The 56694-nt window shown below is 70.0% G+C and carries 51 protein-coding genes and 2 pseudogenes (1 of these 53 only partly in view); 7 read left to right on the top strand and 46 right to left on the bottom strand.

Annotated features, from left to right (window positions below; translation table 11 throughout):
- Nucleotides 1-362, top strand: the 3' portion of a protein-coding gene (locus VHD82_RS18645) for a nitronate monooxygenase family protein (protein WP_325705024.1). The gene continues 676 nt to the left of window position 1, outside the view; the window shows 362 of its 1038 coding nt (coding positions 677-1038); the start codon falls outside the window, past its left edge; its stop codon occupies nucleotides 360-362.
- A gap of 3 nt (nucleotides 363-365) precedes the next feature.
- On the opposite strand, the gene VHD82_RS18640 is transcribed toward VHD82_RS18645, so the two are convergent.
- Both VHD82_RS18640 and VHD82_RS18635 read right to left on the bottom strand, forming a co-directional pair.
- Nucleotides 366-1178, bottom strand: coding sequence for a PaaI family thioesterase (locus VHD82_RS18640; RefSeq protein ID WP_325705021.1), 813 nt, complete (start codon nucleotides 1176-1178; stop codon nucleotides 366-368).
- 22 nt (nucleotides 1179-1200) lie between these two features.
- The gene (locus VHD82_RS18635; RefSeq protein WP_325705018.1) at nucleotides 1201-2055 is read right to left on the bottom strand and encodes a PaaX family transcriptional regulator C-terminal domain-containing protein; all 855 of its coding nucleotides are present in this window, start codon (nucleotides 2053-2055) and stop codon (nucleotides 1201-1203) included.
- A 258-nt stretch (nucleotides 2056-2313) separates the two neighbouring features.
- On the opposite strand from VHD82_RS18635, the gene VHD82_RS18630 reads away from it, so the two are divergent.
- Entirely contained in the window at nucleotides 2314-3978 is a 1665-nt protein-coding gene (locus VHD82_RS18630; protein WP_325705015.1) for an AMP-binding protein, read from the top strand.
- A gap of 58 nt (nucleotides 3979-4036) precedes the next feature.
- Here the strand turns inward: VHD82_RS18630 and VHD82_RS18625 are convergent, their stop codons facing one another.
- The 21 genes from VHD82_RS18625 to fdxA (VHD82_RS18525) form a co-directional block, all read right to left on the bottom strand.
- Nucleotides 4037-6325 (bottom strand): ATP-binding protein, encoded by a 2289-nt coding sequence (locus VHD82_RS18625; protein WP_325705012.1) that lies wholly within the window; start codon nucleotides 6323-6325, stop codon nucleotides 4037-4039.
- A gap of 104 nt (nucleotides 6326-6429) precedes the next feature.
- Nucleotides 6430-6840 carry a hypothetical protein gene (locus VHD82_RS18620; protein ID WP_325705009.1) on the bottom strand — a complete coding sequence of 137 codons (411 nt, stop codon included), beginning with the start codon at nucleotides 6838-6840 and terminating at the stop codon, nucleotides 6430-6432.
- 19 nt (nucleotides 6841-6859) lie between these two features.
- The gene (locus VHD82_RS18615; RefSeq protein ID WP_325705006.1) at nucleotides 6860-7903 is read right to left on the bottom strand and encodes a peptidyl-prolyl cis-trans isomerase; all 1044 of its coding nucleotides are present in this window, start codon (nucleotides 7901-7903) and stop codon (nucleotides 6860-6862) included.
- Between the two features lie 3 nt (nucleotides 7904-7906).
- A complete protein-coding gene (locus VHD82_RS18610; RefSeq protein ID WP_325705003.1) occupies nucleotides 7907-10144 on the bottom strand; it encodes an MMPL family transporter in 2238 nt (745 codons plus the stop codon).
- 75 nt (nucleotides 10145-10219) lie between these two features.
- Entirely contained in the window at nucleotides 10220-10771 is a 552-nt protein-coding gene (locus VHD82_RS18605) for a sigma-70 family RNA polymerase sigma factor (protein ID WP_325705000.1), read from the bottom strand.
- Between the two features lies 1 nt (nucleotide 10772).
- Entirely contained in the window at nucleotides 10773-12059 is a 1287-nt protein-coding gene (locus tag VHD82_RS18600; protein ID WP_325704997.1) for an MlaD family protein, read from the bottom strand.
- Complete coding sequence (locus VHD82_RS18595) at nucleotides 12056-13315, bottom strand: MlaD family protein (RefSeq protein ID WP_325704994.1); 1260 nt, start codon at nucleotides 13313-13315, stop codon at nucleotides 12056-12058. The genes VHD82_RS18600 and VHD82_RS18595 overlap by 4 nt, the downstream gene beginning before the upstream one ends.
- A gap of 10 nt (nucleotides 13316-13325) precedes the next feature.
- Entirely contained in the window at nucleotides 13326-14744 is a 1419-nt protein-coding gene (locus VHD82_RS18590) for an MlaD family protein (protein WP_325704992.1), read from the bottom strand.
- Entirely contained in the window at nucleotides 14744-16021 is a 1278-nt protein-coding gene (locus VHD82_RS18585) for an MlaD family protein (RefSeq protein WP_325704989.1), read from the bottom strand. Before VHD82_RS18585 ends, VHD82_RS18590 begins: the two co-directional genes overlap by 1 nt.
- Nucleotides 16021-17370, bottom strand: a complete 1350-nt coding sequence (locus VHD82_RS18580; protein WP_325704986.1) for an MlaD family protein — start codon at nucleotides 17368-17370, stop codon at nucleotides 16021-16023. The genes VHD82_RS18585 and VHD82_RS18580 overlap by 1 nt, the downstream gene beginning before the upstream one ends.
- On the bottom strand, nucleotides 17367-18605 hold the full coding sequence (locus VHD82_RS18575) for an MlaD family protein (RefSeq protein ID WP_325704983.1): 1239 nt from the start codon (nucleotides 18603-18605) through the stop codon (nucleotides 17367-17369). The genes VHD82_RS18580 and VHD82_RS18575 overlap by 4 nt, the downstream gene beginning before the upstream one ends.
- Nucleotide 18606: 1 nt before the next feature.
- Nucleotides 18607-19413, bottom strand: coding sequence for an ABC transporter ATP-binding protein (locus VHD82_RS18570; RefSeq protein ID WP_325704980.1), 807 nt, complete (start codon nucleotides 19411-19413; stop codon nucleotides 18607-18609).
- Between the two features lie 25 nt (nucleotides 19414-19438).
- Nucleotides 19439-20281, bottom strand: a complete 843-nt coding sequence (locus VHD82_RS18565) for an ABC transporter permease (RefSeq protein ID WP_325704977.1) — start codon at nucleotides 20279-20281, stop codon at nucleotides 19439-19441.
- 13 nt (nucleotides 20282-20294) lie between these two features.
- Nucleotides 20295-21152: an ABC transporter permease gene (locus VHD82_RS18560; RefSeq protein ID WP_325704974.1), complete on the bottom strand. Its 858-nt coding sequence runs from the start codon at nucleotides 21150-21152 to the stop codon at nucleotides 20295-20297.
- Between the two features lies 1 nt (nucleotide 21153).
- Nucleotides 21154-21582 (bottom strand): SCP2 sterol-binding domain-containing protein, encoded by a 429-nt coding sequence (locus tag VHD82_RS18555; protein WP_325704971.1) that lies wholly within the window; start codon nucleotides 21580-21582, stop codon nucleotides 21154-21156.
- A 22-nt stretch (nucleotides 21583-21604) separates the two neighbouring features.
- Nucleotides 21605-21802, bottom strand: coding sequence for a ferredoxin (locus VHD82_RS18550; protein WP_325704968.1), 198 nt, complete (start codon nucleotides 21800-21802; stop codon nucleotides 21605-21607).
- Nucleotides 21799-23031 (bottom strand): cytochrome P450, encoded by a 1233-nt coding sequence (locus VHD82_RS18545; RefSeq protein ID WP_325704965.1) that lies wholly within the window; start codon nucleotides 23029-23031, stop codon nucleotides 21799-21801. Before VHD82_RS18545 ends, VHD82_RS18550 begins: the two co-directional genes overlap by 4 nt.
- 328 nt (nucleotides 23032-23359) lie before the next feature.
- On the bottom strand, nucleotides 23360-24457 hold the full coding sequence (locus VHD82_RS18540; protein ID WP_325704962.1) for an NAD(P)-dependent alcohol dehydrogenase: 1098 nt from the start codon (nucleotides 24455-24457) through the stop codon (nucleotides 23360-23362).
- 12 nt (nucleotides 24458-24469) lie between these two features.
- Nucleotides 24470-25912, bottom strand: a complete 1443-nt coding sequence (locus VHD82_RS18535) for an aldehyde dehydrogenase (RefSeq protein WP_325704959.1) — start codon at nucleotides 25910-25912, stop codon at nucleotides 24470-24472.
- 207 nt (nucleotides 25913-26119) lie between these two features.
- Nucleotides 26120-27079, bottom strand: coding sequence for an NAD(P)/FAD-dependent oxidoreductase (locus VHD82_RS18530; RefSeq protein WP_325704956.1), 960 nt, complete (start codon nucleotides 27077-27079; stop codon nucleotides 26120-26122).
- Nucleotides 27076-27417: a ferredoxin gene (gene fdxA / locus VHD82_RS18525; RefSeq protein WP_325704953.1), complete on the bottom strand. Its 342-nt coding sequence runs from the start codon at nucleotides 27415-27417 to the stop codon at nucleotides 27076-27078. The genes VHD82_RS18530 and fdxA (VHD82_RS18525) overlap by 4 nt, the downstream gene beginning before the upstream one ends.
- 260 nt (nucleotides 27418-27677) lie before the next feature.
- Here fdxA (VHD82_RS18525) and VHD82_RS18520 point away from each other — a divergent pair, with 260 nt between their 5' ends.
- Both VHD82_RS18520 and VHD82_RS18515 read left to right on the top strand, forming a co-directional pair.
- The gene (locus VHD82_RS18520) at nucleotides 27678-28868 is read left to right on the top strand and encodes an NAD(P)/FAD-dependent oxidoreductase (RefSeq protein ID WP_325704950.1); all 1191 of its coding nucleotides are present in this window, start codon (nucleotides 27678-27680) and stop codon (nucleotides 28866-28868) included.
- A gap of 65 nt (nucleotides 28869-28933) precedes the next feature.
- The gene (locus VHD82_RS18515; RefSeq protein WP_325704947.1) at nucleotides 28934-29788 is read left to right on the top strand and encodes a PaaX family transcriptional regulator C-terminal domain-containing protein; all 855 of its coding nucleotides are present in this window, start codon (nucleotides 28934-28936) and stop codon (nucleotides 29786-29788) included.
- 5 nt (nucleotides 29789-29793) lie between these two features.
- Here the strand turns inward: VHD82_RS18515 and fabG are convergent, their stop codons facing one another.
- From fabG to VHD82_RS18470, 9 genes are read right to left on the bottom strand one after another with little or no spacing between them, the layout of a single operon-like run.
- On the bottom strand, nucleotides 29794-30546 hold the full coding sequence (gene fabG, locus VHD82_RS18510) for a 3-oxoacyl-ACP reductase FabG (protein WP_325704944.1): 753 nt from the start codon (nucleotides 30544-30546) through the stop codon (nucleotides 29794-29796).
- Nucleotides 30543-32177: a class I adenylate-forming enzyme family protein gene (locus VHD82_RS18505; protein ID WP_325704941.1), complete on the bottom strand. Its 1635-nt coding sequence runs from the start codon at nucleotides 32175-32177 to the stop codon at nucleotides 30543-30545. The genes fabG and VHD82_RS18505 overlap by 4 nt, the downstream gene beginning before the upstream one ends.
- The gene (locus tag VHD82_RS18500) at nucleotides 32167-33048 is read right to left on the bottom strand and encodes an enoyl-CoA hydratase/isomerase family protein (protein WP_325704939.1); all 882 of its coding nucleotides are present in this window, start codon (nucleotides 33046-33048) and stop codon (nucleotides 32167-32169) included. The genes VHD82_RS18505 and VHD82_RS18500 overlap by 11 nt, the downstream gene beginning before the upstream one ends.
- A gap of 11 nt (nucleotides 33049-33059) precedes the next feature.
- Nucleotides 33060-34157 (bottom strand): CoA transferase, encoded by a 1098-nt coding sequence (locus VHD82_RS18495; protein ID WP_325704936.1) that lies wholly within the window; start codon nucleotides 34155-34157, stop codon nucleotides 33060-33062.
- Nucleotides 34157-35281, bottom strand: coding sequence for a CaiB/BaiF CoA transferase family protein (locus VHD82_RS18490; RefSeq protein ID WP_325704933.1), 1125 nt, complete (start codon nucleotides 35279-35281; stop codon nucleotides 34157-34159). Before VHD82_RS18490 ends, VHD82_RS18495 begins: the two co-directional genes overlap by 1 nt.
- Nucleotides 35274-36077 carry an SDR family NAD(P)-dependent oxidoreductase gene (locus tag VHD82_RS18485; RefSeq protein WP_325704930.1) on the bottom strand — a complete coding sequence of 268 codons (804 nt, stop codon included), beginning with the start codon at nucleotides 36075-36077 and terminating at the stop codon, nucleotides 35274-35276. The genes VHD82_RS18490 and VHD82_RS18485 overlap by 8 nt, the downstream gene beginning before the upstream one ends.
- Nucleotides 36078-36099: 22 nt before the next feature.
- On the bottom strand, nucleotides 36100-36879 hold the full coding sequence (locus VHD82_RS18480) for a CoA-transferase subunit beta (protein WP_325704927.1): 780 nt from the start codon (nucleotides 36877-36879) through the stop codon (nucleotides 36100-36102).
- A gap of 3 nt (nucleotides 36880-36882) precedes the next feature.
- On the bottom strand, nucleotides 36883-37704 hold the full coding sequence (locus VHD82_RS18475) for a CoA transferase subunit A (protein WP_325704924.1): 822 nt from the start codon (nucleotides 37702-37704) through the stop codon (nucleotides 36883-36885).
- A gap of 34 nt (nucleotides 37705-37738) precedes the next feature.
- Complete coding sequence (locus tag VHD82_RS18470) at nucleotides 37739-38260, bottom strand: MarR family winged helix-turn-helix transcriptional regulator (protein ID WP_325704921.1); 522 nt, start codon at nucleotides 38258-38260, stop codon at nucleotides 37739-37741.
- Nucleotides 38261-38461: 201 nt separating this feature from the next.
- On the opposite strand from VHD82_RS18470, the gene VHD82_RS18465 reads away from it, so the two are divergent.
- Nucleotides 38462-39358 carry an enoyl-CoA hydratase-related protein gene (locus VHD82_RS18465; protein WP_325704919.1) on the top strand — a complete coding sequence of 299 codons (897 nt, stop codon included), beginning with the start codon at nucleotides 38462-38464 and terminating at the stop codon, nucleotides 39356-39358.
- On the opposite strand, the gene VHD82_RS18460 is transcribed toward VHD82_RS18465, so the two are convergent.
- Nucleotides 39298-40188 (bottom strand): PaaI family thioesterase, encoded by an 891-nt coding sequence (locus tag VHD82_RS18460; protein WP_325704916.1) that lies wholly within the window; start codon nucleotides 40186-40188, stop codon nucleotides 39298-39300. The genes VHD82_RS18465 and VHD82_RS18460 overlap by 61 nt on opposite strands.
- 79 nt (nucleotides 40189-40267) lie before the next feature.
- On the opposite strand from VHD82_RS18460, the gene VHD82_RS18455 reads away from it, so the two are divergent.
- Together VHD82_RS18455 and VHD82_RS18450 are read left to right on the top strand one after the other, a co-directional pair.
- A complete protein-coding gene (locus tag VHD82_RS18455) occupies nucleotides 40268-41278 on the top strand; it encodes an NAD(P)H-dependent flavin oxidoreductase (RefSeq protein WP_325704913.1) in 1011 nt (336 codons plus the stop codon).
- Complete coding sequence (locus VHD82_RS18450) at nucleotides 41278-42432, top strand: acyl-CoA dehydrogenase family protein (protein WP_325704910.1); 1155 nt, start codon at nucleotides 41278-41280, stop codon at nucleotides 42430-42432. The genes VHD82_RS18455 and VHD82_RS18450 overlap by 1 nt, the downstream gene beginning before the upstream one ends.
- Nucleotides 42433-42472: 40 nt before the next feature.
- Here VHD82_RS18450 and VHD82_RS18445 read toward each other — a convergent pair whose 3' ends face one another.
- The 13 genes and pseudogenes from VHD82_RS18445 to VHD82_RS18385 form a co-directional block, all read right to left on the bottom strand.
- Nucleotides 42473-43690, bottom strand: a complete 1218-nt coding sequence (locus tag VHD82_RS18445) for an NAD(P)/FAD-dependent oxidoreductase (protein WP_325704907.1) — start codon at nucleotides 43688-43690, stop codon at nucleotides 42473-42475.
- Nucleotides 43690-45102, bottom strand: a complete 1413-nt coding sequence (locus VHD82_RS18440; RefSeq protein WP_325704904.1) for a cytochrome P450 — start codon at nucleotides 45100-45102, stop codon at nucleotides 43690-43692. Before VHD82_RS18440 ends, VHD82_RS18445 begins: the two co-directional genes overlap by 1 nt.
- 123 nt (nucleotides 45103-45225) lie before the next feature.
- A complete protein-coding gene (locus VHD82_RS18435; RefSeq protein WP_325704902.1) occupies nucleotides 45226-46041 on the bottom strand; it encodes a mycofactocin-coupled SDR family oxidoreductase in 816 nt (271 codons plus the stop codon).
- Nucleotides 46038-47354, bottom strand: coding sequence for an MFS transporter (locus VHD82_RS18430; RefSeq protein ID WP_325704899.1), 1317 nt, complete (start codon nucleotides 47352-47354; stop codon nucleotides 46038-46040). Before VHD82_RS18430 ends, VHD82_RS18435 begins: the two co-directional genes overlap by 4 nt.
- A 60-nt stretch (nucleotides 47355-47414) precedes the next feature.
- Nucleotides 47415-48893 (bottom strand): aldehyde dehydrogenase, encoded by a 1479-nt coding sequence (locus VHD82_RS18425; protein WP_325704897.1) that lies wholly within the window; start codon nucleotides 48891-48893, stop codon nucleotides 47415-47417.
- 79 nt (nucleotides 48894-48972) lie between these two features.
- Nucleotides 48973-49434, bottom strand: coding sequence for a MarR family winged helix-turn-helix transcriptional regulator (locus VHD82_RS18420; RefSeq protein WP_325704894.1), 462 nt, complete (start codon nucleotides 49432-49434; stop codon nucleotides 48973-48975).
- Nucleotides 49435-49476: 42 nt separating this feature from the next.
- Nucleotides 49477-50799, bottom strand: a complete 1323-nt coding sequence (locus VHD82_RS18415) for an amidase family protein (protein ID WP_325704891.1) — start codon at nucleotides 50797-50799, stop codon at nucleotides 49477-49479.
- Nucleotides 50796-52154: an MFS transporter gene (locus VHD82_RS18410; RefSeq protein WP_325704888.1), complete on the bottom strand. Its 1359-nt coding sequence runs from the start codon at nucleotides 52152-52154 to the stop codon at nucleotides 50796-50798. Before VHD82_RS18410 ends, VHD82_RS18415 begins: the two co-directional genes overlap by 4 nt.
- A gap of 9 nt (nucleotides 52155-52163) precedes the next feature.
- Entirely contained in the window at nucleotides 52164-53150 is a 987-nt protein-coding gene (locus VHD82_RS18405; RefSeq protein WP_325705404.1) for an aldo/keto reductase, read from the bottom strand.
- An 11-nt stretch (nucleotides 53151-53161) separates the two neighbouring features.
- Nucleotides 53162-54700: pseudogene (paaZ, locus tag VHD82_RS18400) on the bottom strand (phenylacetic acid degradation bifunctional protein PaaZ); the annotation flags it as partial.
- Nucleotides 54697-55041: a ferredoxin gene (fdxA, locus tag VHD82_RS18395; protein WP_325704882.1), complete on the bottom strand. Its 345-nt coding sequence runs from the start codon at nucleotides 55039-55041 to the stop codon at nucleotides 54697-54699. The pseudogene paaZ and the gene fdxA (VHD82_RS18395), both read right to left, overlap by 4 nt.
- Before the next feature lie 22 nt (nucleotides 55042-55063).
- Nucleotides 55064-56068, bottom strand: a complete 1005-nt coding sequence (locus tag VHD82_RS18390) for an NAD(P)/FAD-dependent oxidoreductase (RefSeq protein ID WP_325704879.1) — start codon at nucleotides 56066-56068, stop codon at nucleotides 55064-55066.
- 10 nt (nucleotides 56069-56078) lie between these two features.
- Nucleotides 56079-56694: pseudogene (locus VHD82_RS18385) on the bottom strand (benzoyl-CoA 2,3-epoxidase subunit BoxB); the annotation flags it as partial.

Genomic DNA, 56694 nt, shown 5'->3' with positions numbered 1-56694 from the left:
CCAACTCCGACTGGCATCCCGCCTACATCCAGGCCCTGCTGGACGCGAAGGAAGGCGACGACGTGGCGTTCGACGGTGTCTACGGCCCGTGCCGCGGGCTGCGCAACGCCGCATCACAGCGTCTCGTCGACGCGCACGAGGACGGCGCGGCCGTGGATCCGGTCGCACTGACCCGGTGGAAGATCGAATCCATGCAGCGGGCCCAGACCGAGGGCGACACGGAGAACAGCCTCGTGATGACCGGTCAGGTGGCGTCCGCGATCACCGATCTCATCGACGTCGCCGAGTTCGTGCCGCGCATGGCCGGCGACGCGGCCGGGATCCTGCGCTCGCTGGCCGCGTCCACTGTGGACACACGGTGACCGTCAGCGAGAGCCGTGGTGGTGGGCCAGTGCGACGATGCAGGGTTTCCCGGTTCCGCTGAACCCCGTCACCTGGGTCACCGCCAGCCTGCGGCCGCTGCTGGTGATCTCGGCCCGGAACGTGGCTACGTCCCCGAGTACGAGCGGCCGCAGGTAGCTGACGCTCAGCGAGGCCGGGACCGGCGGGCCGCCCACCGAGCCGACGGCCAGGCCCGCCAGCAGCCCGGTGAGCCACAGCGTGATCCCGCCGTGCAGTGTCCGAAGTGGATTGACCAGATCTTCCTCGATGGGCAGCGAAAGCCGGACACGGCCGTCCACGGCCGATGCGTTTTCACGGACGGTACCGGCGAGTGCCGCGGCCGACCTGCAGGGACCGGTGAGCACGGTTTCACCGGGCGGCCCGGCCGGACCTTCGTCGAGGAACCGTCCCCATTGCCGGCACCGGGCGACCGGCCGGCCGTCGGACGCGAAGACCGCGCCCTCGGCGAGCCCCGTCCCCGGCGAAGAGTGCACGAGGCGCCCCTCGGCGGACAGCCGCGTCCCGTCCGAAGGCGGCGGACTGAGGAAATCGAACGAGATCTCGGTGCTGACCGACCATCGGCCGGGCGGCGCCGAGGCGATGAGGGCGTACCCGAGCACGTTGTCCGCGAGCACGCCCAGCGCCGCCGCGTTCTCCGGCCCGCTCATCCAGGGGCCGCTGGCCATGGATCCCCGGCAGCCGGTTCCGTCGACGGTCACGCCGTCGACGGCGAACATCGTCTCGGGACCGCCGGGGCGGTAGTCCTGCCACTCGTGACACGACGTCACGGTGTCCATCCAAGCTCCTCGCGTTCGCGGGTCAGGGCGTGTTGAGTTCGGCGAAACGCCTGGTCACGATCGGGGTCCACCGCGCGCGCAAGGCTTCGATCCGCCGGGCGACGCGCCTGCCGGCCCAGTCCGGCAGGATCGCTTCGGGCAGTTGGGGGTCGACCCGCGGGAACTCCTGCCACTCGCTGATCAGGCGGATGTGCGTGAAGAGGGTCTCGTCCGGGGTCGCCGGGTGCAGGGCGTCCATCGCCTGCCACACCTTTTCGTACCGGGACCGCAGGGTGGCCAGGTCCCAGCCCCGCTCGACGATCTTGTCCTGCGGGATCCCGATGCCCTCGACGTTCCCGGTGAAGGCGAAGGTGTGCTCGGTCAGTTCGAGCTGTTCCAGCAGCCTGCCGACCTCGCCGGAACGCTCGACGTGGGGCGTCAGCCACAGCCCCGGCGCCGGGTTGCCGAAGCCGGCCCAGGTGAGGCCCGCATACAGCGGCCGGCGGGCGCGGCGGAGCGCCTGGGGAATGACCGCCCACAGCGCCAGCCAGGTGCCGTCCCAGCTCGTGAACGGGTCGCTCAGCGAGTAGACCCGGCGGGAACCGGTCTCGAAGATGTGCACGAGCTTGTCCGTGAGCGTCCAGCGCACCTCGCGCCCGTGGCGCTCCGGGGTGATCCAGCCGGATGCCGACGCCCTGGCTATCGCCTGCCGGGCCGTCTGTTCCTCGATGCCGAGCCCGTGGAAGATGTGCACCAGGGTCGAGGTCCACACCGGCTGCCCGGCCCGCCACACCAGTTCACCGAGCACGGTGATCAGCAGCGACCGGGCACTGCCGTGCGTCAGGGTGGCGTCGGCGGACTCGCGTGGCGAGGTTTCGAGCGCCCCGTGGGTCGGCATATGCGCCTCCTGCTGGTCGGTGGGTCCCGGTCGTACTTTACGTGCCCGATAACCGAGGGCGCGGCAGTGTAGACAAACGCCACACGCCCGGGCGTGCCTCAGGAGCCGGCCGGCGAGGCCACCGGACCCTTCGGTTGACATCTTACGAAACAACGATCACCCTCGTGTCACATTAATTTTGGCCTGACCATTTGCAATGTCGGACCGAATAGGTACACTTCGGTGACCCGAGTCACATCAATACAAGGGAGTATCGAGATGGTCGACGACGGCCGGGTTCTGGAGACGTCGTACTGGCCTGCCGAGCCAGGGGATGTGCACGACACCACGGTGTGCGACACGCTCCGGCACGCCGCCGCGACAGTGCCCGAGCGCCTCGCGCTCGTCGACTGCGTGCCCGACACCGGCGCCCGGGAAGCATGGACCTACGCCGAGCTTCTCACGGACGCGGAGCGCGTCGCGCGGGCTCTGCTGGCCACGTTCGCACCGGGTGACCGCGTCGCCGTCTGGGCGCCGAACAGCGCGAGGTGGATCGTCCTGCAGCACGGGGTCGCCCTGGCCGGGATGGTGCTGGTGGCGCTCAATCCCGCTTACCGTGCGCGGGAAATGAGCTTCGTGCTCAGGCAGTCCGGCGCGGCCGGGCTGTTCTGCCCCGCCGAGCACCGGGGCTTCGACATGCGCGGAATGATCGAGGACATCCGCGGGGAAACGCCCGAACTGCGGAAGATCGTGACCTTCGAGGAGTGGGACGCGTTCCTCGACAGCGGGGACCCGGACCGGGAGCTGCCTGCCGTGCGGCCGGAGGACGTGATCCAGATCCAGTACACCTCCGGCACCACCGGCTTCCCCAAGGGCGCGATGCTGCACCACAAGGGACTGGTGAACGAGGCGAGGCACGTCGCCGAACGGGCCGGCATGAGCGACGGCGGCGTGTACGTCAACGCGATGCCGATGTACCACATCGGCGGCGGCGCCGTGACCTCGTTCGGCGCCTGGGCCAAGCGCGGCACGTTCGTGATCCTGCCCGGCTTCGACCCGGGGCTGCTGCTGGAAGCGCTGGAAACCTACCGCGGCACGCACACTCTCGTCGTGCCGACCATGTTGATCGCGATACTCGAGCACCCCGATCGCGCGAAACGCGACCTTTCGAGCGTGCAGACGATCCTCAGCGGGGCGGCGTCGGTGCCGGCGTCGCTGGTGCGGAAGACGCAGCAGCTGCTGGACTGTCAGTTCAGCATCCTTTTCGGACAGACGGAAACCCATGGCGTGATCAGCCAGACGAGGGTGACCGATTCGCCCGAGGACCAGGCGGAGACCGTCGGGCAGCCACTGCCGCAGCTGGAGGTCAAGATCGCCGACCAGCTCACCGGGGAACCGGCCGCGCTGGGCGAATCCGGGGAGATCTGCTGCCGCGGCTACCAGAACATGCTGGGTTACTTCCGGATGGAGGCCGAGACCACGGCGGCGATCGACGCCGAGGGCTGGCTGCACATGGGCGACCTCGGTTCGATGGACGAACGCGGGTTCATCAGGATCCGCGGCCGGATGAAGGACATGATCATCCGGGGCGGGCTGAACATCTACCCGGCCGAGATCGAGGCCGCGCTCGGTGACCACCCCGCGATCGAATACGCCGCCGTGATCGGCGTCCCGGACCCGAAGTGGGGCGAGCAGATCGGCGCGGTCGTCACCCTGCACCGCGGCGCGCAACGCCCGTCCCTGGACGAGCTGACCTCCTACCTTCGGTCCGAGATCGCGCCGCACAAGACGCCGGTCTACTGGGCGTTCGTCGAGGAGATGCCGGCCACGCCGAGCGGCAAGATCCAGAAGTTCCTGCTGCACAAGCGTTTCGAGGAGGGCTCGCTCCGTTTCGACGCCGTCCGCTCGTCCAGCGCCAGTGAAGCCGCGCCAGTGACGAGCTGAACCCGTCGAATCCCCGCCGACCGTGTGGCCGTAGCCGCACGGTCGGCCTTTCTTTGTGCTACAACGTCGCGAACCAGGCGGCCACCTGGGCCCGGGACTGGAAGCCCAGCTTCGCCAGCACGTGCTCCACATGACCTTCGGCGGTGCGCTGGGAGATCACCAGCCGGGTCGCGATCTGTTTGTTGGTAAGGCCTTCGGCGATCAGCCCGGCGACTTGCCGCTCCCGGGGCGTCAGCCGGGGCTCGTCGTCCGTGGCCGGGGCCCGCTCGGAGACGAAGGTGAGCACGTCCGCGACCGCCACCTGCTCGCCGTGGGCGTGGCAGCGCTCGAACGTCTTCGCGCCCAGCGCGCCGCGCAGGCGCTCGACGTACTGGTCGTGGATCGCCAGTAACTTCGCCGAACCGAAGAGCGGATGCCCGATCGAGGCCCACAGTGCCTCCGCGACACCGAGAAACTGACCGGCACGCCGGAAATCGCCATCCTCGCAGGAAACCCAGGCGAGCAGCTCGACACAGGCGGACATGCCGAGCCGGTCGTTGAGCGCGTGCTTGGCCGTCAGCGACTCACCGAGCGCGACCGCGGCCGCCCCGTGGTCACCGAGTGTCCACTGTGCCAGGCCACGCACCCAGTTCGCCCACGACAACGCCCATTGTTCTCCGTGTACCGCGCTGACGGCGTGCACGTCCTCGCACAACTCGATCGCCCGGTCCGCCTTGCCGACGAGGCAGGAGACGAACGCCAGCTGCGAAACCGCCAGCAACGTCAAGGAGTTCACCGCGCCGCTGGCCCGGTGCGCGTCCACCGCGTCGGCGAGCAGTGTCTCCGCCTCGCCCAGGTTTCCCTTGAACTGCTCGGCGGAGCCGCGGAACTGCTGGCTGTAGGCGCGGGCGACCGGGTCGTCGAGCGCGGCCGCGAGCTCGAGGCAGTTCGCGAAGCTCGTCATCGCCGAGGCGTTGTCGCCCTGCGTCATCGCCACGTACCCGTTGACCCACAACGCTTTGGCCTTCTCCCGTGACGGCTCGACGGCGGCGTCCAGCACCCGCCCGAGCCAGTACCGGCCGTCCTTGAGGTGACCGCACGCGTTCCAGAAGAAGATCAGGGCTCCCGCCATGCGCAAGCCGATGGACACTTCGCCCGGTGTCGTCAGGCAGAAATCCAGCGCGGTCCAGAAGTTGGCCTGCGCGTCCTGCAGTCGTGCGCACCAGCGCACCTGGTCGGCGCCGAACCAGCCTGCTTCGCTGCGCTCGGCGAGGTCCAGGTAGTAGTCACGATGCCGGCGGCTCGCCGCGACGGCGGCGCCGTCGGCCACGAGCCGCTCATGGCCGTAGGCCTTGATGGTTTCCAGCAGGCGGTACCGGGGATGCTCGTCGGTGCCCTCGCGCAGCACGATGGATTTCTCGACGAGGCTGGAGAGCACCTCGAAGATCTCCTCCCGCGCGATGCTCTCGTCCGCGCAGACCACCTCCGCGTCCACGAGCGCGAACGCACCCGCGAACACCGAAAGCCTTGCCCACAGGGCTTTCTCACTTTCGGAACAGAGGTCGAAGCTCCAGTCCACCGCGCCGCGCAGGGTCTGATGCCGCGCCGGCCCGCCGCGGTTGCCGGTGCACAGCAGGCGGTACCGGTCTTCCAGCCGCGAGACGATCTGTTCCAGCGACATGGCCCGCAACCGGACCGCGGCGAGCTCGATCGCCAGCGGCAGACCGTCGAGCCGTTGACACAGCTGTGCCGCGACCGGCCGGGACGCCGGGCCGAGCGTGAAATCGGGCCGGACCGCGCGAGCCCGTTCTTCGAGCAGCTCCAAGGCCTCGTACCCGTAGACGTAGCCCCCTTTCGAGGGCGCCACGTTGGCCAGATCCGGCATGGACAGTGGCGGCACGGGCCAGCTGTGCTCGCCCAGTACACCCAGCGACTCACGGCTGGTGGCGAGCACGACGACGCCGTCGGCCGCGCGCAGCACGGTGGCCACCAGTGCCGCGCACGCCTGCAGCAGATGTTCGCAGTTGTCCAGTATCAGCAACAGTTTCCGCTCGGCCAGGAACTCGACCAGCGCCGACTCGGGCGAGAGCGCCGACTGGTCCGGCACGCCGAGCGCCTCGGCCACGACGTTCGCGACCAGCCCCGGCTCGGCCGCGCGGGCCAGGTCGACGAACCACACGCCATGCGGGAATCCGGCGGTCAGCTCCCGGCCCACGCGCCTGGCGAGTCTGGTCTTGCCCACGCCACCGACACCGGTCAGCGTGACCAGCCTGCTCGACGAGATGACGGTCTTGAGCGCCGCGATCTCCTTGCGGCGCCCGACAAAGCTGGTCAGGTCGTTGTCGAGAGCGGTTCTCTGCGGGCACAAACGAACTCACATCCCTTGTCGGCGCACCGTTGCGCGAACAGGGAACAGCGTAACCGATCGGCACGCCACGCCGAAATTCTCTGCCGCGCGAAGTCTGCCGAGAATCAGCGCCCGACGAGTTCCACGACGGCGCTCTCGGCGCAGACCGTGCACGGTGTGAACGACTCCTCCTCGGCCTCGGCCAAAGTCAGCTCCTCGGCCTCCCGGTCCTTGAGCAGCCGGCAGCCCGCGACGTGGAAGCGCTTTCGCCCTGGTAGGACAAAGACGACGTCGTCCTCGTCCTCGACGGCGGCCACCTCGGTCACCTCCTCGGTCACCTCGCCGGTGTCCTCTTCGTCGTGCTCGACGTCTTCGGCCGGCGCCGCGGCCTTCCGCCGGCGCCACACCTGCACCAGGACGAGCAGGAGTCCCGCCGCGGACGTGCCCAGCGCGGCGTAGACCAGCACGACCTGCCCGAGCCACCAGCCGGCCGCCAGGCAGATCCCGGCCGCCACCGCGAAAATGAGAGCTAGCACCGTTGTCCTCCTTCTGCTGCTACTGACCGGCCGCGGGTGGTGCGTCCGGGTCGGCCGGCAGGTAATCGGGCGCGTACCGCACGTCCGCGGCCTTGATCCTGGTGACCAGGAAGTCGTCCCAGACCTTCAGTTTGGCGTCATTGTCCAATTTGGTCTTGATCGCGTCCTTGAGCTGGTCGAACGTCATCGGCGTGCCGGGGTGCACCGCGCCGACCCGGCCGACGTTCCAGCCCTGCTGGGTCTGCACCGGCCCGAACACCGAGCCGGCGGGCGCGGCGAACGCGGCTTTCGCATAGGTGGCGTCGAGCTGGCTCGCCGCCACCGTGCCGAGCGAGCCGCCGCTGCCCTTGGTGCTGCCGTCCATCGAGTACTGGCCGGCCAGCGTGCCGAAGTCCGCCCCGGAGCGGGCCTGCTGCGCGACGGACTGCGCCTGATCCTGGGACGTCACGACGATGTTGGCCAGCTCGCGCTGCTCAGGCGAGACCATCTGCGCGCGGTTGGCGTCGTAGTAGTGCTGCGCGTCGGCGTCGGTCGTGGCTTTCACCGGCGCGGTGACCTGCTGGAACAACCGCGCGCCCGCTTGCTGGCGCTTGATCTCGTCCAGCACGTCCTGTTCGGACACTCCATGCCCGCCGAGCTGCTGGACGAAGGTCTTGCGGTCGGTGCCGTCGTCACTGACCAGCTTGTCGAGCTGATCGCTGGCCGCTTTGTCCGCGATGACGATGCCCGCGTCGCGCGCCGCGTCGTCCACGACCATGCTCACGGCAACGGCCTTGGCCACGGAACGCCGGAACTGATCGGCCGCCGCCGGGTCCGAGGGCTGCTGCACCCCGTAGAGCAGCTCCATGACGTTGACCCGCTGCTGGAGCTGTTCCTGGGTGACCACGGTGCCGCCGGCCCGGAACGCGGCCCCGTCCGGCAGCGCGTCGAGTGCCCGCATGGTCAGGTTCGCGCCCGAGCCGCCGCCGAGCAGGACCAGCACGGCCGCGAGCGCCGCCTGCGTTCTGCGCCCGGACGGCACCAGCGTCACCTGCCGCAGGAAACCGGGAACCTGGAGCTTCATGCGCTATACCTCCACCAAATCCGCTTTCGCATCAGGGACGAGCCGCTCGCGGGTGCCGGGTCTCCGTCCGAAATGGACACACGCGAGCGCGGCGAGGTAGGACACCACGACCGTCGCGGTGAGGGTCAGGCCGAACTCGCGGAGCAGGCCGATCCGGGACAGCGAGAGCGCGAGATAACCGAGCGCGGAGGTCACGCACGCCCAGCCCACCACTCGTCTCGGGCAGGCGTCGTCGAGCAGCAGGATCGTGAACTCGCAAGCCGTGACGGTCGCCAGGGAACCCAGCGCGACCGTGAGCGGGCTCAGTGACTGGCCCAGCGCCCACACGGCGGCGACCGTCCAGCCGGTGGCGAGCACCGCGGCGAGGACGGCACGCCAGGCGTCGCCGCGGCGGCGCAGCCCGCACACCAGCACGATTCCCGCGGCGAGGATGCCCGCGAGGTTCGCCGGGTAGCGGTCCCAGCGCACCTGGTCGTAGGCCTGTGCCGCCGCGACCGGCAGTCCGACGAGGTCGGCCTGCTGCCCCGCGGGCGGCGGCGGCAGTGCGGCGCGCAGGTCCTGGAGCAACCCGGCCTGCGAACCGAGATCCTGCAGTTTGAGGCCGAAGGTCAGCAGCGCCTGATCGCCGTTCGGGCTGAACACCGCCGACGTCAGGTAGGGCGGCAGTAACTGCAGCCCGGCGGCGACCTGGTCCGGGGTGGGTGCCGCGCCGAGAAAGCCCAGCAGGTCCGGCGCGGTGATGATCGGCCGGAGCCGGTCACCGAAGCGCGCGATGGCCACGTCCTGCGCCTGTGCGAGCCACTGCAGCGACGCCGGGCTCTGGGTGTCCGGCCCGCGGAGCCGCACGCTGAGATCGCCGGAGGACCCGAGCACTTGTTCCGCGTAACGCGCTTGGTCCAGCGCGGGCAGTCCCCGCGCGACGTCCTCCGGGCTCGCGCGGACGTCCAGGCGCGGCAACAGGATCCAGCCCGCCGCCGCGACGGCGAGAAGGCATGCGCCCGCCACCCACCGTTTCGGACCCCGGATCGTGCGCACGCTCCGCGAACTGTCCGATGTGGACGGTTCGAACCGGCGGCCGAGCAACAGGGTGGCGCCCACGGTGAGCACGACACCGAGCCCGAGCGCGAGACCGAGCTCGCGGACGAACGGCAGGGGCGAGATCGCCAGCGACGCGAACGCGGCCGCGCTCGCCAGCGACATCACCACGACCTTGCGGCGATCGGCGACCGCGCTCAGGTAGAGCGGAAAGGAGCTGCCGATCCCCAGCAGCAACGGCAGCAACACGATGGCACCGAAGGAAACCGGGACACCGGCCCAGCCGAACACCGCCAGCGTCAGCACACTTCCCAGCAGCGCGGCGGCCAGCGGCCACAACCGGCGCAGCAGGCTTTCCCGCCTGCCCACCAGCAGGAAGCGCACGAGCAGGATCACCACGGCGAGCGCACCGATCAGCGGGATCTCGCCGGTCGCTTCGTCGGTCACCGCCGCGGTGACGACCGGGATCCCGGTGACGGTGACCCGGCTCGTGGCCAGGCCGGCCTTGCCGACCTCGTCCCGGACCGAGGACACCAGCCGCCGCGTGCCGGGCTCGTCGAGCCCTTCGCGGGGCCGGACCAGTACCGCGACGCTGTCCGGCGTCGGCACCACGAAATGCCAGCGCGCCCGCGGATCACCTGCACCGTCGTAGATCACGTTCCGCACGAAGTCAGGGTTGCTGGTGGTGGGCAGCCCGGCAGGCAGGCCGCGGACGAGCAGCGCGCCGTACCTGCGATCGAAGTCCGCGGTCGCCGCGTCACCCGCCGCCTTGACCGCGGTCGCGGACATTCCCTTTCCGCGCGCGTCCGCCTCGGCCCGCGCCCGCAGCCCGTCGCGCGTCCCGCTCAGCCGCGCGAGCATGTCCTGCGACGTGATCGCGATCTGGTTCAGGATCGTGGCCGGCCCGTAGACGGTGGCCACATCGGGTAGGTGCGCGAGTTCGCCTTCCAGGCGCATGAGTGCGGCGAGCCGGCCGTCCCCCAGCAACAATCCTTGGGGCTGCTGGGATTCGAGCAGCACGACGACAGGGTCACCACCGAAGGTGCGGGCATTGTCCGCGAGCGCGGTCACCGACGGGTCACCGGCCGGCAGGAACGAGTCGACGGTGGTCTCCACGCGCAGCCGCAGCAGGCCCGAGGCGACGGCCGCGATCGCGGCCGCCGCCAGTACGGCGGCCAGCACGCGCTTGCCGGTCCGACCGCGCATCACGTCCACCACCCCTTCGCAGTGAGCCCGGTCACGATAGCCAGGCCATTGTGGATAGTCAACAGCTCATGACACTCAGTAATAGAGGTCGTCAAATGACTGCAGTGCCACGGTGAGCAGTCCGCCGAGCCGTCCCAGCGCCCGGTGCTGCAGCTGCTTGACGGCGTTCTCGGACTTGTTCATCAGCACCGCGGTTTCCGCCACCGAGCGGCCGTCGGCGAACCGCAGTTCGAGGCACCGGCGCTGCGCCTGGTTCAGCCGCCTCACGCACCGGCCGACTTCGGCGATGACGCTGCCGCGCGCCAGCCGGTCCTCGACCGGCTCGTCCTCGACGGCGGACTCGGGCAGCTCGCCGGTCATCACCAGCCGCCGCGAACGCGCGGACTTGCGATCGTCGAGGATGATGTTCTTCGCCACCCGCAGCAGCCAGGGCACGATGCTGTCCGGCCGGTGCTTGAGCGTCACCGCGTTCCTTGCCGCGCGCAGGAAGGTCTCGCTCACGAAGTCCTCCGCCGACGCCGGGCTCACCGCCCAGGTGCGGACGTAGCGGTACACGTCGGCACGGCACCGGCGGTACACATCCGCGAGCCAGTCCGCGTCCATGCTCGACTGCTCGACCGTGTCCATGTCATCCTCCCGCCGGCTGGAGCCGGTCGAACGGCTGTCCCTGCGGGGCAAGGCTCTGCCCTGGCGCGGGATAGGGGTTCCGGTTGGTCAGGATCGCCGGCAGCGGTACCGGAACGCCCTTGACGATGCTCTCGTTGCCGAGGTCCGGTTCGAGCCGGAAGAAGTGGATCCCGGCTTCGTCGGTGTAGTTCAGCATCGCGCCGAAGTTGGCGAAGAACGCGCCGAGTTCCGGTCCGTAGGGCGAAAGGTAGCCCAGCATCGGGTTCAGCTGGTTCATCGTCGCGCGCAGCTGGGGAATCAGGGTTCCGGCGTCACCGGCCAAGGTGGGCACCCGGTCCAGCGTCGCCGGAGCCTCGTGCAACGTCGCGGTCAGGTCGGGCAGCAGGCCGCGCAGATCCTGCGTGGTGGCAGGCAATTGCCGCAGGGCGGTCGACAGCGCGGGCGCCGCCTGGTTCAGGTCGCCGGCGACCGGGCCCAGCTCGGTGGAAAGGCCACGCAGGCGGTCGGTGGCGGTCCTGGTGCTGCTCAGCACCGACGGCAGCGCCCGCACCGTGTCGGTGAGGCTCTGCTGCTGGCCGCTGGTGGCCGCCGTCAGTTTCTGTGCCTGCCCGACCAGCTCGCCGATCTGCCCCTCCCCCGTGTTCAGCGCGTCCAGTACGACGCCGGTCTGCTGGGCCAGTGCGGTGAGGTCCTTCGACTGCGCGGAGAGGGCGTCGATCGCGGTGTACCCCTGGCGGCCGAGCGCGCCGAGGCCGGACAAGGCGTTGGACACGTCCTCCCGCGTGCCGGTCGTCGCCGCGCCGGCCGTCCGGAGCACGCTGCCGAGCGCGTCCCGCGTCGCCGGGTCCAGCGAGGCCACGACATCACGCAGCTGCACGGCCGGCTTCACGGCCGAGTCCGCCAGTTTCGTGCCGGACGGCAGCTCGCGGCCCGTCCCGTCCTGGATGTCCACATAGGACTCACCGGCCAGTGATTTCGCACCGACCCGGACGGTCGCGCCCTCGTGCAGCGGGCCCGCCCCGGGATCGAGCTTGACGACGACGGTCGCGGTCCCGCCCCGGCGTGTCACGTCCCCGACCTGTCCCACGTGGACACCCGCGATGTCGACGTCGCCGACCGGGATGAGGTTGTCCACGTCGCCGGTGTCGAAGGAAAGCGTGTACGACTCGGCCGAGAACGGCCCCGACACGCCGGAGCGGTCGAAGAGATATCCGAGATATACCAGGGACAGTACGAAGAAGGCGCCCAGCACGACGATCTTGCCGGTGGTTCCGCCGAGGATCCTCATGGATGGCTCCCGCCCGTGTTGCCGCCGTGCGTTCCGGGAAGCACACCCGCGTCGGGCAGCGGGACCGCGACGTGGCCGCGGATGAACCCGCCGTTGGCGTCCGAAAGGCTGAAGGCACCGTTGGTGTTGTAGATGAAGGCCTGCAGGTCGCCCAGGTAGGAGACGAGCAGCGCGGAGTCGGGGATCAGGTCACGGGTGACCGGTTCGAGGTCCCCGAGCGATCCGTGGACCTGCGAGACCAGCGGCCCGAGATCGTCGACCACCGGCCCGGCGGCCGAGACCACCGGCTTGGCCGCCGCGACCACACTGCCGAGGCCGTCGACGGTGCCGCCCAGTTTCCGCAGTGTGCCGGGCAGCTGCGCCGAAGCGCGGTCGAGGTTGTCGAGCACCGGATTGAGCTGGGCGGTCAGCCCGCTCACCCCGTCCATCGCGCGGTGCAGCTGGCCGGTGGTGCCCGGCAGTTCCGCCAGCGTCGCTTCGAGATCGGCGTTGTGCTGGGCCAGCACTCCGAGCGTGGTCTGCGTGGAGTTCATCAGTTCCGCGAGCCGCGCGTCGTTGTGTCCCACCGCGCCGCCGATCTGGCTCAACGCGGTGACCAGCTTCGCGATGTTGTCGCGCCGGGCCGAGAGCGCGTCCAGTACCGGCTTGAGATCCAGCATCGTGCCGTCGGCCGCCCGGAGCCCGCCGGGCAGGTTCGCCGGGGCGCTGGCCAACGCGACATCGGAGGCGGACAGGAGGTTGGTCAGCGCGGCCCGGCTGCGATCGTCGAGGTGGTCGAGCACCTCGTCGGGCTGGACGGGGCGTTCGGTCTGGCCGACCGGGACGACCCCGCCGGCGGGCAGTGGTGCCGCCGGTGGCCCGCCGGGGTCGACCTCCACGTACATCTCGTTGAGCGGGTTGGTGGGACGCAGCACCAGATGCGCGTTCTGGTAGATGGTGTGCCCCGGCTCCAGCGAGAAGGTGACGCGGGCGGCGCCGTCCGGGGTCACCGAGCTGTCGGTGACCTGTCCGACCTCGACACCCGCGATCCGGACCTTCGGGTGCTGTCCCGGGTTCACCGCCGGCGCCTCGGTGAAGTCCGCGGAGAACTCGTACCGTTGCGCCCACGGCGCGATGAACCGCTGGTTGCCCAGGATGATCGACCCGCTGGCCACGCCGAGCGCGATCAGGATGAGCACGGTCGTCACGTTGCGGCCCAGCCCGGGGACGGTGCGGATCCGTTCCCAGACCCGGCGTACCGAAAATGACCTTTTCACCGGAGCGCTCCTAGTTCGTCGGCAGGGGAAGCGGGGGGAGCACGCCGGAGAGGACGTGGTCCTTGCCGGGCGCCGTCGCGGGCTCGGGGCTGTAGGTGTCGCCGGAGTTGTCCGGCGGCGGCAGGATCTGCACTCCGCCTCCGGGCAGCAGCCCGAGCGACTGCAGCAGCTGTGCCGTGCCGGGGTCGTTGCCGCCCACCGACGACAGGCCGACCCCGAGAGCGAGGCCGAGCATCCGCCCGTTCTTGTCGCCGTACTGCGAGAGATTCGCTGTGTGGGCGGCGAGATAACCCAGCTCTTCGTAGAAGCGGTGGCCGTTGCCGCCGTCTCCGGCGTAGGCGCCGGAGCCCGTCCACGGGGTGAGGATCGTCGTCGCGATCGGGCCGTTGACCCGGTCCAGCACCGGTCCGCGCAGGTTGTCGAGCGTCGCCGTCGCCTGCCCGGCGGTGGGCACCAGCTCGTTCACGAGCGGGAGCGCCTTGTGCAGCAACGGACGCAGATCCTGCACGAGGGGGCGCGCCTGCTGCACGACCGGATTCGCCTTCTGCAGCAAAGGTGCCAGCTCCTGGACCGCCGGGCGCGCCTTCCCCGCCACCGCCGTCACGCGGTCCAGGCTTCCGCTCAGCGCACCGAGCCCGGTGCGGGTCGCGGCCAGCGTCGCGGGCAGGTCGGCGACCGTGGCGGCGAGCGGGCCCCGTTCGGCCGCGAGACTCCCGCTGACGTCCTTCAGCGTATCGATCACGTCGGCGAGCTGGCCTTCCTGGCGGGTCATCACGCCGGCGGCGGAGTCGAGGTCCGGGACGAGCTGGTAGAGGTCCTGCCGCGGCCGGGTGCCCTGCAACGCCGAGAGCACGTCGTCGGCGGGGGCGAGCGCGCCCGGCGCGTCGTGCAGCAGATCACCCGCCGCCGAACCCGCCCCGGCCGCCAGTGTCTGGTCGGCCAGCCGCGTGGTGTCCTGAACGGACTGCCGGGCACGGCCGGGCAGCGCCGCGAGAATCTGGTCCAGCTCAACGGGAACCGACGTGCGCGCCACCGGGATCGGCTGACCGTTGTCGAACGGCTTCCGTTCCCCGCCCGGCACCAGCTCGACGTAGTAGTTGCCGCCGAGCAGCGTCGTCGGCCGGATGATCGCCGACGGCGTGGCACCCAGCTTGCCGAGCGTGCCGTCCTGCACCTTCATCGACACCAGCGAATCGCCCTGGCCGTTCTTCCCGACGTCGGTCACCGTGCCCACGACGACGCCGGCCATCTTCACCTCGGACTTGTCGGGCAGCAGGCGATAATCGCGCGCGAACTCGGCGGTGATCGTGTCCCCGGAGGAGAGCATCGTGCCGATCCGCTCCTTCTGGTACACCGCGAGCAGTGCACCGACGACGAGCAGCAACAGGACCGCGCCGAGCACAACGGGTTTGCGTAGCTTCGCGGCCATCAGTTGTTCCCTCCGGGCAGGATGTTCACGGGCGAGGAGGTGTGCTCCCGGTCGGCCTGGCCGGGGGCCGGGTAGGCGTCCTGACCCTGCAGCGGATCGGGCAGCAGGCCGCCGGTCACGGCGGACGCCCCTTCCAGCGCCACGCCGACCCGGGCGCCGTGCACCCCGGGCGCGACCTCGGTGGACACCATGCTTTCGATCCGCCGGAAGAACTCGACGACCTCGTGGCTGTACTGGGCCAGTGTGTTCACCGGCGAGGCCAGGTCCACGAGCCCTCGGGAGAGCGCCGGCGCGAGCGGCCGGGCGTCGGCGAAAGTCCCGGTCAGATCGGCGAGCGCCGGTTCCGCGCTGCGCGAGACGCCCGGAACCGAATCCAGGGGTGCCGGCGCTTCACGGAGCACGCCACGCAGATCCGGCGTGGCCTGGCCGAGCGACTCGGCTCCCGGCCGCACGGTCGCCAGCGCCGAACGCAGGTCGCCCAGCGGGCGGGCGAGCGAATCCAGTGCGGCGCGCGCACTGGTGAGCGTGGCCGGGAGACCCCCGACCGTGTCCTGCAACGGTTTCCCGTCGTCCACGGCCAGTGCCCCCGCGGTGTCCCCGGCCTGCTTGACCAGCTCCGCGAGCTGCTGGGTGTGCCCGTCGAACGCGCCCGCCAGCTGGTCCGCGCGCCGCAGGAGCCCGGCGAGATCGGCGTCCGGCGCGGTGAGCGCGCCCGCGGTGGTCGCGAGCCCGGCGAGTTCGGCGGGCGCGTGCTCCAGGAAGTCGTGCAGGTCCTGGCTGTGCCCCGCGGCCCCGTCACCGGCCTCACGGACGGTGCCGGTCAGCGCCGCACGGGTGGCCGGGTCGAGCACGTCGAGCACCTGGTCCAGGTCGGCGGAGTCGACGTTCCGTTCCGCCGCAATGGTTTTCCCGGCCAGCGGGCCCGCTCCGGGATGACCGCGGTCGAGCTCGACGAACTTCTTCGCCAGCGCCGACTGGTCCCAGATCGCGGCACGGGCGTCGGCGTACACCGGAACTGTGCCGTCGATTTCGAGGGTGACCACGGCTTGCTGACCGTCGTAGCTCAAGTCGGCCACGCGGCCGATCCGCGTGCTGTTCTCGCGGACGTCGTCGCCGACCTTCAAGGGTGCGCCGACATCGTGGAACGCCGCGCGGACAACGGTTTTCGGCGCGCCGGGCACCCCGGAGCTGGCCGTCACGCCGAACAGGATGATCAACACGAGCACGGCGGCGCCGACGAGGCCGATGCCGAAGGTACGCGTCGTGGCGCTGGGCATCACAGGCCTCCGAGCAGCTGGTCGAGCAGTGAGTTCTCCTGCGGGCCGGTGAGCCCGGTGGCGCTGCCCGGATCCCCGGACGCCGGGCCGGTCACGGCAGGCAGGGCGGGCAGGTTCAGCTGGGGCACGGGCGAGGGCGCCGGCGACGGAGTCGCCGCGGGTGCCGGGGTCGCCGGCCCCAGGCCCACGCCGGGGATCTGCAGCAGCGACTTCGGTGTGGTGACGACGAAAGCACGGAAGTAGTTGCCCAGCGCGTCCCGGCCGTTGGTGCTCATCGCCCAGTACTTGACGAAGTCGAGCGCGGTCCCGAGCGCCGGGGTCAGGTCACCGACGAGCCGGTGCGCGGACGCGCTCGCCCCCGGGAGCACGTCGCCGCCCGGACGAAGGTCACGCACCACCGGCGCGGCCTGGTCGAGCAGGGCCTTCGCCCGGTCGAGCACGGGCTGCAGCGAAGTCAGTGCGGGATTGGCGCTGTCGGCGAAGGAGTTCAGCTCCGCGGTGATGTCCGAAAGGTTGTCGGTCACCGGGCGGACCGCCTGCAAGGCCGGCGTGCCCTGTTCCGCCACGCCTGCCACGTCCGAGAGCACCTGCTGGGCGGTGCGCAGTGTTCCCGGCAGCTGGGTCAGCGCGTCCTGCATCGCCTGGCGCTGGGTGGCGATCGCCGAGAGCATCCGGTTGCCGGCGTCGACGGCCTGGTCGAGATCCTGGCCGTTGCCGCCGGCCAGTGCCTGCGCCACCGGTGCCGCGCGGTCGATCAACTGCCCCAGTACCGCGTTCTGCTGGTTGAGCACGTCGGCGAGCTGACCGGTGTTCTGCATCGCCGGGGCGAGTGCCCTGATCGCGGCGTCGATGTCCTGGCCCTGTCCGGCGGTGCCCTCGCCCAGCGTCGTCACGAGCGCCGCGAGCGCGGTGCCGGTCGGGTCGTCGACGGAGTCGAGCACCTCGTCCAGATCGACGGCACGGCTGGTGTGGTCGGCCCGGATGACCTCCGGCGCGGACATCACCGGCGCCTGCGCGCTCCCCCGGTCCAGGTCGACGTAGCGCTCGCCGAGCAGCGTGACCGGGCGGATTTTCGCGCTCGCGTCCTGGTGCAGCGGCAGGACCGAACGGTCCAGCTTCATCCGCACCGCCGCCTGGCCGCGCTGCAGGCCGACCGACTCGATCTGCCCGACCTCGACGCCGTCCATGCGGATCAGGTTGCCCGGGATGAGCGGGCTGGCGTCGGCGAACATCGCCGTCAGCTCGAAACCGTCCGAAGTGGACTGTGAGACGAGGTAACCGGCAGCCACCGCCCCGGCCGCCACGACGGCCACCCCGATCTGGACGGACCGTTTGACCACTTTTCTCATCGCGGTGCGCTCCCGTTCGCGTCCATCCACGGCGTCCCGGCCGCCATGCCCGGCGCCGGGGTGGAGTTCGGTCCGCCCTTGAGGCCGGCGTTCGCGCCGGGGTTGTCGTCGAAAATGCTGGGACTGACCTGGACCACCCCGTGGAAGTAGTGGCCTTGCGCGTCATAGTTGGCGAAGGCCGCACTCCAGTTGGAGAGCCAGCCCATCACGTCGGGCGTGTACGGCCGCAGGAACGTCAGCGCCGGAATGAGTTGCGACGCGGCCTGGCTGACGCCGGGCAGTACGCCGTGCGCGCTGTCCAGCAAGGCCGGCGTGTTCTGCAGCAGCGTCGTCGCGGACCGCAGCGCCGGGCGGAGGTCGGCGATCGTCGGTCGCAGGTCGATGAGCAACGGGCTGAGGTTCTGTGCGAGCGACGACAGCTGTTGCGTCGCCGGCCGCGCGTCCTGCAGCAGCGGCGTCGCGGCGTCGACCGCGGCCGGGACCCGGTCCATCGCCTGCCGCGCGGTGTCCAATGTGGACGGTAGCGCGCCCAGTGCCTGCTGGAGCTGCGCCTGCTCGGCGGCAAGGGCGTCGGTCGCCGCGGTGAGGTTCTGGACGACCTGCCGCACCTGCTGCTGGTGCTGGGCGACCGGGTCCATCAGCCGGCGAAGGCCGGTGATCAGGTTCTGGATCGCGGGGCCGTCCTGTCCCACCGCCCGCAGCACCGCGCCCAGCTCGTCGACGGCCGGACCCGCCGTGGCCAGCGTCGCCTTCAGATCGGCGGGATGGGTTTTGAGGCTCTGGTCGAGCTGCTGGACGACGGAGTTCAGGTGGGACCGGGTCTGCGGGTCCAGTGCGGCCAGCACCTGGTCCAGCTCGACCTGTTCCCCGCCCGCGGGCAGCATCGCGCCGCTGGGGATCGGCGCGTTCGCCGCCGGGCCCGGCGTCAGCTCGATCACCCGCTCCCCCAGCAGGCTGCGCCACTGGACCTGCGCGGTGCTGCCCGCGTGCAGGGGGGCGTGCGCGCCGTCGACCGAGACGGTGACGAGTGCGTTGCCATCCCTGGTGTCCAGGCCGGTGACGTGCCCGACGGTCGTGCCGTCGATCTCGACGCGCGAGCCGTCCAGGAGGTTGGCCGCGTTCGGCATCACCAGCTGGAGGTCGTAACCACTGTCGTGGGTCGCCCAGAGATAACCGCCACCGATCGCCGCGACGGCGAGCACTGTCGCGCCCAGCAGCCATTTCGTCACCGGCATGTCAGTCCATCCCCAGTGGACCGACCGAGTCCCCGGACAGGAACTGGCGCACGAACGGATCCTGGGACGCGAACGCTTCGTCGGCCGCCCCGTAATAGACCACCTGGCCCTGCCAGATCAGCCCGACGTAGTCACTGACCTTGCGCGCGGTGCGGATGTCGTGCGTGACAACGACATACGCCCCCTTGTCGTCGTCGTGGACCTTGAGGATCACGTCGTTGAGCAGGCTCGTGCGCACCGGGTCCAGGCCCGAGTCCGGTTCGTCGAACAGGACGATCTCCGGGTTCAGCACCAGCGCGCGGGCGAACCCGGCACGTTTGCGCATCCCGCCCGAGATCTCGTTCGGCGCCTTCTTCTCCGCGGCTTCGAGCCCGACCTCCTTGAGCCGTTCCATGACGACCTCACGGATTTCGGCCTCCGGCATGCCGGTGTGCTTGCGCAGCGGGAAGGCGACGTTGTCGTAGACGTTCATCGAGCCGAACAGCGCACCGTCCTGGAACAGCACGCCGAAACGCTTCCGCAGTTCGGCCCGGTCCCGTTCCCGGATCGCCCAGATGTCCTGCCCGAACACCTCGACGGTGCCGGAGTCGGGCTCCAGCAGGCCCACCAGATGCTTGAGCAGCACGCTCTTCCCGGTGCCGGACGGACCGAGGATCGTCGTGATGGCCCGCGGTTTGAACTCCAGCGTCAGCCCCCGCATGACCTGGAACGAACCGAAGGACTTGTGCAGATCCCGGACCGTGGCGACGGCCTGCGGGACGGCCGGCAGCACGTCGGTACTGGCTTCACCGCGACTCTGCGGATTCATGCGGACTCCTCTGGCGCCACAATCGCTAATTGGCTATGGGTGTCTGAATGGTCGTGCCGAAGAAGAGCTGGTAAAGAATCGCGGCGGCACCGGACACGACGATCATGTTGACCATCATCGATTTCGCCGTGTTGCGCCCGACGCCCACCGGGCCGCCCGAGGCGGTGTAGCCGTAGAAACAGCCGATGAGCACCACGAGCGTCGCGAGCAGCATCGCCCAGATCAGCGCGTACAGCAGGTCCACCGGGGTCTGGAAGGACCAGAAGATGTTCGAGTAGCCACCCGGCGAGGTCGTCTGCAGCATCGGCTGCACGACGAGCCACGAACCGACGAACTGGCAGCCCTCTCCCATCAGGAAAAGGAACGGCGCCGCGATCCAGATCGCCCACAGCCGGGTGCCGGCGAGATAGGCCCGGGAGTGGATGCCCATCACCTCCAGCGCGTCGATCTCGTCGCTGATCCGCATCGAGCCGATCTCCGCGACGTAACCGCAACCGACCTTCGCCGCGAGGATCCAGCCCCACATCGAGGTCGAGTCCGCCTTGAGGTCGCCGACCGCGGTGAACACGCCGACATAGCCCGACGCGCCGACCTGGTCGAGGATGTAATGGCCCTGCAGCCCGGTTTCCGCCCCGATCGCGAACATCATGAACCAGATGATGATGCCGCTGGAGCGCATCAGGATCGCCGTCTGGCGCAGCACCTCGGAGAAGTAGAGCCCGAGAGTCAGCGGCGCCTCGCCGAGTACCCGGACGGCGAAGTAGGCGATGTCGCCTACGGTTTCACAGGCGCTGCGGAGCACGTTCGACTGCTTCGGTACCGGCGTGCGCAGGCGCGGCAGCCTAGCCGTGTTGTCCACTGTGGTCATGACCTACCGTCCTTCACCGCAGCATCAACAGGTTCGGGTTCAGGCCCTGCGCGATGGCGTTGAAGAAGAAGTTGAACACCCACACCATCGCGAAGCAGATGACGACCGCCTGGTTGACGGCGCGGCCGACACCCTCCGGGCCGCCACCCGCGTTGAGGCCCTTGTAGCTGCAGATCACCCCGATCATCAACCCGGTCAGGAGCGTCTTGAGCTCGGCGCCCCACACGTCGGCCGCGTACAGGTTGTGCGACATGCTGTCGATGTAGGCCCCGGAGGTGGTGTCCCCCAGCGCGCCCACCGCGACCAGGCCGAGCAGCACGCCGACGAACGACGTCAGGCAGTTGAGCAGGGCGCACATCACCGCCGTCGCGATGACGCGCGGGATCACGAGCATCCGCACGACATCCATGCCGAGCACCTTCAGCGCGTCCAGCTCTTCGCGGGCCCGCCGGGCGCCGAGGTCGGACGTGATCGAGGTCCCGATGACACCGGCCACGACCATGCCGACCATGAAGGCCGCGATCTCGCGGATGTCGGCCATCACCCAGAACGCGCCCATCCGGTTCGCGGCACCGAGCAGGACGAGCAGGCCGACACCCATCACCGTGATCAGGAACCCGAACCCGGCCATCGAGATGGTGGCGGGCCAGAAACACAGGCGCAGCAACGCGTACATCTCGTCGAGCGTGTCTTTCCAGTAGCCGCGCGGGTAACGGGCCGCGCTGTAGAGCACCTGCCCGAGCAGCCGGCAGATCTGCCCGACCTCCAGCACGACCGTCCGGGCCGGGCCGGGCACGGCCGCGACCACCCGCTCCCCGGCGGAAGGACGGCGCCGGGGCGGGGCGGCGCCGGGTTTCTCGACCGTCGTCACGTCACTTCACCGAGTCCACCAGGTCGGCGCGCCCGGCCTCACGAAGAATGTTCTCGTAGGTGCCGAACAGCGGTTTGGTGATGGGCACGACCTTCATCACCGCGGAGACCTTGCCCTTGGTCCTGATCTGCCCGCGCGCCATCGCCAGCGCGACGTTCACCTTGCCGAGCCAGAACCGGTGCGCGGTGTCGGCCTGCATTTCCAGCTCGGCGTCGATCGGCCGGGTGACCTGCGGGGTCCCGGCCGGCCCGAGCTGGACGACGCCCTCGCCGAAGTCGATCACCATGGTCGATTCCGGATCGGTCTGGTTGAGCTTGAGCACCGAGCCGACCTTGCGCAGTTTCGGCCCCAGCTCGGGATCCTCCAGGCTGACCTGGAAGATCCTGCCCAGGTACCGGTAGACCTCGTCCTCGTCCTTGAAGACACCCACGTGAGCTCCTTCGCTCGGAAAGTCAGTCGTTGTGCAGAAAGATCGCCCGCTCCGGGCAGGCCTGGGCCGCCGCGGCCGCCGCGCCGGCGAGCTCGGGCGGGATTTCCCCGGTCAGGACGAAGGATTTGCCTTCGTCGTCCACATCGAACAGTTCCGGGGCGCGGGCCACGCAGCGCGCGTGGCCCTCGCACCTGTCCGCGTCGATCACGGCGCGGATCACCGGTCGGGCCAATCGTCGAAGACCACCGGCACCGTCTTGACGCCCCAGGTGTTCCCGGTGTGCCAGACGGCTTCCTTGCCGGGCTCGATCCGGTAGCGGGGGACGCGGCGCAGGAACTCCTGCAGCAGCAGCTTCAGCTCCAGCCGGGCCAGGTGCGAGCCGAGGCAGCGGTGGATGCCCGAGCCGAACCCGAGGTGCCGGTTGGGCTGCCGGTCGAAGACCAGCTCGTCGGGCTCGGGGAACTCCTCGGGGTCCCGGTTGGCCGAGGGCCACAGCAGCAGCAACCGGTCGCCCTCGGCCAGCTGCCGCCCCGCGAACTCGCACGGTTCCGTGACGTTGCGCGCCACCCCGGGCTGGGGCGGCATGAACCGGATCAGTTCCTCCACGGCCAGATCCAGCTTGTCGGGGTCGTCGATGACCTGCTCCAGCTGATCGCGAACCCGCGGCTGCTCGGCGAACATGAGCAGCAACCGGCTCAGCACACTGGCGGTGGTGTCGAAGCCGGCGGGCACCAGCACGAGGCAGAATCCGTAGATCTCGTCGTCGGTGAGGCGTTCACCGTCGAGCTCGGCCTGGTCGAGATGACTGATCAGATCCGGGCCGTATCCGTTCCTGCGCCGTTCGTCGAGCATTTCGGCGAAGTACATGGTGCAGTTGAGCCCGGCCTGCATCGACCGTTCCAGGTTTTCCTCGTCGGTCGCCTCGGGGTCGGGCTGCAGCATGTACAGGAACTCGTTCTTGAGCATTTCCCAGTCCTTTTCGGGAACGCCCAGATACAGTTCGAGAATCGCGCGCAGCGGCAACGGGATCGCGACTTCCTTCGCCAGATCCGCCTGTGGCCGGCCGACGAGCCCGTCGACGATGGTGCGCACCATTTCGCGCATATGCGGTTCGAGCGCCTCCACCGATTTGGGGCTGAACTGCGCACCGACGAGCGTCCGGTATTTCCGGTGCATCGGCGGATCGGCCTCGATCGGGATCATCGGAGTGGGATTGCCGAAGGGCGGGATCGTCACCGGGAACGAGGAGAACAGTTCCGGCTTGTGCGCCGCTTCGTAGACGTCGCGGTACCGGGAGACGGCGTAGAAGCCGCCGTGCTCGACGCTGTGCGCGACCGGGCACTCGGTGCGCATCCTGGTGAAGATCTCGTCCTGGTGTTTCTGGCAGTCCCTGTCGTGCAGGCTGAAATGGTCGATCAGTTTGCTGATGACGCCTTCGTCGGCACTCACGGCAGCTCCTCTCGTTGGTGTGTTTCGAAGTGGCGGAGCCGCTTGCGGTGTGGGACTCGGCTCGCACCGCCGCGGGTTGGAATCGGCCGGGCCGCGCGAAGCGCGCCCGTTGAGGGTGGCGGTCGGCGACGGGTGGGCGGTTCCTGGCGAGGACAGCGCCGACCGTGGTGATCGGCATTCATGAGGAAGCGATCCCACAGCCAGGGGCCGCCTTGAACCAGCGGAGTCGCGCGGAGCGTGCCCGTTGAGGGTGGTGGTGGGCGACGGGAGGGGCCGCCACCCCCACCGCCACCCGAGCCACTTCCGGACAGTCGCCAGGGCCTGGTGTTCAGGCCAGTCGCAGGACCGGCTTGATCGTCTTGCCCGCCTCGGAGTCCGCACAGGCCGCGTTGATGTCGGCGAAGTCGTAGCTGGTGATCAGCTTGTCGAACGGGAACCGGCCCTGGGCGTGCAGTTCGAGCAGGCGCGGGATGAACTCGTCGGGACGCGCGTCGCCCTCGGTGACGCCGGTGATCGTCCGGCCGGTCATCAGCAGCTCGAGCATGTCCACCTGGACCTCGGTGCCCGCCTCGCCGAAACCGAGCACGGCACAGGTTCCCTTGGGCGCCAGGGCACTCACCGCCTGGCGCACCACGGAGGTCACCGCGGTGGTGTCGACGGTGAAGTCCGCGCCGCGGCCGGTGATCCGCTGGATCTCCTCGACCGCGTCGGTGGCGGTGGCGTCGATCCCATGGGTGGCACCGAGTTCCCCGGCCAGCGCGAGCCGGTCGGGTACCAGGTCCACGGCGATCACCTTCGTGCACCCGGCCGCCCGCGCGGCCATCACCGCGGCGATGCCGACCGCTCCGGCGCCGAACACCGCCAGGCTCGACCCGGGGCCGGGGCGAAGCCGGTTGAGCACCGTGCCGGCACCGGTCTGGATACCGCATCCCAGCGGCCCGACGATCGAGAGGTCGGCATCCGGGCCCAGTTTGACGACATTGCTCTCCACGGCGATCGAATGCGTCGCGAACGAGGACTGGCTGAAGAAGAACCCGTGCACGCCGCCTTCGCCGTGCAGCGCGTTGGTGCCGTCGGGGCGGGAGCCCGCGACGTTCCTGACCACGAACTGCTCGCAGTAGGCCGGGTCTCCCGCCAGGCACATCCGGCAGTCGTGGCAGGAGGCGAAGGTGAGCAGGACCTTGTCGCCGGGTGCGACCTTCGAGACGCCGGGCCCGACGGCCTCGACCACGCCCGCGCCCTCGTGCCCGAGCACCAGGGGCAGCGGCACCGGCAGCCACTGGTTGCGGACACCGATGTCGGTGTGGCAGATGCCGGTGGAGTGGATCTTGACCAGCACCTCGCCCGCACGGGGGTCGTCGAGCTCCAGGTCCTCGATCCGGAACGGCCGGCCGGCCTCACGGACGACGGCGGCTTTGATACGCATGGGAAATCTCCTTCAGGCAGGCAGGTAGATCGACTTGAGCTGCAGGTAGCCGGCGAGCGCCTCGGGGCCGAACTCCCGCCCGATGCCGCTGGCCTTCACCCCGCCGAAGGGGGCGTTGAGATCGATGACGTACCCGTTCACGCCGATCGTCCCGGTCTGCACCCCGCGGGCGATGGCCGTGGCCCGCGCGGCATCGGCGGACCAGACGCTGCCGCCGAGGCCGTAGTCCGAGTCGTTGGCGATCCGCACGGCGTCTTCGTCACCGTCGTAGGGGATGACCGACAGCACCGGGCCGAAGATCTCCTCCTGCGCGATCGTCGATGCGTTGTCGACGTCGGCGAACAGTGTCGGTTCGACGAACCAGCCGCGGTCGAAGCCGGCCGGCCGGCCGCCGCCGAGCACGAGCCGCGCGCCCTCGCGACGCCCCTTGGCGATGTAGCCTTCGACCCGCTCGCGATGCTCGGCCGAGGCCAGCGGCCCGACCTGCGTCGAGGGTTCGAGTGGGTCACCCACCTGCAGCCCGCCCAGCCAGCCGGCCAGGGAGTCGACCACCTCGTCGTAACGGCTGCGCGGCGCCAGGATCCTGGTGCACGCCATGCAGGTCTGGCCGTTGTTGGCCAGCGAAGCGAAGTACAGCCCCTCGGTCACCTTGTCCAGATCCGCGTCGTCGAGGATCACCGCGGCGGATTTGCCGCCCAGCTCCAGGGAAACCGGCCGCATCAGGCGGCCGCACCGCTCGGCGATCAGCCGCCCGGCCGCGGTCGACCCGGTGAACGCGATCTTGTCGACGCCGGGGTGCGAAACGAGGTAGGCCCCCAGCTCCCGGCCGCCGGGCACCCAGTTCAGCACGCCGGCGGGCACCCCCGCCTCCTCGGCCGCCTCGGCGAGCAGGAAGCTGTCGAGCACGGTGCCCGGCGAGGGCTTGAGCACCACGGTGCAGCCCGCCGCCAGTGCCGGGGCGATCTTGGTGATCGCGAGTACGACGGGGTAGTTCCAGGGCACGATCGCCCCGACCACACCGACCGGGCTGCGCCGGATCAGCGTGTCGAAACCGAGCGGGGATGCCCGCCGCTCCTCGAAGTCGGTCGACGTGGCCAGTGCCGCGTAGTACCGCAGCAAGGCCACCGCGTAGCCGCCTTCGAACTGCTCGCTCAGGCTCAGCGGCATCCCGTTCTGGAGGCTGACCGTCCGGGTCAGCTGGCTGCCGCGCTTTTCCAGCGCGTCGGCGAACCGGTTGAGCACATCCGCTCGCTCGGCGGGCTCCGCGGTAGCCCACGGGGAACTCTCGAACGCGGCGCGCGCCGCGCTCACCGCGCGGTCGACGTCCTCCTCGCCGGCTTCGGGGACGCTGCCCAGTGGTTCTTCGGTCGTCGCGTTGACGACCTCGATCCGACGGCCGGTCGCCGGTGGCACCCATCCTCCGTCGATGAACAGATTCTCGTACGCCAGTGGCATGTTCAGCTCCTTTGCTGTGGCCCCTTGTGCAACCGCGCTTCCGCCGGTGTGACGCCGCTCATCCAGACGCTATTGACCCCGTACGGGGCGGCTCAACACGTAGAAATACCCGGTTCCGGGTACCGGTGGCCCGCACGTACCCACCAAAATGGACAAGGCCGGTACCCCGTCGGGAGACCCGCGGGGGTACCGGCCGTGCAAACGCTTTCAGGAATCCGTGGAATGACCGGGAAAAACCGGCCGCGCCGGGTCGAGGAAATGCGCCGCGTTGTTCACCGCGGTCGCCGCTTCCCCGAAGCCGACGGCGATGAGCCGCACCTTGCCTGGATAGTCGTTGATGTCGCCTACGGCGAAGACGCCGGGGATGTTGGTGGCCATCGACGCGTCCACCGGGATATGCCTGCGGTTTTCGATGTGGACGCCCCACCGCAGCAGTGGCCCGAGGTTCGCGGTGAACCCCAGCGCGGCGATGATCCGCTGGCACGGCAGAGTGCGTACTTCCTCCCCGCGCGCGATCTCCACCAGCTCGACCGAGTCCGCACCGACCACTTTGGACACCGTGGCGCCGGTGATGACCTCGACCGGGCTCGCCCGTACGGCCTCGACAGTGGACGGGTGGGCCCGGAAGGTGTCACGGCGGTGGACGACCGTGACCGAGCGGGCCAGCGGGTGCAGGGCCTGTGCCCAGTCGAAGGCGGAATCACCACCACCGACGATCACCACGTCCGTACCGGCGTAATCCTCGAGCCTGCGCACGAAGTAGGCCAGTCCGCGTCCGGCGAACTCCCGTGCCGCGGGCAGTTCGCGCGGGGTGAAGGTGCCGATCCCGCCGGCGATGACGACCGCTTTCGCGGTGACGCGGGTTCCGCTGTCGGTGGTCACGACGAATCCCGGCTCCAGCGTCTCCGCCCGCTGTCCGAGCAGATAGCACGGCCGGAACGGCTCCGCCTGCGCCAGCAGCCGGTCCACCAGTTCGCGGCCGCGCACGGCGGGGAATCCGGCGACGTCGTAGATCTTCTTTTCCGGGTACATGGCGTTGATCTGCCCGCCCGGTTCGGGCAGCGAGTCCAGTACCGCCACCGAGAGCCCGCGGAAACCCGCGTAATAGGCGGCGAACAGGCCGGCCGGTCCCGCGCCGACGATCACCAGGTCGACCTCGTGGTTCATCCGGCGGCCTCGTAACCGCTCACCAGCTCCGTGTCGACGCCGATCGTGCCTGTCTCCGCCGCTCCCCCCGGCGCGCCGATGGCTTCGGCGCGGCCGGGCAGCGGCAGGTCGAAGAAGCGCGCGTTGTCGTCGGCGAAAAGGGCTTGGCCCGCCGGCACTTTCCGGTCCGACGAGATCGCGCTGACCGGGCAGGCGGGTTCACAGGCACCACAGTCGATGCATTCCGCGGGATTGATGTAGAGCTTGCGCTGTCCTTCGTAGATGCAGTCGACCGGGCATTCGTCCATGCACGACCGGTCCATCACGTCGACGCAGGCAGCGCCGATCACATAAGCCATGATGCGCTCCGTTCAAGCGGGAAAAAGGGATCACGGATACGTCGGCGGCACGACGGAAGCACATCAAGGGTGGACACAGTCTTACACTGGATTTCCGAAGTTGTACAGAGTCAGCGAAGGCTTGGCTCTGCTATCGATATACGACCACGCACCCCGGCAGTACTCAATACAAATATCGTGACTCAGTATTGCTGACTGTAGAACTTTTGCTTACCCTTGCGAAGCCGGCGACCAGCCCAGTCAGAAGGAGGCGCGCAGCGGTGTCTGCTCCCCCGGAAAACGTCCTCGTGATCGGCGCCGGACTCGGCGGCCTCCGCACGGCCGAACAACTGCGCGCACGCGGCTACCCCGGGGACATCACCCTCGTGGGCGCGGAATCCCACCTTCCCTACGACCGGCCACCGCTGTCGAAGCAGGTGCTGACCGGGGCGTGGCCGCCGGAACGTGTCGTGCTGCGGGACGCCGACGGCCTGGCCGCCCTGAAGATCGGCACCGTGCTGGGGACACCGGTGGTGCGGCTGGGCACCCGCGAGGCCGAGCTCGCCGACGGCAGGCGGCTGCGCGGCGAGGCGATCGTGCTCGCGACGGGCGCCACCCCGCGGCGGCTGCCCGGACAGCCGGCCGGGGTGCACACGTTGCGGACGCTGGAGGATTCCCTCGCCTTACGGGCGGCGCTGACCGGCGCGCGGTCCTTGCTCGTCGTCGGCGGCGGGTTCATCGGGGCCGAGGTGGCGTGGGCCGCCCGCGAGCAGGGCCTGCGGGTCACGGTGGTGGAATCCCTGACCGTGCCGTGCGAACGCGCGCTCGGCACCACGGTCGGCGCCGTCTGCGCGCGGTTGATCCGCGAGCACGGGGTGGAGCTGAGGACGGCCGGCACACTGAGCGGTTTCGTCGACGACCACACCGTCGCGCTTTCGGACGGCGAACGGCTCACCGCCGACGTCGTCCTCGCCGGCGTCGGCGCGGTACCCGTGACAGACCTGCTGCGTGACCACGACTCCCACACGCCGGACGGGCTGAGTTGCGATTCCACCGGACGGGTCGCGGGGCTGCCGGGTGTGTGGGCGGTCGGCGACGTGGCGGCCTGGGCGGACCCGGTCCGTGGCACGCCGTTCCGGCAGGAACACTGGACCGGCGCCGCCGAGCAGGCCGCGGTCGTCGCCGCCGGCATCCTGGGCGCCGGCCCGGCCGAGCCGGTGCTGCCGTACTTCTGGTCCGATCAGTTCGGCCTGAAGATCCAGGGCATCGGCAGGCCCGCCCTGGCCGACACCGTCGTCCCGCTCCAGGGCGAGGGGTTGCGGGGCGGTCCCGTCAAGGGGACCGTGGCCGGCTATTTCGCCCGGGACAAGCTGACCGGAGTCGTCGGATTCGGCGCCGCCAGATGGATCGCGCGGTACCGGCCACTGGTCACGAACGGCGCGGACCGGCATGAGGCCTTCGCCCTGACGTGAACCACCGGGCTGCTCCGGCACCGCCGGCCAGGACGGTAATCTTGGCCCGGCGAGGTGGTGACACGATGGCCGAGGGGAACAGGCCCCGCGTATCCCGGCGGCGCGAGGTTTCGCACGCCAGTGCGAGATCGCTGCTGGTGACGGTGCTGGGCGAGTTCGCGCTGCCACGTGGTGAACCGGTCTGGACTTCGACCTTCGTCCGGGTGCTGGCGCGCTTCGGGATCGAGGAGAAGGCGGCGAGGCAGGCGCTGACCCGCGCCGCCAACGAGGGCTGGATCTCCTCCGAACGCGCCGGACGGCGGGTGCGCTGGCAGCTGACCGGTCCCGGGCGCCGGTTGCTGACCGAGGGCGCGGAGCGGATCTACGGGTTCGGCCGCTCCTCGCCGGACTGGGACCGGCGCTGGCTGATCCTGCTCGTCTCCATTCCGGACTCCCAGCGGGAACTGCGGCACCGGGTGAAGAGCCAGCTCTCCTGGGCGGGTTTCGGCTCCCCCAACCCCGGGGTGTGGGTCAGCCCGCGCACGCAGCCGCCGCCGGAAGCCGGAGAGATCATCGCCGAGCTCAAGGACGGCGGCCAGGCGATGTCGTTCGTCGCGGCGCACGGCGACGTAAGCGACGAAGTGGACATGGTTTCGCGCGCCTGGGACCTCACCGGCCTCGAAGCGCGCTACGAGGAGTTCATCGACCAGTTCACCGGGCTCAAGCCGGCCACGAGCGCCGCAGCGTTCGACGCGCACGTCAAGCTCGTGCACGAATGGCGCCGCTTTCCCTTCCTCGACCCGGGACTGCCCCGTGACCTGCTGCCCGCCCGCTGGAGCGGTGAGCAGGCGGCCAAGCTGTTCCACACGCAGTACGACGAGTGGCGGGAACCTGCGCTGCGGCACTGGGAGACGCTCGCCGACGCCGAAGAAGCGGCCTGAACCCTTCACATGTCTCGTCCCCCGGTCACCTCCAGCACCGCCCCGGTCACGAAGGACGACAGGTCCGAAGCCAGGAACAGCACCGCGTTCGCCAGCTCGTGCGGCTCGCCCGCCCGGCCGAGCGGGGTGTCCTGGACCCGCGCCTGCCACGCTTCCTCCGACATCGCCCGGGCGCCGGGCGTACCGAACAAGCCGGGCTGCACGGTGTTCACGCGGACGCCGAACGGGGCCCATTCCTTCGCGGCCGTCTTGGTCAGGCCGACGATGGCCGCCTTCGCGGCGGCGTAGTGCCCCTGCGCGATACCACCGGTCTTGGCCACGATCGACGAGATGTTCACGATCGTGCCGCTTCCCTGTCCGCGCATGGCTTTCGAGGCCTCCCGCATCATCAGCCAGGAGCCCTTCAGGTGGACGTCCAGGACCTCGTCCCAGACCTCGACCGTCATCTTCCGCAACGTCGAGGGCCTGATCACGCTCGCGTTGTTCACCAACACATCCACCGCCCCGAACGCGTCCTGGCAGGCGCGCACCACATGCTCGGCGCTCGCCGGGTCGCGAACGTCGGCCGCCACGCACATCGCGGTGCCGCCCTTGTCCTCGATGCGCGACACCACGCCGGCCGCGGCGGCGGCGTTGAGATCCGCGACCGCGACCCGGGCCCCGTGGCAGGCGAACACCTCGGCGATCGCCTGCCCCAGGCCCTGCCCGGCGCCGGTGACGATCACGCTGCGCTGGTCCAGCAGCTTCGCGCTGATCATCTCGCCGCCCCGGCGGCGACCTCGTCCCGGTCCGCCCCGCCGGCGTCGGTCCATTCCGTGAGCAGCTGTGCCCGCAGCACCTTGCCCTGCGGGCTGGTCGGCAGCAGCTCGGAGCGGATCCACCAGCGGGTGGGCACCTGGAACTTGGCGAGTTCGCCGGTCACCTGGGCGCGCAGCTCTTCGGCCGTCGCGGTGGCGCCTTTGCGGAGGACGACGACGGCGCCGACCTGTTCCCCGAGTTCCGCGTGGGGCAACGGCAGCGCGGCCGCCTCCACCACGCCGGGCAGACCGGTCAGGGCTTCCTCGACCCGCGCGCACGCGATGTTCTCGCCGCCGCGGATGATGATTTCCTTGCTGCGACCGGACAAATAGAGATAACGGTCCTCGCTGACCCAGCCACGGTCGCCGGTGTGCAGCCAGCCGTCCTCGTCCACCGGCGAAGGCGCCTCGGGCAGGAACCCGCTCATCAGCCCCGGACTGCGAGCCAGGATTTCCCCGGCCCCCTGCTCGTCCGGATCGACGATCCTGATCTGCGCGACCGGCAACAGCTTCCCGACCGCGCCGGGGCGCGAGGCCAGTTCCTTCGCCGACCCCATCGCGAGCAGCCCACCGGTTTCGGTCATCCCGTAGAGCGATCCCGCGCCGCCGCCCTTGAGGTTGGGAAACGCGCGCCTGACCCGCTCGTTGAACCCCGGCGGGGAGGCGGAGCCGCCCAGCCCGATGGAGCGCAGGCTGGAGAGGTCGTGGCGGGCGAAGTCCTCGTGTTCCATCAGCCGGACCACCATCGCGGGCACCGCGCCCCACGTCTGCACACGCTCCTGTTCGATCAGGCGCAGTACTTCCGCCGGCCGGAAGCGCCCGGCCTGGTAGACCAGGCGCCCGCCGGTCAGCAGCGGGCTCGTCAGCACCTGCACCCCGGCGAGGTGGAACAGCGGCACGGTCATCAGGCTGACCGAGCCGCGATGGTCCGCCGGCAGTTCGGGCGGCAGCCGCCTGGCGGTGCCGAGCAGGTTCTGCATGTTGTTGACGACCGATCGCTGCGAGAGCACGGTGCCCTTCGGGGTGCCCGTGCTGCCCGCGGTGAACAGCACCAGCGCGGGATCGTCCTCGGCGACCCCGGGCAACGGGAACTCTCCGGGGTCGTCACCGCTGAGCAACGGAGTGACCTCGGTGATGCCGGCGGAGCCGACCCCCTCGGGCACCCGGTCCGCGGCCTCGTCGTCGACGACGACCAGCCGTGGCCCGATACCGCCGATGAGCCCGGCGGCTTCCGGCACGCTCCACCACGCGTTGCCGAGCACCACGACGGCGCCGAGCAGATGACCTGCCCAGTAGGTGATGCCGAGTTCAAGTCTGTTGCGGCACAACAACATCACCCGGTCGCCGCGCTCCACACCGTGCTCGCGCAGCCACTTCGCGGCCCGGATCACGGCCTGCTCGTGCTGGGCGAAAGTCAGCCGGTATCCGTCCTGCACCACGTGTACGCGGTCGGGCCGGCGGCGGCCGTCGAGCAGCATTTCGGCGACCGAACGCCGGCGGTCCCGGTACACCGGGGACGGGCGTCCGCCGACCGGTTCGGTCACCACCTCGCGTCCCCAGGCGGGACCGCGCCCGGCGGGTTCACTCAGCATCGGTCACTCCCGCCTCGTCCCGGAAGCGCGCGTCCCGTTGCCGGTAGGCGGCTTTGGTGCCGTGCTCGCGGCGGGTGCGGAAGAAGTTGAACTCGTCCTTGTCGAAGGAGAGGTTGGTGCCCAGGGTGTGCCCGACGAAACCGCGCTGGAACTGCTGGGTCGCGCCGAGCGAGTCGAGCGCCATCTGGTGGATCGCCTTGCCGGTGACCAGCGCGTCCTTCGGGTTCTGCGCCACCCGGCGCGCCCAGTCCTCGGTGGTCTTGTCCAGCTGGTCCTCGGGCACCGAGATGTTGGCCAGCCCCAGTCCGGCGGCTTCGGTGCCGTCGAACTCGGAGCCGAACAGCAGCATTTCCCGCACCTTCTTCGGCCCGTACTGCAGCAGCAAGGTGTTGAGGTGCCAGGTGTTCCCGGCGAAACCGAGGCGCTGCTCGGCGTGGCTGAACCGCGCGGTGTCCGCGCAGACCACCAGGTCCACGAGCTCGGCCAGGTAGATGCCGAAGCCGACACAGGCGCCCTGCACCTGCGCGATGACCGGTTTGGCCGCGTACTGGAAGGCCATGTAGCCCTCGGCGAGGCGCCGGTCGATCTTCAGCCTGGTGCGCTGGTTCATGCGCACGTGCCTGCCGTTCTCGTCACGCTTGTTCAGGCCGTAGACCTCGACCACGTCGTTGAAGTCGTGCCCGGCGCAGAAGGACCTGCCGCGGCCCTTGAGGATGATGACCTTGACCTCGTCGTCGTCCTCGAGCTCGTGCAGCCGGTCGACGAGGAAGTCCGCGTCGCCGAACGTCAGCGCGTTGGACTTCTCCGGCCGGTTCAGCACCAGCCGGGCGATCGCGCCGTCTTTTTCCACCACCACGGGATCGGTTGTCATGTTCGGCCTTCCTAGCTGATCGGGTTACGGGACAAGGCTTGGGTCACCCGGGTGTTCTGCTCGGCGAACACCCTGGACTCCGAGGCCCACGGCCTGCCGGGAATCCGCAGCACGCGACCGTCCTTTGTGGTCAGATGGTCGAAGAAGTCGCGGTAGCGGCTCAGCTGCTGATCTTCGAGGACCTCGTCGATCCGGCGCACCGGGGCGACCGGCACCGCGTACCGCTGGGCGAGTTCGAGCAGCTCGTCCCTGGTGTGGCTCATCAGCCACGGGCTGATCAGCTCGTCCACCTCGCCGGGGTAGGTGATCGCGACCGCGTACAGGTCCTGGTAGCGCTCCTGGCGGGACCATTCGGGGTGTCCCATCATCTCCAGCAGGCTGTCCCATTCCCGCGCGCTGCGGCAGATCATCGCCACGTAACCGTCCTTGCACGGGAACAGGCCGAACGGGAAACGCCCACCGGAACCCGGCGCGCGCCTGCCTTCGCGGCGCAACGGGATCCGGTAGTAGCTCGCCACGGCGCCGTAGATCCGGACGTAGGAAGCGAGCACCTCGGTTCCCGAGATCTCGACCAGATGGCCTTCGCCGGTCTCGGCCGCCGCGTTGAGGGCGGCCGCCGCGGCGGCGGCGCCGTGCAGTCCTAATTGGAGGGAGCCGATCCCGTAGGGCAGGGACAGCGGTTCGGCGTCCGGCCTGCCCACCATGTACATCAGGCCGCTCAGTGCCTGCATGGCCAGCTCGCCCGCCTCGTCGTCGGACCAGCCGACGGCCGGGAGGCGCACGTAGCACATCCGTGGCGCGAGTGCGTGCAAGGTCTCCCAGTCCAGACCGCGTGCACGCAGCTCGCCAAGGGACAGATCGGTGACGAACACCGACGCGTAGGGCAGCAGCTCCTGCACGATGATGGCGTCGCTGCCGTCCTGACGGGTGACCACGTCCTTGCCGGCGTCCAGGTACAGCCGGGCGGCCGCGGTCATGCCGTCCCGGCGCCGTTCGTCCTCGACCGTGACGACTTCGCCGCCGGCGTCGGCCATCAGTTTCGCGGCGAAGGCGGCCGCCCTGCTTCCGCCGACCTCGATCGTCAGCGTGCCGTCGACCATCGCGCCCATCAGTGGAACACCCCTTTCGCCACGTAGTCGCCGTACTTCCGGGCCGACAGGTGCCGGCCGAACACTTCCTCGTTGTGCTGTCCCAGACACGGCGCCGGCGCGCCGACCCTGGGCACCGCGCCGTCGAGCTGCCAGGGCACGCTCGTGATGGTCAGTTCGCCGATCAGCGGGTGCGGGTGGCCGACGTTCTGCAGGAAACCCCGTTCGGCGAAGCGCTCGTCGCGTGCGACCGCGGCCGGGCTGAGCACAGGCGCGCAGTCGAGGCCGCGTTCACGCAGCCTGCCGAGGAGCGTTTCGCGGTCCGGCCTGTCCGCCGCCACGGGAACGTCCCCGGCGGCGACCACCCACTCGTCCTCGCCCGCGGCGGGCAGCACCGACCACGGCTCGCCCTCGGGGCCCTGGTTTCCGCGCGGGCGCGGGATCGTCCGCTCCAGCTGCTGCTCGACGAACGCCTCGCCGATCAGGCTCACGCAGGCCTCGGTCTGGGAGATGTCGGCATGCTGGCCCCGGCCCGTCCTCCGCCGGCCGTAAAGTGCCGCCAGCGCAAGGAAAACGCCGCTGAACGTACAGTTGAGATCGGCCAGCGCCAGTGCCGAGCAGCCCACGACCTCACCGTCGGCATACCCGATCAGCCCTTCGACCCCGGCCAGGGACGTCATCACCGGCGCGTAGGCACGCTGGGTCCGCAATGGACCGGTCTGCCCGTAGCCGCTGGCGGAAACGACGACCAGCGCGGGGAATTCGTCGAGCAGCGTGGCCACCGGCATGCCGAGCCGTTCGAGCCAGCCCGGCGCGAAGTTCTCGATGAACAGATCGGCGTCACCGAGCAAGGTCCGGAAAAGCTCCTTGCCCTCCTCGGTCTTGAGGTTGAGGGTGACGCTTTTCTTGTCCGCGTTGGCCTCGTGCAGCAGCTGGAACGCCTCGTCCGCCGGGAACCCCTCCGGGTCGTCCGGCCGGGGCAGGCGCGCGCGGTTCACGTCGATCTTCGCGCGCGATTCGACCTTCACCACTTCCGCGCCCAGCTCGGCCAGCACCCGGCCGATCAACGGGGCCGCGACGCCCGTGGTCACCTCGACCACCCGCATTCCCTCGAGCCAGCCCACATCGCCGAAGATCTCACGCATCTCGTGCCACCTTGTCCAGCTCGTCGAGGAAGTCCTGTGACCGCAGTACCCGTCCGCTGACGCCGCCGGATTCCTCGCCACACAACCGGAGCACGGCCTCGGCCAGTACCGCCGGGCTTTCCGCGTCGGGGTTGTCCTCGGTCGTGACGCCGTGGAAGACCGTGCCCGGGGTGGGCACGACCTTGCTGGGGCCGATCGCGTTGACCGCCACCCCGTCACCGTGGACCTCGGCCGCGAGCCCGGAGGAGAAACGCTCCAGCGCGGCCTTGCACATCCCGTACAGCGTGGTCGTTCCCTTTGCGCCCCAACGACTCGGCGGCACCCGCGGGTGGCGCGCCACGTCCGAGGTGATGTTGCAGATCCGCCCGGAGCCGCGCGCCCGCATCCCGGGCAGCACCAGCTGGCTCAGGTGCAGCGGCGCGTGCACGCCGATGGCGAACATCAGCTCGGCACGGCCGAGGTCGAATTCCGCGGCCGGGGAGAAGTACGCGATCGCGGCGTTGTTCACCAGGATGTCCACGCGCCCGAACTCGCGTTCCGCGGCCGCGGCCAGCGCCGCACGCTGCGCCGGATCGGCCAGGTCGGTGGGCACGGCGATCGCCCTGCCTCCCGCCGAGTTGATGGAATCCACGGTTTCGTCGAGAGTTCCCGGCAACCGGCCCGGTCTGCCGGCCGTGGACCGCGCGGCGGCGACCACGCCGGCCCCTTCCGCCGCGAGCCGGGCCGCGATCTCGGCCCCGATCCCGCGGCTGGCGCCGGTCACGATCGCGACCGCGCCGTCCAGTATCCCTGTCATTCCCGCCTCCTTGGTCGGCAAGTCAGCTACGGAGCACGCCCGTGGTGTCGACCGCGGTGCGCAGCAGTTCGAGCTCCTGCGCCCGCGGGACCGGCGTGGTCCGCACGTCTTCGTGGTGTGCCAGCTCGAATCCCGTGTTCTCCCGGATCTCCTCGACCGACGACCACGGGTGCACGGTCCGGATCCGCATGGTGTGGCCGGCTCCGCCGAAGTCGAATGTCCCGAGTGGACTGATCAGCAGACTGGGCCCGCGGCCGGGCAGGCCGAGTGCTTCGCGTTCCCTCCCGGTGCGGCCGAAGCCGAGCGCCGAGACGAAGTCCACCTCCGGCCGGAAGTTCCTCGTCGAGTGCTCCCCCAGCACGATGAAGAACTCGCGCGCGTGCCCCGCCAGCACGCTGGCACCGATGGCGCCGGGCCCGCGCACCTTGGGCTTGGCCCAGTCGCCGACGGCGACCGTGTTGAGATTGCCGAAGCGGTCGACCTGGATTCCGCCGAGGACGGCGAAATCGAACGCGCGGCGGCTCCAGTCGATGAGGTCGATGTTGTCGGTGAGCTCGGTGAGCGCCTCGGCGCCGTCGATCAGCGCCTCGTCCGCGATGGGCAGTAACCGCCCCGGCCTCGGGTTCACGACGCCGGACGGGCCCGAGAGGAACGACAGACCCGGTGCCGTGCTCAGCTGCGCGAGGGCGCAGCCCGCGGCGGCGACCTCGGACCGGGTGCCGAGGACTCCCACGGTTTCGTCCCGCAACCGACGGGCGAGCAGTACGGCGGTGAACTCCGGCACCGTTGCCAGGTCTTGCATTTCTCACACCTTCTCGGTCTGCAGCACGTGCCGTTCCACGTACTCGCGGCGGCCGGCCTCGGTCGCGGCGAGCCGGGCGTATCCGGCGAGATGGTCCAAGTCGGGCGGGTAGAGACCCTGGCTGCCGCAGGGCTGCGCGCCGGCCTGAACCACCGCGGACACGAGGAACCCGGGGATCTTGGTCGAACGAGGATCGGTGCGCAGCTCGTCCCCGCTCACGAGCTCATCGACCGACGCGATCACGGTGCGCGCCGCACGCGCGATCAGCTGGTCGAAGAAGGTCGCGCCGAGGAACTGCAGGTTTCCGTGCTCGTCGCCGCGCTGGGCGTGGATGAGCGCGACGTCGGGCACCGCCGCCGGCACGGCATACAGCCTGGCACCCCCGGCCAGCGGATGGCCGAACGGCCGGTACCACTCCGGGTTGACCGCGGGCAGGTCCGTGCCCAGGTCGTGGATCAGGCCGAAGGGCAGATCATCGGCGGCCGCACGCAGGGACGAAGCCAGTCCCGGCCCGTCGATCTCCGCGATCTTCAGCGAGCCTTCCCTTGCCGCGGCGCGAAAAGCCGGGGCGAAGCCGAACTGTTCCATGGTCAGGAACGGCGTGGCGATCTCGGCGAGACAGCCGGCCGCGATCAGCAGATCCGGCCCGATGGCTCCCGGGCTGCTCACCAGGCGCAGGTCGCGCGCGCCCGCCCGGATGATCGCCCGTACCACCGTCATCGGGGTGTTGTAGAAGGTCCAGCCGCCGAGGGCGACCGTGCTGGCAGTGGAAACCAGCGCGGCCGCCTCGGCCGGCGTCACGACCTTGGAACGCCGTCGGGTCATCTCATGCTCCTCCTCCGCGGCTCGCGCCGCGCCGTCACTCCCGGGATTTCACCGGGATCCGCGGCCAGATGTCCGGGCTCAGCTCCGCGAGCTTCCACAACGCCGGCAGCGCCGCCGCCACCTTCAGCCGCTCGTCGTCGGACAGTCCCGCCAGTCGTTTTTCGAGCATCGCGGTGCGTTCTTCGAGTGCTTGCGCCAGCCTGCGGCGCCCCTGCTGGGTGATGGACACCCGGACCACCCGCCGGTCGTCGGCCGCGACCGTCTTCGTGACCAGCTCGGCGCTGACCAGCCTGGCGACCACCTCGGTCATCGAAGAGACCGCGATGTCCTGTGCCTGCGCCAGCGCGGACACCGTCAGCGAGTCGCCCAGCGAGAGCTGGCTGAGCACCTTCGCCTGCGCCGGGGCGAGTGCCCGGGTGCGGGTGCCGGCGCGCAACCAGTCCCCGATCGTGGTGACCGGGATCCGCAGCGCTTGAGCGGTCTCGTGCAGGGTCAGCTCCACCGGCGGCTTGGCGAGCAAACGGCCGAACCGAAGGAGTTTGGGGATCGCTGGCATCGTCGAATTGTGTAGGGCCCCGAACTATCTGTCAACACCCGGTCCGCACGCACTCACATCTCCACCGGCCCGATGTAACCCTTATGTACCAAGATTTTCCGCGTTACCACGGAACGTGAAGGCCCGATTGACAACACTGCCGATGAAGTCGCAGACTGCGAGATAGCTAGGTACCCGAGGTAATTTGGCAAGGGAGCCGAGATGAACCCCGAAGCCGAGGACGGCTGGCGCACGCCGTCGCGGACGACGAGCCCGACACTGGCCGCGATCTCCCCGCAGCTGAAGGTCACCCGCTGCGAGATCGCGGCGAACGGGGTGGCGACGGTGTGGCTGCACCGGCCGGAGCGCCGCAACTCCTGGACGGCGCGGATGAACGCGGAATACCGGGCGGTGATGCGGGTGCTCGACGCCGATCCGGCGGTCCGGGCCGTCGTGGTGACCGGCACCGGCGACAGCTTCTGCGTGGGTGCCGACAGTCGTGCCCTGTCCGGATACGTCGGGGCGAAGTCCTACGATCCGGGGCTGCCCGAGGACGCCGCCGAGCCAGGGTACGGAGTTCGCGACGAGTTCGACGCCGACATGGTCTGGCACTACGGTTTGCGCGTTCCGGTGGTCGCCGCGGTGAACGGGGCGTGCGCGGGTGTCGCGGTGGCTCTCGCGGCGTTCAGCGACGTGCGGTTCGCCGTGTCGGGCGCGAAGGTCACGGCCGCGTCGCCGAGGCTCGGGCTGCCTTCGGAATACGGCCTGTCGTGGGTCCTGCCCCGGCTCATGGGCGTCACGCACGCGACGGACTTCCTGCTCTCCGGCCGGGTGGTCGACGCCGATTTCCTCGCCAGGGCGGGATTCTTCAACGCGGTGTACACAAAGGACGAATTCCACGACGCCGTGTACGCCTACGCCGGCCAGCTGGCCGCCGCGTCACCGCGGGCGGTCACCCTGGCCAAACGTCAGCTCTACACCGATCTGCTCCAGCACGACCCGGCCTTGTCGGTGCGGCGGAGCAAGGACCTCACCGGCCGGATGATGACCACCGACGACTATCGCGAAGGTGTCGCCGCCCTGGTCGAGAAGCGCGCCCCGGCGTTCGGGCCCGCCTGAGCGGCGCCGAACGTCGCCCTGGCCGTGAACAACGGCTTGCCGGCGGTGTCGGCGGCCGAGGTGCGCACCACCGACAGCTTCCGGCCCCGGCGTTCCACCGCCGAGCGCACGAGGATCGGCGGCCCCGAGACGACCACCGGCCGGTGGTACCGGACGGTCAGATCCAGGGCCACCGGCGCGTCCCCGGCCTCGGCGGACGCGAGATTCCGCAGTACCGCCCCGGAAAGGAAGGCCTGCACACCGCCATGCATGATGCCGTACTGGTTGGCCAGCTCCGGGGAAAGCGCCAGCTTGATCTCACGCGGATCCCGCGCTTCGCCGATCTCGCCGAGCAATCGCGTGAGGACCGCATCGGAGAGCGTCTCCGCCGCGCGCTGCTCCGGTTGCTCGGGAACGATGGCGAAGCGGCCGGTGCACCGCGCGATCACCGCGCCGGCCGGATCGGTCAGCCGCACCCCGGCCAGCACTGTGCCGGCGAAGCTTTCCAACGCCTCGGCGTGGGCCTCGACGCGCTGTCCGGCCTCGGGGAACGCGCCGGCCGCGTCGATCCGCAGACTCGCGGTCCGGCACCCGAAGTCCTTCCCGAGAGTGGTCCGGACCGACCGGCCCGCACACAGGTCGAGCAGCGCGCCGACGTATCCCAGTGGTGTCGCCGGGCCGGTGATCTGGGCACCGGGCAGCACGCAGCTCCCGGTGACCCGGCCGGGCGCGCTGCCGGTGACCCGGATCCCGAACAGCGCCTCGGCCGGGCTGAGCGCGGTGGCGGCGATCGCGTCGGCGCGTTCCCGCGCGTGCACGGGTGAGACGAACGGCGTCGGGTCGGTGGCCAACGATCCTCCAAAAGACAACAAAAATTTTTAGATAGTCATTTTTATTGTAGTGAAATCTGGCGTGTACTGGAGGTTCGACATGTCACATCCACGGCGGGGTCCCCTTGCCACGCCCTACACCGAGCTGGTCGGCATCGAACATCCGGTGGTCCAGGAAGGGATGGGGCCGTTCAACACGGCGCGGCTCGCCGCGGCGGTGTCCAACGCCGGCGGTCTCGGCACCGTCAGCGTGCCGGGCACCGCGGGCGACCTCCATGAGGCCGCGAAGCAGCTACGGGACCACATCGAGTCGTGTGCCGGTGCGACGGACAAGCCGTTCGCGGTCAACATCCCCGTCGGGCACGGGCGGGACGGGAAGATCGCGAAGTTCGCGCGCATCTACCTCGACGCGGTACTCGCCGCGCGGAAGGCCGACTCCGCACTGGCCCGGCAGCTGACGGTGCTCACCACGTCGGCGGGTTTCCCCACCGGTCTGACCGCGGAACTGCACGACAACGGCCTGCTGCACCAGCACAAGGTGGGCTCCACCCGGCACGCCGTCAAGGCGGCGCGGTCCGGGGTGGACGCCGTCATCGCGGCCGGCCTGGAAATGGGAGGGCACGCGCCCACCAGCGGAATGCACTCGTTCGTCCTGCTGCCGAACGTGGTCGACGCCGTCGGCGTGCCGGTGCTGCTGTCCGGCGGCGTCCGCGACGGCCGTGGCCTTGCTGCCGCCCTTTGCCTTGGGGCACAAGGAGTCGCGCTGGGAACGAGGTTCGCGGCCACCACCGACAACACCGACTGGCACCCCGCCTACGCCGGCGCGCTGCTCGATGCGGGCGAAGGTGACGACGCGGTCCTGGACGGTGTTTTCGGCCCCTGCCGGGTGAAGCGCAACAAGGCGTACGCCGCGTTGAGCGCGAATCCGGTCGGTTCCGCGGAAAAGATCGAGGCGATGCGGCGGGCGCAGCTCGACGGTGACGTCGAGAACGGGCTCGTCCTGATGGGACAGGTCGCGAGCGGGATCACCGATCTGCGCGGGGTGGCCGAACTGGTCCCGCAAATGGCGCTGGAGGCCGCCGGCCTCCTCTCGGACACGAGGAGGCAATGATGACCTGGGGCGAGGGCCTGACGTGGACCCCGGAGCTCACCGACGAGGAACTGCACTGGCAGCGGGTCGCGGAAAAACTCGCGGCCGGCCCGTTCGCACGGCGGGCGGCCGAGATCGATTCGGCCGGCGAATACCCGTGGGACAACGTCGCCCTGCTCACCGAGGCCGGTCTGACCGGTTTGCTGCTGCCGGAAGAATACGGCGGGGAAGGCGCACCGCTGTCGGCGGGCTGCGCGGTGGCCGAGACGATCGCCCGCGTCTGCGCGTCCACTTGCACCGTGTGGAGTTCCTACGCGATCGGCTCGCTCCCGCTGCTCTACGCGGGCACCGAAGCGCAGAAGCAGCGGTACCTTCCCGAAGTGGTGGCGGGCAGGGCGATCGGGTTCGGCCTGACCGAACGGCACACCGGCTCGGACCCGTCGAATGTCCGCACCAGCGCCGAAAACACCGAACGCGGGTGGGCGCTCAAGGGCGAGAAGTGGCTGGTGGGCAACGGCGGCTCCGCGCACTACTACACGGTGTTCGCCAGGGACGGCGCGAAGCTGACCGCGTTCCTGCTCGAACGCGACGGCGACCACCTGGTGATCGACGACTACCAGGACAAGATGGGCCTGCGCGGCACCACGACCAGCAATCTGAAGATCGACTGCGAGGTACCGGCCGATCGCCAGGTGGGCGACCGGGGCCGCGGGCTCGCGCTCGGGCTGCGGACGCTCAACACCGGCCGGGTACTGGCCGCGGCACTCTCCTGCGGTATCGCCGAACAGGCTTTCGCCGCCGCGTCGCGCCGCGCGGTCACCCGCGAGGCTTTCGGCGGGCCGATCATCGGCCACCAGGGGATCTCGTTCCGGCTGGCCGACGTGGCCACCGAACTGTCCGCGGCCAGGATGATGACCTGGCAGGCCGCCCGCGGCAGCGGGCCCGGCGGACCCGGCCGGCAGCTCTCGTCGATGGCGAAGCTCTACGCCAGCGAGGTCGCACACCGCGCTGTCGACGCGGCGCTGCAGGTGTTCGGCGCGGAGGGGTACGCGAAACCGCACCCCGTCGAGCGAAGCTACCGGGACCAGCGGATCCTGGAGATCTTCGAAGGCAGCTCCGAGATCCAGCGGGTCTCGCTAGGTCGCACGATCGCCGCGTTCTACCAGGACGCGTGAACAGCACGGTGGGCCCGGGAATCGCTCCCGGGCCCACCGGTCAAACCGTCGCCGGCAACGCCTTCAGATCGAAACCCTCGTCGCCGGCCTGTGCCGCGGTGACGCGGGCGCCGGCGGCGAACAAGCGGCGTGCGGTCATGTGGTCGGCCGGGCGCGCGACGGATTCCACCGCCGTCAGCTCCCCGGCGCGGAACCTGAATGCGGAGAACCTCCGCCCGCCCACGTCGCCCCGGACCACGGTCTGGTCGGTTTCCGCCGCCAGCCCGGCGATCTGCAGTTTCAGCCCGCCCTGGTCACTCCAGAACCACGGGACGGCGGCGTAGGCGTCGTCGCGCCCGGCGATGCGCCTGGCCACGTACCGGGCCTGGTCCATCGCGTTCTGCACGGACTCGATCCGGCCCCGGCCCGCCCCGGACGGCCGCTCGAAGGCGGCACAGTCACCGATCGCGGAGATCGCCGGGTCCTCGGTGCGCAGCCATTCGTCGACCACGATGCCGCCCTGCACCGGCAGTCCCGCGTCCCGCGCCAGCTCCACGTTGGGCACCACCCCGATGCTGCTGACGACGAGGTCCGCGTCGAACCGCTCGCGGCCGGCCGTCACCCGGCATCCGCCGCCGGGCAACGGCACGACCGAGTCCATTGTGGACCCCAGCCGGAAGACGGTCCCGGCTTTCTCGTGGTGGTCGCGAAACGCCTCCCCCACGACCGGGCTCACCGCACGGGCCATCAGGCTTCCGGCCGCTTCGACGACGGTGACGCCCACTCCCCTGGCCGCGGCCACCGCCGCGAACTCCAGCCCCAGGAACCCGGCGCCCACCACCACGACATTCCGCGCCAGGGCGAGTTTTTCCCGCAGCAGGGTGGCGTCGTCCAGGGTGCGCAACCCGAGCACGCCCGGCGCGTCCACGACCGGCGGCCGGTTGCGGGCACCCGTGGCGAACACGAGATGCCCGTAGGGATACCGCTCGCCGCCGGAGGTCACCACCGTGCGTTCCGCGCGATCGACCCTGGCGGCCTCGGTGGAGAGCATGAGCTCGATCCCGCGTTCGGCGTAGTGGTCGCTGCCGTGAAAGGTCAGCGCCTCCGCTTCGCACGACGCGCCGAGGTAGGCCTTCGACAGCGGCGGACGCTGATACGGCAGGTGCGGTTCCGCACCGAGCAGCCGGATCGGGCCGCCGTAACCCTCGTCCCGCAGGAAACCGGCCAGGTGACAAGCCGCCTGGCCGGCTCCCACGATCAGCACGCCTTCGCCGGTCATCAGGACTCGACCCGGATCGCGAGCGCCGGGCACAAACGCGCCGCTTCACGCACGGCCTCGCGCTCGGACTCCGGTGGGTCCTCGTCCAGCACCACGACCAGGCCGTCGTCCTCGTTCTGCGAGAACACCGCGGGAGCGGCCAGCGCGCAGAGCCCGCCGCCCACGCAGGCCGAATCGTCCACAGTGAACTGTCGTTTGCGCTCCGGCTCGCGTGGCGTCCAGGTCAGGGGCAGCGACTTGATGCCGTAGACGAACGCGTCGAAGTTGAAGTTCAGCTCCTCCTCCGGCACCGCCAGCCGCAGTGCGGGAAGCCGCTGGAACAGCGTGCCGAACACGATCTGCAGTTCCGCGCGGGCCAGCTGCTGCCCCAGACACTGGTGCACCCCGAAACTGAACGCGAGGTGGTGGCGCGCGTCCCGGTGGATGTCGAACGCATCGGGCCCGGTGAACTGTTCCGGGTCACGGTTGGCCGCGCTGACCATCGCCAGCACCCCTTCGCCCGCCCGGATCAGCTGCCCGCCGACCTCCACGTCCTCCAGCGCCACCCGCGGGCCGTTGTAGTGCACGATCGTGTGGAACCGCAGCATCTCCTCGACCGCGCCCGGCACCAGGTCCGGGTTCGCGATCAGCTCGTCGCGCTGCCCGGGATTCAGCAGGAGCGACAGCGTGCCCAGCGCGATCATGTTGGCGGTCGTCTCGTGCCCGCCCATCAGCAGCAGCTCGATCGTCGCCAGCGCCTGTTCCCGGCTCAGGTTCCCCGGCTGGACCTGCCTGGTGACGAGCCTGCTGATCAGGTCGTCATGCGCGTCCGGGTCCCGCATCTTCTCCGTGATGAGGTTGTCCAGGTACGCACGCATCTCCTCGCCCGCCCGTACCGGCACTTCCGGCTCGGCGGTCAGATCCAGCTTCGCCTGCGCGCGCTCCTGGAAGTACTCCCGGTCCTCATACGGCACCCCGAGGATGCCCGCGATGACCGTGGTCGGCAGCGCGAGCGCGAACTCCTCGGCGAAGTCGGCGGGCGGGCCCTTTTCCTCGAGCCGGTCGAGCAGCTCGTCCACGGTCCGCTGGATCGCCGGCCGCATCTTCCCGACCTGCGCCAGCGCGAACTCGCGGGTGAGCATCCGGCGGTGCCGGGTGTGCTCGGGCGGGTCCAGCCGGATCAGCGGCGCGGGTTGCTCGTTGATCAGCAGGGACGCGCGGGCCGGCGAGATGAACGGGTACCCCGGCTGCCCCGGCTCGGTGGAGAAGCGCCGGTCGCTCAGCACCGCCTTGACATCCTCGTAGCGCGTCAGCAGCCAAGCCTGCTTGCCGTCGGGCATCGTGACCTGACTGACCGGCGCTTCGTCCCGCAACCGCGCGTAGTCCGGTGGCGGGGAGAACGGGCAGCGCCGCATCGGGAATTCGACACTCATCGTGCCTCCTTCGGTGTTACTGATCGGACCGGAAGTAGGCGGACACCAACCGCGGCGGACTTGCTCGGAGAAACCCATTTCCGCCGTGGCTGTAGTCCGGTTGGCAACCATCGGTGCGGTACGTCAGAAGACTGTGTTGCCGGCGTCGACGACCAGTTCGGCGCCGGTCATGTACCGGGATTCGTCGGTGGCGAGGAACAGCACGGCGTTGCTGACATCGCCCACCTCCAGCCGGCCCACCGGCAGCGCGTTGTCGAAGGCGCCGCCGAGTACCGGGTTCGTCTGGATCAGCTGGTCGATCCTGGCCAGGCCACCGGTCAGGTCCGTGGCCACACCCGCGGGATGCACGACGTTGACCCGGATGTGGTGCCTGCCGAGCTCGTTGGCCAGTGTCCGGACGATCCCGACCAGCCCGTGCTTCGACGCGACATACGGCGCGAAGAACGGGTTTCCCCTTACGCCGCAAGTGGATCCGGTCGCGATCACCGAGCCGCCGCCCGCGTCGATCAGGTAAGGCACCGCGGCCGTGATCGTGTGCCACGCGCCGGTCAGGTTGGTGTCCAAAGTGTCCTGCCACACCTCGGGCGTGACCTCGTCCCACGCGCCGAGCACGCAGATACCCGCGTTGGCCACGACGACGTCGAGGCGGCCGAGTTCGGCCACTCCCCCGGCCAGCGCGGCTTCGAGCTGACCGCGGTCGCGGACGTCGGCCTTGCGGGTCACCACGCGGCGGCCCAGCGCTCGCACCTCTTTCGCCGTCTGGGCAAGGTCTTCCTCGGTCGCCATCGGGTAGGCCGTGCTCGCGTAGTCCTCGCAGATGTCGACAGCGATGATGTCGGCACCCTCACCGGCCAGCCGCAGCGCGTGGCTGCGCCCTTGGCCGCGTGCCGCGCCCGTGATGAACGCGACCTTTCCGTCCAGTCTTGCCGTTGTGCTCATACCGGCTCCTGTTCCGTTGACATCGACTCCTGGATCACCACGTCGTCCCAGTGGTTGCGGCCGAAGGTCACCGCGATGGCGCCGAGCACGCCCAGCAGGGCGCAGTACCCGGCTATCCAGCCCCAGCCCGTCGGATCCCTGGTGACAATCGCGGAGGCGACCAAGGGGGCGAATCCGCCGATCGCGCCGGCGAGCTGCTGTCCCAGGGAAACAGCACTGGATCGCACGTCGGACGGGAAGAGCTCGCAGTAGAACGCCGGGGCGATCCCGTTGACCACCGCACCGCCGAGGCCGAGCACGAGGATGGCGCCCAGCAGGATCAGCCAGCTGTTCCCGGTGGACAGCAACCCGAAGAAGGCGAAGATGAACGCCGACATCCCGAGCATCCCGGCGATCAGCAGCCCGCTGCGCCCGAACCGGTCCGAAAGCGCGCCCCAGCAAGGGATGGTGGCCGCCAGCAGGGCGACGCTGATCGTCACCAGCGTCAGCATCATCGTCCGCGACACGTGGTATTCCGTTGTGCCGTAGGAAAGTGCGAACACGCTGACCATGTAGAAGATCGTGTTCGGCCCGGCGCTGAGCACCGTCGCGACGATGACTTCCTTGTAGTGATAACGGATCACCTTCACCACTGGCAGCTTCGGGACCAGCCCGGCCTGGCGGAGCCGCTCGTGTGCCTCGGGCTCGGTCACCGCCCGGCGCAGAACCAGGCCGACGACCGCGATCAGCACGCCGATCAGGAACGGCAGCCGCCAGCCCCAGCTCAGGAACTGTTCCTCCGGCAGCAGCGAAAGGATCGCGAAGATCGTCGTGCCGATGACGAGCCCGAAGAACGAGCCCGCGTGCAGGAAAGAACCGTAGAAACCGCGACGGTTCGCGGGTGCGTGCTCGACGGTGAGCGTCTGCGCGTTGCCCATTTCCCCGCCCAGTGCGAGCCCCTGCACGGCCCGGCACAGGACCAGGCCGACCGCCGCGGACTCGCCGATGGCGGCGTTGGTCGGCAGCACGCCGATCCCGAAGGTCGTCAGCCCCATCAGGCCGAGCGTCAGATAGAGCGCCTTCTTCCGGCCGTAGCGGTCACCGATGTGCCCGAAGATGATGGCACCCAATGGCCGGATGACGTAGCCGACCGCGAGTGTCGCGAACGCCGCCACCGTGCCCACCGCGGGCGAGAGCCCACTGAAGAACAACTTGTTGAACACCAGCGCGGCGGCGGTGCCGTAGATGAAGAAGTCGTACCATTCCAGCAGGTTCCCGATCGAAGCCGACAGCGCGACCCGTAACGGTCCCGGCTGTTTGACCCTTTCGCCCATGACGTTCTCCTTTGCACGCTCGACATTGAAAGTGCACTGCGACGAACTCAGGGCGACGGCTCAGGCGTCCGGCCCCACCGCGATGGAACGCGGTTCGAGATAGGCGGCGAATCCTTCGGGTCCCAGCTCCCGCCCGAGCCCGGACTGTTTGAAACCTCCCAGCGGAGTGCCGAAGGCCTGCGGATTCCCGTTGATGCTGACCATTCCGGTGCGGATGCGGCGGGCCACGGACAGGGCACGGTCGCGGTCGGTGCTCCACACCGAACCGGAAAGGCCGTACACGGAGTCGTTGGCGATCGCCACGGCCTCGTCCTCGGTGTCGTAGGCGAGGACGGACACGACCGGCCCGAAGATCTCCTCCCTGGCCACCCGCATCGAATTGTCGACGCCGGCCAGCAACGTCGGCGACGCGAACCAGCCCTTGTCCAGCGCGGAGCCGAAAGCCGGGCGCTCGCCCCCGACGACGATCCGCGCGCCCTCCGCCTTCCCAGTCTCCACATAGGACTCGACGCGATCACGCTGTGCCTCGTTGATCAGCGGGCCCAGATCGGTAGCGGGGTCGAGCGGGTCGCCGACGCGCTGAGCGGAGTACGCGTCCGCCAGCGCCTCGATCGCCTCGGTCTCACGGGACCTCGGCACCAGCACCCGGGTCTGCGCGATACACGCCTGGCCGCTGAGCATGAAGGACATCGGGAGCAACGCGGGCACGAGCTGCGCGAGATCCGCGTCGGGCAGCACGATCGCGGCGGATTTCCCACCCAGTTCCAGGGTCACCCGTGCCACACGTTCCGCGCACAACGCCATCACACGGCGGCCGGCGGCCGTGCTCCCGGTGAACGCGACCTTGTCGACGCGCGGGTCCGTGACCAGTTGCTCGCCGATGTCACGCCCGCCCGGGATGACGCTCAGCACGCCGTCGGGAAGCCCGGCGAGCGACAGCGCTTCCGCGAGCGCGTAGGCCGACAGCGGTGTGTCGGGCGCGGGCTTGAGCACGACCGAACATCCGCTTGCCAGTGCCGGGGCCAGTTTCATGACGGGGTTGCTCAACGGCCCGTTCCACGGCGTGACCGCCCCGACCACACCGACCGGTTCGCGGCTGACCAGGCTACCGGTGGTCCCGTCGTGCCGGTGCTCCTCGTAGTCGTATTTCTCCGCGTAGCCGGCGTAGTAGCGCAGGACGCGGATCGGGTTCGGCACGTGCACCCGCGTGGCGTACGACAGCAGGACACCCATCTCGGAGGTCATCAGCTGGGCGAGTTCACCGAGCTGTGCTTCCAGGATGTCCGCCGCGGCACGCAGCACGCGGGCCCGCTCGGCCGGCGGGGTGCGGCTCCAGACACCGGAAGCGAAGCTCGAACTCGCCGCGGCGACGGCAGTGTCCACATCGGACGGTGCCGCGAACGCGGCGACACCGCTGACTTCGCCCGTCGCGGGGTTCAGCACGTGGGCGCGCGTACCCGCGGAAGGCTCGGCCCAGCGGCCGCCGAGGAACAACCGGGTCCGCTCGGCCTTCGCGATCGACTTACTACTAATCGTCACCGCTTCTCCAAAAAATTGTCGTATGTGAAACTGTAAGCCGCCTCACAGGGGCCGGTCAACGCCTCACGCGATCCGAAAATTACCGATAACGAGCCGCGATGGCCTGGTTGTAACGGTGGAAGAGCTCGGCGACGGCGCGCCGGTCCTTCTCGGACCAGCCCGCCAGCATCTCGGCGGTACCGGCCCGGCGGCGCGCGCGGATCTCACGCATCACGGCCTTGCCCCGCGCCGTGGCCGCGACGATGCTCCGCCTGCGGTCATGGGGATCGGGCTCGCGGGTGACGAGCCCGGCCTTGTGCGCGGCGGCCACCTGACGCGCCGCGGTCGAGGGATCCAGGCCCAGCTCCGCGGCCAGCGTCATGACATCGAGCGACCCGGACTGCTCCAGGGTCAGCAGCAACAGATAGCCGGCCCGGTCGGCTGCCACGTAGAACTCACCGCGCCGCCTGAGCATCTCCAGATTCCGGGCCAGCACGGCGGTTTCGAACTCGATGGCCTCGATCGGGCCGGGCTCCGTCTCAGCGATGGCTGTATCGTACATATATTGGCCCGCGCAGACCAGATCCGGTCGGGTGAGCACTGGTCACCGCCCGCTTCCGGCCAGCAGGGAGATCGCCTCCGCGGCGCGGACCACGGCCCGGTCGGCCAGCCTTGGGCCGATGACCTGCACGGCCACCGGCAGGCCGTCCGCGGTACGCCCGGCGGGCACGGCGGCCGCCGGGAGGTACAGCGAACTGGCGATCCCGGTCCACACCGTGAGCGAGGACCCCAGCCGGACCGTTCCGTCCGGGGCGGTGATCTCGCGTTCCCGCGACGCGCCACGCTGGTCATGCGGAAACGCCACGACCGGCGTCACCGGGCAGAGCAGCAGATCCACACTCTCGAACCATTCTTCCCAGGCCGCGCGCTGCCGGGCGCGAACCCGCAGCGCGCGCAGCCAGTCGCGGGTGTCCACGGCCGGCCCGTCCGGATGGCTCAACGCGGTCTCCGCCCGCAAACAGGTCAGGAATGCTTCGTGCACGGGACCGAGCGTGGGATGCGCCCCGGTGAGCCGGGCACCGGCTCCGGCCAGCAGGGCCGCGACGCGATCCAGTGCGGCTGCCGTGCCGGGATCCGGTGGCGCGAGCGGGTCACTGGGCCAAACCGCGACACGGAGACCGGAAAGCCCGGTCCAGCCCGGTTCCGGAAGTCCGGTTCTCGTCAGTACGTCCAGCAGGAGCCGGAGGTCGGCGGCGCTGCGGGTGATCGGGCCGAGCACGTTCATGTCCAGCTCGTAGTCGCCGCCGTCGGCGGTGTCGAGATAGCCGTCCGCGGGGACGATGCCGAACGTCGGCTTCAGCGCGAACGTGCCGCAGAACGCCGACGGGATCCGCAGCGAGCCACCGATATCGGTCGCGAGGTCGAACGCGCTCAGGTTCGTCGCGACGGCCGCGGCGGAGCCGCCGGAGGACCCACCGCTGGTCCGCTCCGGCGCCCACGGATTGCGGGTCGTGCCGAACACCTCGTTGAACGTTTCGACATCACCGCACCACGCCGGGGTGTTCGTCTTCCCCAGCAGGATTCCGCCCGCCTGCCAGAGCCGCGCGACCGCGGTGGCGTCGCGGACGGGCACGTGGTCCCTCAGCTCGATGGCGCCGCTGGTGGTACGGACGTCCGCGGTGGCGATGGCGTCCTTGACCGTGAAAGGCAAGCCGTGCAACGGCCCCAGCCAGTTGTCGCGCGCCGCGGCCTTGTCGAGTTCGGTGGCACGGTCGCGGGCGCGCTCGGCGTCCACGGTGACGACCGCGTTGACCGACGATTTCTCGATCCTCACGAGGAAGGCTTCGAGGAGTTCCCGGCACGACAGCTCCTTGCGCCGGATGGCCGCGGCCGCCGCGGTCGCCGTGAGCGCGGCGGGATCGGTCATGCCTGCCCCGCCATCCGGGCGTCCGCGGACCTGTCGGCGGTGTCTTCGGCGGCGTTCGTCCGGACGGCCGCCAGCCCGATGATCGCGAGAGCGGTGATCAGGGCGAGGACCAGGTACAGCAGGCTGTCGCTGTCGACCGCGCCCAGCAGCGAGCCGCCGAGGTACGGGCCCAGCACCGCGCCCCAGCGCCCGACGCCGATCATCATGCCCTGCCCGGTGCCCCGGGCCTGAACGGGATACGTCTGCGCGCAGACGTTGTAGAGCACGTACAAGCCGCCGTGCACGAACATGCCGGTGGCCCCGACCGCGACGGCCGTCAGCCAGCCGTCGCCGGCCACACCCACGCCGGCGATCGAAACCGCGCCGAGCGCACACCACAGCACCATCAGGTTCCGCGCGCCGAGCCAGCGGTCCGCGACCGCCGCGCCGGCCAGACCGCCCACAATGGACACTCCCTGCAACGTCGCACCGAGTGCGAAGCTCGACGAGACAGCGAATCCGCGCTCGATCAGCAGTGCCGGCGTCCACGCCGTGATGCCGTATGCGGCGAACAGCAGGAGGAACGCCGAGTACCACAGCGCGACGGTCCGGCCGCGGAAGCCCCGGTTGAGCGGGAGCCGCCAGCTGCCACCGGCCGGGACGGTCTCGACCGTCAGCCGCGCGGCACGGAACTCGGTGGCGCGCGCCGGGTTCATCCTCGCGAGCACGGCCGCGGCCCGCTGCTGACGGCCGTGCGCGACCAGCCATTCCGGGGATTCGGGCAGCACGAAGGGAATCACCAGCGCGAGCACGATCGTGCCACCGCCGAGCAGGAACAGGGAATGCCAGCCGAGCGCGGGCGCGACGAAGATCCCGAAGAACCCGGCCAGGATGCCGCCGACGGAGAATCCCGACGCGCCCAGCACCGAAAGCCGGTTGCGGGCCTGCCCCGGCAGGCATTCGTTCAAGTAGGCCACGCCCAGCGGGAGGAGGATGCCCAGCCCGAGCCCGGTGCACAACCGCAGCACGACGAACGGGGCGAACGAGTCGGCCAGGACACCGGTGAGCACGCTGAACACGCCGGACACCACCAGCCCGGTGATCAGCACCGGGCGCCGGCCGAACCGGTCGGCCACCGGGCCGTGCAGCAGCGCACCGATCGCGAAGCCGACCAGGCCGGCCGAGACCAGCAGGCCACTGTCGCTTCCGGACAGTCCCCACGGCTGTTTGACGAAGGGGATGACGTAGGACGGGACGAGCGTGTCGATCCCGTCGAAAACGATCGCGATCGCGATGACGGCGACCAGGCCCCAGTGGTACGGGCGCACGGGCGCTGCCACGATTTCGCGCCGGACATCAAGGACATCGTTGGCCATCTCCAGCTCCTAGTTCGGTTGTGGCCGGAAGCCCGCACCGGCGGCCGCCGTGCTCAGGGAGTCCACTTCGGACATCAGGTCTTCGTGCGACGCGAGCCCGGCGGCGAGCAGGTTCTGCGCCAGGTGCGCCGGATCGCGAGTACCGGGTATGGGCACCACGCCCTGCGCGACCAACCAGGCGAGAGCCAGCTGCGCCGTGCTGTACCCGGCCCGTTCGGCCAGTGCGGTCAAGGGCGCGAAGGCGTCCGCGTTCGCCGCGAGGTTCTCGGGGGCGAAGCGGGCGTTACGGGACCGGAAGTCGTCCTTGGGTAGATCCGTGATCGTGCCGTCCAGAAACCGCCGGTCGGCGAGGAATCCGGCGCCGAGCGGGCCCCAGGCGACGACGCCGGCGCCCGCCTCCCGGCAGGCAGGCAGCAAGTCTCGCGCGGGCTCACGGTGCCAGAGCGAGTACTCGGTCTGCACCGCCGCGATCGGATGCACCGCGGCGGCCCTGCGCACCTCGTCGGCGGTGACGTTGGACAGGCCCAGGTGGCCCACCTTGCCCGCGGCGACCTGCTCCGCCATGGCCCCGACGGTCTCGTCGACCGGCACAGCCGGGTCCGGGAAATGCAGGTACCACAGGTCGACACGGTCGGTCCCCAGCCGCCGGAGGCTCGCGTCGATCGCCTGGGCGACGTGCTCCGGGCTGCCGTCGACGAAGAGCTTCATCCGGTACCCGACCGAGATCCGCCGCCCCTGATCCGGTCCGGTATACCCGAACTTCGTCGCCAGCACGACCTCGTCGCGGCGATCCCCGATGGCGGCCCCGACCAGCCGCTCCCCCGCTCCCCCGCCGCCGTAGGCGTCCGCGGTGTCGACGAGCGTGACGCCCGCGTCGATCGCCGCCCTGATCACCCGGACGGCATCGTCCCCACTGACGTCGCCGTAGACGCCCGGCGACAACCCCATCGTCCCCAGCCCGAGCGCGGAAACCTCGAGCGCGCCAAGCCGCGCCATCACGGCGAAACCACCTCGCGCAACGCGGCCGGGGAACCTTGCAGCGCGGTGCGCTGCATGTGATGCAGGACCGCGCGGATCCCGCCCAGCTCCTCCCCGCCGCCGGCCCGCCCGGGGCCGCCGTGCACGGTGTGCGGCAACGGAGAACCGTGACCGGTCGACTCGCCGGCGTTGTCGCGGTCCAGCAGAAGAAGGCGCCCGTGCCAGGGCGCCAGCCCGTGCACGACCTCGCGACGGAACGCGCCGTCGTGGCTGACGACGCTGCCCGCGAGGCTGCCTGCGCCGCGCGCGGCCAGCTCCACGGCATGGGCCGCATTGTCGTAGGGCAGCAACGTGCTCACCGGGCCGAACGCCTCCACCTCATGTGGCGCCCGCGCCTCCGGTCCGGCGCGCAGCAGCAGCGGCGGCAGGAAGCCACCGCTGTCCGCACTGGCCCCGGTCACCGCGAAGGCATCGGGGTTCCCGTGCACGAGTTCGGCTTCGGCCGTCAGGGTTTTGAGGCCGCGCAGCACTTCGTCACGTTGCGCGACGCCGGCCAACGGTCCCATGTGGACAGTGCTGTCGGCCGGGTCGCCGACGCGGATCTCCGCCAGTTTCGCGGTGACCGCGCCGGTGACGTCGTCCAGCAGCTCCCGGGGCACGAACGCGCGCCGGATGGCTGTGCATTTCTGGCCCGCCTTGACGGTCATCTCCGTCACCAGCTGCTCGACGTAGAGGTCGAACTCGGGCGTGCCGGGCCGCGCGTCCGGGCCGAGGATCGAGCAGTTGAGCGAGTCGGCCTCGGCGGTGAACCGGACCGCGTTGCCCGCGACAGCGGGATGCGCCCGCAGAGTGGCGGCGGTGGCGGCGGAACCGGTGACGGACAACAGATCCTGGCCCGTCAGGTGATCGGCCAGATCGCCCGGCGGGGCGCAGACCAGTTGCAGCGCACCCGCGGGCAGCAGGCCCGACTCGACGATGCGCCGGACCACCAGCTCGGTCAGGTACGCCGTCTGGCTCGCCGGCTTCACCAGCGACGGGACCCCGGCGAGGAAGGCGGGCGCGAACTTCTCCAGCATTCCCCACACCGGGAAGTTGAACGCGTTGATCTCGACGGCCACGCCGGTCAGCGGCGTGTACACGTGCTGGACCGCGAACGTGCCCGCCTTGCCCACCTGCTCGGGTTCGCCGTCGGGCAGCGGGCCACGCCCGGGCAGTTCGCGCGCGCCCTTGCTGCCGTACACGAACAGGACGCCGATACCACCGTCCACATCGAACACGGAGTCCCGCTTCGTCGCCCCGGTACGGGTCGAGAGCGCGTGGAACTCCTCGAGGTGACCGCGCAAAAACTTGGCCAGCTCCTTGAGGATGCGCGCCCGCTCGCCGAACCCGGACTCACGCAGCGCCGGGCCGCCGACGGTCCGGCCGTACCTGAGCACCTCACCGAAATCGGGGCCACTACGGGGAATGCGTGCCACCTCGGCTCCGGTCGTGGCGTCGGCCAGCGGGCGTCCCGCGTCGTCGAAGCGGTGCCACCGGCCGAGCAGATGGCTTTCCAGCATCCTGCTCATGCGCTGTCCCTCGCGTAACTCGCGACGAATTCGGTGTCCACGCCGAGCGGTCCGGTGTTCACGGCACCGCCGGGCGTGCCGAGCACGTCGTCGCGGCCTGGCAGCGGCCGTTCGAAGAAGCGGCGGTTGTCGTCGACGAACTCCTGCTGGTCGCCGGGAACGCGCCGGTCCTGGCTGATCGCCTGCACTGGGCACGCCGGCTCGCAGTTTCCGCAGTCGATGCACTCCAGCGGGTTGATGTAGAGCTTGCGCTCCCCTTCGTAAATGCAGTCGACGGGGCATTCCTCCATGCAGGAACGGTCCATCACGTCGATGCACGGCTCCGCGATCACGTAGGGCATGGCTGGTTCTCCTTGAACTTGTTCAGGCGGGTACCGGCGAATCGGTGGAATGCCCGGGAAACACCGGCTGCGCCGGGTCGAGGTGATGCGCCGCGTTGTTCACCGCGGTCGCGGCCTCCCCGAACCCGACCGCGATCAGCCGCACCTTGCCCGGGTAGTCGGTGATGTCACCGGCGGCGAAGATCCCGGGCACGGTGGTCCGCATCGCCGCGTCCACGACGATGTGCCTGCGGCCGGTCACCTCGATTCCCCAGTCCAGCAGCGGGCCGAGGTTCGCGGTGAACCCGAGCGCGGCGATGATCCGCTGGCAGGCCAGGGTTTTCACCGCGCCGCCGGTGGTGGCGACCTCGACACCGTCGATCGTCCCGGTACCCAGTACCGCGCTGATCTGGGCGTTGGTGATGATTTCCACGTCCGACGCCTGGACCGCGGCGACGGTCGCGGGGTGGGCCCGGAAGGTGTCGCGGCGGTGCACCAAGGTGACCGAGCCCGCGACCGGGCGCAACGCGTGCGCCCAGTCGAACGCGCTGTCGCCGCCACCGGCGATGACGACGTCGGCCCCGGCGTAGTCCTCCAGCCGCCGCACGAAGTACGCCAGCCCTTCGCCCTCGAACGCCCGGGCCGCGGGCAGCGGCCGGGGGGTGAAGTTCCCGATCCCGCCGGTGATCAGCACCGACCGCGCGTGCACCGTGCCGCCGTTGTGGGTGGTCACGGCGAACTCGTCACGGCCGTCCGGACCGGGCACACGTTCCAGCCCGTCCGCACGATGACCGAGCAGGTACACCGGATCGTACGGTTCGGCTTGCGCCAGCAGCCGGTCGACGAGCTCGCGGCCGCGGACGGCGGGGAACCCGGCGATGTCGAAGATCTCCTTCTCCGGGTACATGGCGTTGATCTGCCCGCCCGGCTCCGGCAGCGAATCGAGCACGGCCACCGACAGGCCGCGGAAGCCGGCGTAGTAGGCGCCGAACAGCCCAGCCGGGCCGGCGCCGACGATCAGCAGATCGACGGTCTGCACAGTGGTCATCGCGGCCGCCTCAGGGAAGGTGGACGTATTCGTAGTCGAAGGGCTTGCCGTTGATGCCCTGGCGCGGCGGGGCGACCCAGCTCGCGATCTTGCCCCGCTCGTACACCGGATGCATCAGCGAGCGCACGAACGCGAGATCCTCGCTCCTGGGCAGCCAGCTCCCGCGTCCCTGTTCCCAGGTGGCCGCGTCCAGAATCGTCCCTTGTGGACTGATGTGGAAGTCGGCGTACACCCCGACCTCGCGGTTGAACCCGACGTGCGGCAGGGAAAGCCGGTAGTCGATCCCGGCGTCGGCGAGGATCTTGTTCCAGCGGTTGAGGCCGTTCTGGCAGTCCGCGGTGTATTCGCCGCGCAGGTCCAGGTTCAGGGTGAGCAGCGCGGAGAGCTCCTCCTCGGCCCAGGTCCCGTCCGCACCCGGCTTCCGCAGGAACGCGCTGTCGCCGGTCAGCCGGTGGTCGTCGGTGCGCCGTTCCTCCTGCCACCGGCCCTTGAGCCCGGCGGTGTAGTAGTTCGCGGCGTTGGTGGAGGTCTCGCTGCCGAACAGGTCGAGCGAGACGCTGTAGTGGAAGTTGATGTAGCGCTGGATGATCTCCAGCGGGATCCCGCCGTGCGAGGCGATGTCCATC

Origin of the sequence: Amycolatopsis sp. (assembly GCF_035546795.1) — a bacterium.
Classification (GTDB): Bacteria; Actinomycetota; Actinomycetes; order Mycobacteriales; family Pseudonocardiaceae; genus Amycolatopsis_E.
Note: the sequence above shows the minus strand (reverse complement) of the source record. Positions and strands in the feature narration are given on the sequence as shown.

What these genes read in the sequence shown, in the direction of transcription:
- VHD82_RS18475 (WP_325704924.1), bottom strand. Translation starts at nt 37,704, where the DNA reads ATGACCCGACGGCGTTCCAAGGTCGTGACGCCGGCCGAGGCGGCCGCG.
- VHD82_RS18600 (WP_325704997.1), bottom strand. Translation starts at nt 12,059, where the DNA reads ATGAGGATCCTCGGCGGAACCACCGGCAAGATCGTCGTGCTGGGCGCC.
- VHD82_RS18470 (WP_325704921.1), bottom strand. Translation starts at nt 38,260, where the DNA reads ATGCCAGCGATCCCCAAACTCCTTCGGTTCGGCCGTTTGCTCGCCAAG.
- fdxA (WP_325704953.1), bottom strand. Translation starts at nt 27,417, where the DNA reads ATGGCTTATGTGATCGGCGCTGCCTGCGTCGACGTGATGGACCGGTCG.
- VHD82_RS18435 (WP_325704902.1), bottom strand. Translation starts at nt 46,041, where the DNA reads ATGAGCACAACGGCAAGACTGGACGGAAAGGTCGCGTTCATCACGGGC.
- VHD82_RS18465 (WP_325704919.1), top strand. Translation starts at nt 38,462, where the DNA reads ATGAACCCCGAAGCCGAGGACGGCTGGCGCACGCCGTCGCGGACGACG.
- VHD82_RS18530 (WP_325704956.1), bottom strand. Translation starts at nt 27,079, where the DNA reads ATGAACCACGAGGTCGACCTGGTGATCGTCGGCGCGGGACCGGCCGGC.
- VHD82_RS18535 (WP_325704959.1), bottom strand. Translation starts at nt 25,912, where the DNA reads ATGCCACTGGCGTACGAGAATCTGTTCATCGACGGAGGATGGGTGCCA.
- VHD82_RS18615 (WP_325705006.1), bottom strand. Translation starts at nt 7,903, where the DNA reads ATGAAGCTCCAGGTTCCCGGTTTCCTGCGGCAGGTGACGCTGGTGCCG.
- VHD82_RS18500 (WP_325704939.1), bottom strand. Translation starts at nt 33,048, where the DNA reads ATGACAACCGATCCCGTGGTGGTGGAAAAAGACGGCGCGATCGCCCGG.
- VHD82_RS18430 (WP_325704899.1), bottom strand. Translation starts at nt 47,354, where the DNA reads ATGGGCGAAAGGGTCAAACAGCCGGGACCGTTACGGGTCGCGCTGTCG.
- VHD82_RS18610 (WP_325705003.1), bottom strand. Translation starts at nt 10,144, where the DNA reads ATGCGCGGTCGGACCGGCAAGCGCGTGCTGGCCGCCGTACTGGCGGCG.
- VHD82_RS18455 (WP_325704913.1), top strand. Translation starts at nt 40,268, where the DNA reads ATGTCACATCCACGGCGGGGTCCCCTTGCCACGCCCTACACCGAGCTG.
- VHD82_RS18415 (WP_325704891.1), bottom strand. Translation starts at nt 50,799, where the DNA reads ATGACCGATCCCGCCGCGCTCACGGCGACCGCGGCGGCCGCGGCCATC.
- VHD82_RS18505 (WP_325704941.1), bottom strand. Translation starts at nt 32,177, where the DNA reads ATGCTGAGTGAACCCGCCGGGCGCGGTCCCGCCTGGGGACGCGAGGTG.
- VHD82_RS18495 (WP_325704936.1), bottom strand. Translation starts at nt 34,157, where the DNA reads ATGGGCGCGATGGTCGACGGCACGCTGACGATCGAGGTCGGCGGAAGC.
- VHD82_RS18570 (WP_325704980.1), bottom strand. Translation starts at nt 19,413, where the DNA reads ATGAATCCGCAGAGTCGCGGTGAAGCCAGTACCGACGTGCTGCCGGCC.
- VHD82_RS18485 (WP_325704930.1), bottom strand. Translation starts at nt 36,077, where the DNA reads ATGACAGGGATACTGGACGGCGCGGTCGCGATCGTGACCGGCGCCAGC.
- VHD82_RS18515 (WP_325704947.1), top strand. Translation starts at nt 28,934, where the DNA reads ATGGCCGAGGGGAACAGGCCCCGCGTATCCCGGCGGCGCGAGGTTTCG.
- VHD82_RS18445 (WP_325704907.1), bottom strand. Translation starts at nt 43,690, where the DNA reads ATGACCGGCGAAGGCGTGCTGATCGTGGGAGCCGGCCAGGCGGCTTGT.
- fabG (WP_325704944.1), bottom strand. Translation starts at nt 30,546, where the DNA reads ATGATCAGCGCGAAGCTGCTGGACCAGCGCAGCGTGATCGTCACCGGC.
- VHD82_RS18540 (WP_325704962.1), bottom strand. Translation starts at nt 24,457, where the DNA reads ATGCGTATCAAAGCCGCCGTCGTCCGTGAGGCCGGCCGGCCGTTCCGG.
- VHD82_RS18635 (WP_325705018.1), bottom strand. Translation starts at nt 2,055, where the DNA reads ATGCCGACCCACGGGGCGCTCGAAACCTCGCCACGCGAGTCCGCCGAC.
- VHD82_RS18440 (WP_325704904.1), bottom strand. Translation starts at nt 45,102, where the DNA reads ATGAGTGTCGAATTCCCGATGCGGCGCTGCCCGTTCTCCCCGCCACCG.
- VHD82_RS18410 (WP_325704888.1), bottom strand. Translation starts at nt 52,154, where the DNA reads ATGGCCAACGATGTCCTTGATGTCCGGCGCGAAATCGTGGCAGCGCCC.
- VHD82_RS18640 (WP_325705021.1), bottom strand. Translation starts at nt 1,178, where the DNA reads ATGGACACCGTGACGTCGTGTCACGAGTGGCAGGACTACCGCCCCGGC.
- VHD82_RS18450 (WP_325704910.1), top strand. Translation starts at nt 41,278, where the DNA reads ATGACCTGGGGCGAGGGCCTGACGTGGACCCCGGAGCTCACCGACGAG.
- VHD82_RS18580 (WP_325704986.1), bottom strand. Translation starts at nt 17,370, where the DNA reads ATGAGAAAAGTGGTCAAACGGTCCGTCCAGATCGGGGTGGCCGTCGTG.
- VHD82_RS18590 (WP_325704992.1), bottom strand. Translation starts at nt 14,744, where the DNA reads ATGGCCGCGAAGCTACGCAAACCCGTTGTGCTCGGCGCGGTCCTGTTG.
- VHD82_RS18490 (WP_325704933.1), bottom strand. Translation starts at nt 35,281, where the DNA reads ATGCGTGAGATCTTCGGCGATGTGGGCTGGCTCGAGGGAATGCGGGTG.
- VHD82_RS18585 (WP_325704989.1), bottom strand. Translation starts at nt 16,021, where the DNA reads ATGCCCAGCGCCACGACGCGTACCTTCGGCATCGGCCTCGTCGGCGCC.
- VHD82_RS18405 (WP_325705404.1), bottom strand. Translation starts at nt 53,150, where the DNA reads ATGGCGCGGCTTGGCGCGCTCGAGGTTTCCGCGCTCGGGCTGGGGACG.
- VHD82_RS18630 (WP_325705015.1), top strand. Translation starts at nt 2,314, where the DNA reads ATGGTCGACGACGGCCGGGTTCTGGAGACGTCGTACTGGCCTGCCGAG.
- VHD82_RS18605 (WP_325705000.1), bottom strand. Translation starts at nt 10,771, where the DNA reads ATGGACACGGTCGAGCAGTCGAGCATGGACGCGGACTGGCTCGCGGAT.
- VHD82_RS18420 (WP_325704894.1), bottom strand. Translation starts at nt 49,434, where the DNA reads ATGTACGATACAGCCATCGCTGAGACGGAGCCCGGCCCGATCGAGGCC.
- VHD82_RS18565 (WP_325704977.1), bottom strand. Translation starts at nt 20,281, where the DNA reads ATGACCACAGTGGACAACACGGCTAGGCTGCCGCGCCTGCGCACGCCG.
- VHD82_RS18480 (WP_325704927.1), bottom strand. Translation starts at nt 36,879, where the DNA reads ATGCAAGACCTGGCAACGGTGCCGGAGTTCACCGCCGTACTGCTCGCC.
- VHD82_RS18390 (WP_325704879.1), bottom strand. Translation starts at nt 56,068, where the DNA reads ATGACCACTGTGCAGACCGTCGATCTGCTGATCGTCGGCGCCGGCCCG.
- VHD82_RS18575 (WP_325704983.1), bottom strand. Translation starts at nt 18,605, where the DNA reads ATGCCGGTGACGAAATGGCTGCTGGGCGCGACAGTGCTCGCCGTCGCG.
- fdxA (WP_325704882.1), bottom strand. Translation starts at nt 55,041, where the DNA reads ATGCCCTACGTGATCGCGGAGCCGTGCATCGACGTGATGGACCGTTCC.